The sequence below is a fragment of the Mesonia oceanica genome (assembly GCF_902499555.1).
Lineage (GTDB): Bacteria > Bacteroidota > Bacteroidia > Flavobacteriales > Flavobacteriaceae > Mesonia > Mesonia oceanica.
Genome location: NZ_CABVMM010000012.1, coordinates 115,344 through 171,112, shown reverse-complemented (window position 1 = coordinate 171,112; position 55,769 = coordinate 115,344). Strand labels below are relative to the sequence as shown.

58 protein-coding genes (1 of these 58 only partly in view) are annotated in these 55,769 nt (G+C 34.1%); 20 read left to right on the top strand and 38 right to left on the bottom strand.

Annotated elements, in window-relative coordinates; translation table 11 throughout:
• The 6 genes from FVB9532_RS15195 to FVB9532_RS15170 all read left to right on the top strand — a co-directional run.
• Positions 1–1,621 (top strand): fibronectin type III domain-containing protein (locus FVB9532_RS15195; RefSeq protein ID WP_150546032.1); only part of this gene is annotated, 1,621 nt, incomplete at its 5' end.
• 74 nt (positions 1,622–1,695) lie between these two features.
• On the top strand, positions 1,696–2,694 hold the full coding sequence (locus FVB9532_RS15190; protein WP_150546031.1) for a glycosyltransferase family 2 protein: 999 nt from the start codon (positions 1,696–1,698) through the stop codon (positions 2,692–2,694).
• Positions 2,695–2,697: 3 nt separating this feature from the next.
• Positions 2,698–3,654, top strand: a complete 957-nt coding sequence (locus tag FVB9532_RS15185) for a CdaR family protein (RefSeq protein ID WP_150546030.1) — start codon at positions 2,698–2,700, stop codon at positions 3,652–3,654.
• Complete coding sequence (gene coaE, locus FVB9532_RS15180) at positions 3,654–4,244, top strand: dephospho-CoA kinase (RefSeq protein WP_317132297.1); 591 nt, start codon at positions 3,654–3,656, stop codon at positions 4,242–4,244. Before FVB9532_RS15185 ends, coaE begins: the two co-directional genes overlap by 1 nt.
• 68 nt (positions 4,245–4,312) lie before the next feature.
• The gene (locus FVB9532_RS15175) at positions 4,313–5,875 is read left to right on the top strand and encodes a sensor histidine kinase (protein ID WP_150546028.1); all 1,563 of its coding nucleotides are present in this window, start codon (positions 4,313–4,315) and stop codon (positions 5,873–5,875) included.
• A 3-nt stretch (positions 5,876–5,878) separates the two neighbouring features.
• The gene (locus tag FVB9532_RS15170; protein WP_150546027.1) at positions 5,879–6,601 is read left to right on the top strand and encodes a response regulator transcription factor; all 723 of its coding nucleotides are present in this window, start codon (positions 5,879–5,881) and stop codon (positions 6,599–6,601) included.
• Between the two features lie 50 nt (positions 6,602–6,651).
• On the opposite strand, the gene miaA is transcribed toward FVB9532_RS15170, so the two are convergent.
• The 7 genes from miaA to FVB9532_RS15135 form a co-directional block, all read right to left on the bottom strand.
• Positions 6,652–7,566, bottom strand: a complete 915-nt coding sequence (miaA, locus tag FVB9532_RS15165; protein ID WP_150546026.1) for a tRNA (adenosine(37)-N6)-dimethylallyltransferase MiaA — start codon at positions 7,564–7,566, stop codon at positions 6,652–6,654.
• A complete protein-coding gene (locus tag FVB9532_RS15160; RefSeq protein WP_150546025.1) occupies positions 7,556–8,404 on the bottom strand; it encodes an ion transporter in 849 nt (282 codons plus the stop codon). The genes miaA and FVB9532_RS15160 overlap by 11 nt, the downstream gene beginning before the upstream one ends.
• A 183-nt stretch (positions 8,405–8,587) precedes the next feature.
• Entirely contained in the window at positions 8,588–9,949 is a 1,362-nt protein-coding gene (locus tag FVB9532_RS15155; RefSeq protein ID WP_150546024.1) for an exonuclease domain-containing protein, read from the bottom strand.
• Between the two features lie 12 nt (positions 9,950–9,961).
• Positions 9,962–10,624 (bottom strand): YggS family pyridoxal phosphate-dependent enzyme, encoded by a 663-nt coding sequence (locus FVB9532_RS15150; RefSeq protein ID WP_150546023.1) that lies wholly within the window; start codon positions 10,622–10,624, stop codon positions 9,962–9,964.
• A 23-nt stretch (positions 10,625–10,647) separates the two neighbouring features.
• Positions 10,648–11,889, bottom strand: a complete 1,242-nt coding sequence (locus FVB9532_RS15145; protein WP_150546022.1) for a DUF1015 domain-containing protein — start codon at positions 11,887–11,889, stop codon at positions 10,648–10,650.
• An 8-nt stretch (positions 11,890–11,897) separates the two neighbouring features.
• Positions 11,898–12,788 (bottom strand): 3-hydroxyacyl-CoA dehydrogenase family protein, encoded by an 891-nt coding sequence (locus FVB9532_RS15140; protein WP_150546021.1) that lies wholly within the window; start codon positions 12,786–12,788, stop codon positions 11,898–11,900.
• Positions 12,789–12,812: 24 nt separating this feature from the next.
• Positions 12,813–13,778: a Gfo/Idh/MocA family protein gene (locus FVB9532_RS15135; RefSeq protein WP_150546020.1), complete on the bottom strand. Its 966-nt coding sequence runs from the start codon at positions 13,776–13,778 to the stop codon at positions 12,813–12,815.
• 130 nt (positions 13,779–13,908) lie between these two features.
• On the opposite strand from FVB9532_RS15135, the gene FVB9532_RS15130 reads away from it, so the two are divergent.
• The 3 genes from FVB9532_RS15130 (at position 13,909) to FVB9532_RS15120 (ending at position 16,053) form a co-directional block, all read left to right on the top strand.
• The gene (locus tag FVB9532_RS15130; protein ID WP_150546019.1) at positions 13,909–14,655 is read left to right on the top strand and encodes an MORN repeat-containing protein; all 747 of its coding nucleotides are present in this window, start codon (positions 13,909–13,911) and stop codon (positions 14,653–14,655) included.
• 127 nt (positions 14,656–14,782) lie between these two features.
• Complete coding sequence (locus tag FVB9532_RS15125; RefSeq protein ID WP_150546018.1) at positions 14,783–15,424, top strand: protein-L-isoaspartate(D-aspartate) O-methyltransferase; 642 nt, start codon at positions 14,783–14,785, stop codon at positions 15,422–15,424.
• A gap of 86 nt (positions 15,425–15,510) precedes the next feature.
• Positions 15,511–16,053 carry a porin family protein gene (locus FVB9532_RS15120; RefSeq protein ID WP_150546017.1) on the top strand — a complete coding sequence of 181 codons (543 nt, stop codon included), beginning with the start codon at positions 15,511–15,513 and terminating at the stop codon, positions 16,051–16,053.
• Between the two features lie 151 nt (positions 16,054–16,204).
• On the opposite strand, the gene FVB9532_RS15115 is transcribed toward FVB9532_RS15120, so the two are convergent.
• The 4 genes from FVB9532_RS15115 to smpB form a co-directional block, all read right to left on the bottom strand.
• Positions 16,205–17,683 carry a TlpA family protein disulfide reductase gene (locus tag FVB9532_RS15115; protein WP_150546016.1) on the bottom strand — a complete coding sequence of 493 codons (1,479 nt, stop codon included), beginning with the start codon at positions 17,681–17,683 and terminating at the stop codon, positions 16,205–16,207.
• Positions 17,684–17,782: 99 nt separating this feature from the next.
• Positions 17,783–18,526 (bottom strand): endonuclease/exonuclease/phosphatase family protein, encoded by a 744-nt coding sequence (locus FVB9532_RS15110; protein WP_228482363.1) that lies wholly within the window; start codon positions 18,524–18,526, stop codon positions 17,783–17,785.
• Positions 18,527–18,726: 200 nt separating this feature from the next.
• Positions 18,727–21,183, bottom strand: coding sequence for a DUF5686 and carboxypeptidase regulatory-like domain-containing protein (locus FVB9532_RS15105; RefSeq protein WP_150546014.1), 2,457 nt, complete (start codon positions 21,181–21,183; stop codon positions 18,727–18,729).
• 177 nt (positions 21,184–21,360) lie between these two features.
• A complete protein-coding gene (smpB, locus tag FVB9532_RS15100; RefSeq protein WP_150546013.1) occupies positions 21,361–21,819 on the bottom strand; it encodes an SsrA-binding protein SmpB in 459 nt (152 codons plus the stop codon).
• A 467-nt stretch (positions 21,820–22,286) separates the two neighbouring features.
• On the opposite strand from smpB, the gene FVB9532_RS15095 reads away from it, so the two are divergent.
• Positions 22,287–23,099 carry a DUF6503 family protein gene (locus FVB9532_RS15095; protein ID WP_150546012.1) on the top strand — a complete coding sequence of 271 codons (813 nt, stop codon included), beginning with the start codon at positions 22,287–22,289 and terminating at the stop codon, positions 23,097–23,099.
• 145 nt (positions 23,100–23,244) lie between these two features.
• On the opposite strand, the gene FVB9532_RS15090 is transcribed toward FVB9532_RS15095, so the two are convergent.
• Entirely contained in the window at positions 23,245–23,811 is a 567-nt protein-coding gene (locus FVB9532_RS15090; RefSeq protein ID WP_150546011.1) for a SixA phosphatase family protein, read from the bottom strand.
• A gap of 65 nt (positions 23,812–23,876) precedes the next feature.
• The gene (locus tag FVB9532_RS15085) at positions 23,877–25,034 is read right to left on the bottom strand and encodes an esterase-like activity of phytase family protein (RefSeq protein WP_150546010.1); all 1,158 of its coding nucleotides are present in this window, start codon (positions 25,032–25,034) and stop codon (positions 23,877–23,879) included.
• Between the two features lie 57 nt (positions 25,035–25,091).
• Between FVB9532_RS15085 and FVB9532_RS15080 the strand changes: the two genes are divergently transcribed.
• Entirely contained in the window at positions 25,092–25,277 is a 186-nt protein-coding gene (locus tag FVB9532_RS15080) for a CsbD family protein (RefSeq protein WP_150546009.1), read from the top strand.
• Between the two features lie 80 nt (positions 25,278–25,357).
• On the opposite strand, the gene FVB9532_RS15075 is transcribed toward FVB9532_RS15080, so the two are convergent.
• The 3 genes from FVB9532_RS15075 to FVB9532_RS15065 are packed head-to-tail and all read right to left on the bottom strand — an operon-like array spanning position 25,358 to position 28,002.
• Positions 25,358–26,413, bottom strand: coding sequence for a peptidylprolyl isomerase (locus FVB9532_RS15075; protein ID WP_150546008.1), 1,056 nt, complete (start codon positions 26,411–26,413; stop codon positions 25,358–25,360).
• 10 nt (positions 26,414–26,423) lie between these two features.
• Positions 26,424–26,990 carry a gliding motility-associated peptidyl-prolyl isomerase GldI gene (gene gldI / locus FVB9532_RS15070; RefSeq protein WP_150546007.1) on the bottom strand — a complete coding sequence of 189 codons (567 nt, stop codon included), beginning with the start codon at positions 26,988–26,990 and terminating at the stop codon, positions 26,424–26,426.
• Positions 26,980–28,002 carry a DHH family phosphoesterase gene (locus FVB9532_RS15065; protein WP_150546006.1) on the bottom strand — a complete coding sequence of 341 codons (1,023 nt, stop codon included), beginning with the start codon at positions 28,000–28,002 and terminating at the stop codon, positions 26,980–26,982. The genes gldI and FVB9532_RS15065 overlap by 11 nt, the downstream gene beginning before the upstream one ends.
• A 115-nt stretch (positions 28,003–28,117) precedes the next feature.
• On the opposite strand from FVB9532_RS15065, the gene FVB9532_RS15060 reads away from it, so the two are divergent.
• Positions 28,118–28,537: a nucleoside-diphosphate kinase gene (locus FVB9532_RS15060; protein ID WP_150546005.1), complete on the top strand. Its 420-nt coding sequence runs from the start codon at positions 28,118–28,120 to the stop codon at positions 28,535–28,537.
• A 68-nt stretch (positions 28,538–28,605) separates the two neighbouring features.
• On the opposite strand, the gene FVB9532_RS15055 is transcribed toward FVB9532_RS15060, so the two are convergent.
• From FVB9532_RS15055 to recF, 4 genes are all read right to left on the bottom strand, one after another.
• Complete coding sequence (locus FVB9532_RS15055; protein ID WP_150546004.1) at positions 28,606–29,178, bottom strand: hypothetical protein; 573 nt, start codon at positions 29,176–29,178, stop codon at positions 28,606–28,608.
• Entirely contained in the window at positions 29,179–29,472 is a 294-nt protein-coding gene (locus FVB9532_RS15050; RefSeq protein WP_150546003.1) for a DciA family protein, read from the bottom strand. It abuts the gene before it with no gap.
• Positions 29,459–29,884, bottom strand: a complete 426-nt coding sequence (locus FVB9532_RS15045; protein ID WP_150546002.1) for a hypothetical protein — start codon at positions 29,882–29,884, stop codon at positions 29,459–29,461. Before FVB9532_RS15045 ends, FVB9532_RS15050 begins: the two co-directional genes overlap by 14 nt.
• A gap of 78 nt (positions 29,885–29,962) precedes the next feature.
• Positions 29,963–31,045 (bottom strand): DNA replication/repair protein RecF, encoded by a 1,083-nt coding sequence (gene recF / locus FVB9532_RS15040; protein WP_150546001.1) that lies wholly within the window; start codon positions 31,043–31,045, stop codon positions 29,963–29,965.
• A 150-nt stretch (positions 31,046–31,195) separates the two neighbouring features.
• Between recF and FVB9532_RS15035 the strand changes: the two genes are divergently transcribed.
• From FVB9532_RS15035 to FVB9532_RS15005, 7 genes are all read left to right on the top strand, one after another.
• Positions 31,196–31,987 carry a tetratricopeptide repeat protein gene (locus FVB9532_RS15035; protein ID WP_150546000.1) on the top strand — a complete coding sequence of 264 codons (792 nt, stop codon included), beginning with the start codon at positions 31,196–31,198 and terminating at the stop codon, positions 31,985–31,987.
• Positions 31,987–32,493 carry a 6,7-dimethyl-8-ribityllumazine synthase gene (gene ribH, locus FVB9532_RS15030; protein WP_150545999.1) on the top strand — a complete coding sequence of 169 codons (507 nt, stop codon included), beginning with the start codon at positions 31,987–31,989 and terminating at the stop codon, positions 32,491–32,493. Before FVB9532_RS15035 ends, ribH begins: the two co-directional genes overlap by 1 nt.
• 78 nt (positions 32,494–32,571) lie before the next feature.
• Entirely contained in the window at positions 32,572–32,862 is a 291-nt protein-coding gene (locus FVB9532_RS15025) for a riboflavin synthase subunit beta (protein WP_150545998.1), read from the top strand.
• Positions 32,862–34,733, top strand: coding sequence for a DNA mismatch repair endonuclease MutL (mutL, locus tag FVB9532_RS15020; protein ID WP_150545997.1), 1,872 nt, complete (start codon positions 32,862–32,864; stop codon positions 34,731–34,733). The genes FVB9532_RS15025 and mutL overlap by 1 nt, the downstream gene beginning before the upstream one ends.
• A complete protein-coding gene (locus tag FVB9532_RS15015) occupies positions 34,734–35,480 on the top strand; it encodes a rhomboid family intramembrane serine protease (RefSeq protein ID WP_150545996.1) in 747 nt (248 codons plus the stop codon).
• A gap of 1 nt (position 35,481) precedes the next feature.
• Positions 35,482–36,396: a rhomboid family intramembrane serine protease gene (locus FVB9532_RS15010; RefSeq protein ID WP_150545995.1), complete on the top strand. Its 915-nt coding sequence runs from the start codon at positions 35,482–35,484 to the stop codon at positions 36,394–36,396.
• A gap of 11 nt (positions 36,397–36,407) precedes the next feature.
• Positions 36,408–37,433, top strand: a complete 1,026-nt coding sequence (locus FVB9532_RS15005; RefSeq protein ID WP_150545994.1) for an endonuclease/exonuclease/phosphatase family protein — start codon at positions 36,408–36,410, stop codon at positions 37,431–37,433.
• On the opposite strand, the gene FVB9532_RS15000 is transcribed toward FVB9532_RS15005, so the two are convergent.
• From FVB9532_RS15000 to FVB9532_RS14970, 7 genes are all read right to left on the bottom strand, one after another.
• Complete coding sequence (locus FVB9532_RS15000; RefSeq protein ID WP_150545993.1) at positions 37,430–38,065, bottom strand: WbqC family protein; 636 nt, start codon at positions 38,063–38,065, stop codon at positions 37,430–37,432. The genes FVB9532_RS15005 and FVB9532_RS15000 overlap by 4 nt on opposite strands.
• Before the next feature lie 6 nt (positions 38,066–38,071).
• Positions 38,072–39,643, bottom strand: coding sequence for a signal peptidase I (gene lepB, locus FVB9532_RS14995; RefSeq protein ID WP_150545992.1), 1,572 nt, complete (start codon positions 39,641–39,643; stop codon positions 38,072–38,074).
• Between the two features lie 49 nt (positions 39,644–39,692).
• Positions 39,693–40,403, bottom strand: coding sequence for a 4-hydroxy-tetrahydrodipicolinate reductase (gene dapB, locus FVB9532_RS14990; RefSeq protein ID WP_150545991.1), 711 nt, complete (start codon positions 40,401–40,403; stop codon positions 39,693–39,695).
• Positions 40,404–40,405: 2 nt separating this feature from the next.
• Positions 40,406–40,987, bottom strand: a complete 582-nt coding sequence (locus FVB9532_RS14985; RefSeq protein WP_150545990.1) for a DUF5683 domain-containing protein — start codon at positions 40,985–40,987, stop codon at positions 40,406–40,408.
• The gene (locus FVB9532_RS14980) at positions 40,977–41,885 is read right to left on the bottom strand and encodes a ParB/RepB/Spo0J family partition protein (RefSeq protein WP_150545989.1); all 909 of its coding nucleotides are present in this window, start codon (positions 41,883–41,885) and stop codon (positions 40,977–40,979) included. The genes FVB9532_RS14985 and FVB9532_RS14980 overlap by 11 nt, the downstream gene beginning before the upstream one ends.
• Positions 41,886–41,890: 5 nt before the next feature.
• Positions 41,891–42,655, bottom strand: a complete 765-nt coding sequence (locus FVB9532_RS14975) for a ParA family protein (protein WP_150545988.1) — start codon at positions 42,653–42,655, stop codon at positions 41,891–41,893.
• Positions 42,656–42,755: 100 nt separating this feature from the next.
• Positions 42,756–43,637 carry an SDR family oxidoreductase gene (locus FVB9532_RS14970; protein WP_150545987.1) on the bottom strand — a complete coding sequence of 294 codons (882 nt, stop codon included), beginning with the start codon at positions 43,635–43,637 and terminating at the stop codon, positions 42,756–42,758.
• 166 nt (positions 43,638–43,803) lie between these two features.
• Here FVB9532_RS14970 and FVB9532_RS14965 point away from each other — a divergent pair, with 166 nt between their 5' ends.
• Positions 43,804–46,542: a fibronectin type III domain-containing protein gene (locus FVB9532_RS14965; protein WP_150545986.1), complete on the top strand. Its 2,739-nt coding sequence runs from the start codon at positions 43,804–43,806 to the stop codon at positions 46,540–46,542.
• Between the two features lie 117 nt (positions 46,543–46,659).
• Here FVB9532_RS14965 and FVB9532_RS14960 read toward each other — a convergent pair whose 3' ends face one another.
• The 11 genes from FVB9532_RS14960 to FVB9532_RS14910 all read right to left on the bottom strand — a co-directional run.
• Complete coding sequence (locus FVB9532_RS14960) at positions 46,660–47,562, bottom strand: hypothetical protein (RefSeq protein WP_150545985.1); 903 nt, start codon at positions 47,560–47,562, stop codon at positions 46,660–46,662.
• A 53-nt stretch (positions 47,563–47,615) separates the two neighbouring features.
• On the bottom strand, positions 47,616–49,748 hold the full coding sequence (scpA, locus tag FVB9532_RS14955) for a methylmalonyl-CoA mutase (RefSeq protein WP_150545984.1): 2,133 nt from the start codon (positions 49,746–49,748) through the stop codon (positions 47,616–47,618).
• 29 nt (positions 49,749–49,777) lie between these two features.
• Positions 49,778–50,014 carry a DUF2442 domain-containing protein gene (locus FVB9532_RS14950; protein WP_150545983.1) on the bottom strand — a complete coding sequence of 79 codons (237 nt, stop codon included), beginning with the start codon at positions 50,012–50,014 and terminating at the stop codon, positions 49,778–49,780.
• Positions 49,995–50,222: a DUF4160 domain-containing protein gene (locus FVB9532_RS14945; RefSeq protein WP_150545982.1), complete on the bottom strand. Its 228-nt coding sequence runs from the start codon at positions 50,220–50,222 to the stop codon at positions 49,995–49,997. Before FVB9532_RS14945 ends, FVB9532_RS14950 begins: the two co-directional genes overlap by 20 nt.
• Positions 50,222–50,617, bottom strand: coding sequence for a GNAT family N-acetyltransferase (locus FVB9532_RS14940; protein WP_262714404.1), 396 nt, complete (start codon positions 50,615–50,617; stop codon positions 50,222–50,224). The genes FVB9532_RS14945 and FVB9532_RS14940 overlap by 1 nt, the downstream gene beginning before the upstream one ends.
• 88 nt (positions 50,618–50,705) lie before the next feature.
• A complete protein-coding gene (locus FVB9532_RS14935; RefSeq protein WP_150545980.1) occupies positions 50,706–52,079 on the bottom strand; it encodes a methylmalonyl-CoA mutase subunit beta in 1,374 nt (457 codons plus the stop codon).
• Positions 52,072–52,407: an FtsB family cell division protein gene (locus FVB9532_RS14930; protein ID WP_150545979.1), complete on the bottom strand. Its 336-nt coding sequence runs from the start codon at positions 52,405–52,407 to the stop codon at positions 52,072–52,074. The genes FVB9532_RS14935 and FVB9532_RS14930 overlap by 8 nt, the downstream gene beginning before the upstream one ends.
• Before the next feature lie 17 nt (positions 52,408–52,424).
• Positions 52,425–53,033 carry a uridine kinase gene (udk, locus tag FVB9532_RS14925; protein ID WP_150545978.1) on the bottom strand — a complete coding sequence of 203 codons (609 nt, stop codon included), beginning with the start codon at positions 53,031–53,033 and terminating at the stop codon, positions 52,425–52,427.
• Positions 53,034–53,421: 388 nt separating this feature from the next.
• A complete protein-coding gene (locus tag FVB9532_RS14920) occupies positions 53,422–54,042 on the bottom strand; it encodes a hypothetical protein (RefSeq protein ID WP_150545977.1) in 621 nt (206 codons plus the stop codon).
• Between the two features lie 260 nt (positions 54,043–54,302).
• Positions 54,303–55,481 carry an efflux RND transporter periplasmic adaptor subunit gene (locus FVB9532_RS14915; protein WP_150545976.1) on the bottom strand — a complete coding sequence of 393 codons (1,179 nt, stop codon included), beginning with the start codon at positions 55,479–55,481 and terminating at the stop codon, positions 54,303–54,305.
• Positions 55,482–55,614: 133 nt separating this feature from the next.
• Positions 55,615–55,769, bottom strand: the final stretch of a protein-coding gene (locus tag FVB9532_RS14910; protein ID WP_150545975.1) for a CusA/CzcA family heavy metal efflux RND transporter. Its footprint extends 4,177 nt past the window's final position; 155 of the gene's 4,332 nt are visible here — the last part of the coding sequence; its start codon lies off the right edge, out of view; it ends in the stop codon at positions 55,615–55,617.

Sequence of the window (55,769 nt, the reverse complement as noted above, 5' to 3'; positions counted from 1 at the left end):
CACCGAAAATTCAGCAAGTGTAAGTTGGACCGAAAACGGAGAAGCCTCTTCTTGGGAAGTTATTTATGGAGAATCAGGTTTTGATCCAGCAACCGAAGGCGAAAGCGTCTTCGTAGCCAATAATCCCGAACTTAATTTAACGAATCTCTCGCCGAATACTGCCTATGATTTTTATGTAGAAGCCTTATGTTCAGAAGGGCAAACAGAGCTTTCAGAATCAGAGAATTTCACAACCTTAGAATTACCCTGTAATCCACCTTCTAATCTAAGTGTAACCAACATCACTGAAAATTCAGCAAGTGTAAGCTGGATGGAGAACGGTAATGCCACTTCTTGGGAAGTTATTTATGGAGAATCAGGTTTTGACCCAGCAACCGAAGGAGAAAGTATCCTTGTGGAAAATGATCCTCAGATCAATTTAACCAACCTTTCACCGAATACTACCTATGAATTTTACATAGAAGCCTTATGTTCAGAAGGGCAAACAGAGCTTTCAGAATCAGAGAATTTCACAACCTTAGAGTTACCTTGTAATCCTCCTTCCAACCTTAATGTGACCAATATCACTGAAAACTCAGCAAGTGTAAGCTGGATGGAGAACGGTAATGCCACTTCTTGGGAAGTTATTTATGGAGAATCAGGTTTTGATCCAGCAATCGAAGGAGAAAGTATTTTAGTAGCCAATAATCCCGAGCTTAATTTAACTGATCTCTCGCCGAATACTACCTATGAATTTTATATAGAAGCCTTGTGTTCAGATAATGAAACAGAACTATCAGAAGCAGTGAGTTTCACAACCTTAGAATTACCCTGTAATCCCCCTTCTAACCTTAATGTGACTAATATCACTGAAAATTCAGCAAATGTAAGCTGGACGGAGAATGGCAATGCCACTTCTTGGGAAGTTACTTATGGAGAATCAGGTTTTGATCCTGCAACCGAAGGAGAAAGTATTTTGGTAGCCGATAATCCCGAACTTAATTTAACTGATCTCTCGCCGAATACTACCTATGAATTTTATATAGAAGCCTTGTGTTCAGATAATGAAACAGAACTATCAGAAGCAGCAAGTTTCACAACCTTAGAATTTTCCTGTAATCCACCTTCCGATCTAAGTGTAACCAGTATCACTGAAAATTCAGCAAGTGTAAGCTGGATGGAGAACGGTAATGCCACTTCTTGGGAAGTTATTTATGGGGAATCAGGTTTTAATCCTTTAACCGAAGGAGAAAGTATTTTAGTAGCCAATAATCCCGAACTTAATTTAACGGATCTTTCACCTGATACCGCTTATGAATTTTATGTAAAAGCCTTGTGTTTAGATAATGAAACAGAGCTCTCTATTTCACAAAATTTTATTACAGAAGGTCTAAGTGTAAATGAATCTAATTTCAGTAGTTTCAATTATTATCCAAATCCAACAAGCTCTGTTATAAATCTGGAAGCAGGTCATAGAATAAGTCAAATTGAAATTTATTCGGTTACAGGAAAAAGGTTGATGTTCTTTCAACCCCATTCTTTAAGCAAAGAAATCAATTTAGAATCAATGGCCGCTGGTATTTATTTAATGAAAATTACGATAGAAAATCAAATCAAAACTTTCAAAATCATAAAAGAATAAATAATCTTTTAATTTAAATTATATAAACCTGAAATTATACATTTCGGGTTTTTTAGTTTATGTATTTTAGCAGAATGAAAGCGAAGTATTCTTTTATCATACCAGTTTATAACCGACCTGAAGAGGTAAGTGAACTGTTGCAGAGTTTTTATGAAATGAAAACTCAAATTTCTTATGAAATTGTAATTGTAGAGGATGGCTCCACCATCTCTTCTGATGAAATTGTGAAAGAATATAGTTCTGTCTTAAACATTCAATACCTAGAAAAAGAAAATACCGGTCCTGGCGATTCCAGAAATTATGGAATGAGGAAAGCCACCGGTGAATACTTTATTATTTTAGATAGTGATGTGGTGATGCCTAATCATTATCTTAATTCAGTAGAAGAGTTTTTAGAAGAAAACCCTGTCGATTGTTTTGGAGGGCCAGATGCCGCCAAAGAAAACTTTTCAGAAATACAGAAAGCCATTAATTTTGTGATGACCTCTTTCTTAACTACCGGCGGAATTAGAGGAAAAGAAAAATCAGTAAAAAATTACGAACCCCGTAGTTTTAATATGGGTATTTCTAGAGAAGCATTTCAAAAAACAGGAGGTTTCGGTACGATACATCCTGGAGAAGATCCCGATTTATCCATTAGAATTATAAAAGCAGGTTTTAAAATAGGATTTATAAAAGAAGCTTACGTTTATCACAAAAGAAGAATTAGCTGGAAAAAATTCTACATACAGGTAAATAAATTTGGAAAAGTAAGACCTATCCTTAATTCTTGGCATCCACAAACCGCTAGTTTGGTTTTTTGGTTTCCTAGTCTATTTTCCTTAGGGTTATTTGCTAGTATTGTTTTAGCGATTTTTCAAGTTATATGGCCCGTTTTAGTTTATAGTATATATTTATTTTTAATTTTCATTTTATCAACCATTGAAAATAAATCTATAAAAATAGGTTTATTCAGTCTAAGGGCAACATTAACACAGTTTTTTGGTTACGGTTTTGGCTTTTTTAAATCTACCTACTATATTAGACTACTAGGTAAAGACCCCAAACAGGTGTTTCCTGAATTATTTTTTTAATCTATGAAGAACTTTTTTAAAAGGCTTAGATCTACCGTATTCAAAAAGACCAATTTCAAGGCTTTTTTCTTCTTTTTGTTTTTTTCAGTTCTTATATGGGTGCTTGTTCAGTTCAGTAAAAACTACCGTCAAGTAATTAGTATAAATGTTGAATATATCGATATCCCTAAAGATAAAATTGTAAAAAAGAAGAATGATGCCTTTGAGGTAAGGATGAACGATAACGGATTTAATATTGCTTGGTTTAGCTTTTTAAAACCTACTGTAAAAGTGGTATTGGACGATTTGCCAATTCAAGGAAATGATTTAATTTATAATATCGAAAAAGATAAACTTGAATTGCAACAGCAATTAGATATAGATATTGATGAGTTAACATTTTTGCAAGACACATTAGCTATTCCTTTTGTGCAAAAAAAAGTAAAAAAAATACCTATAAAATCTAGAATAGAGGTCAATTTCGCTCCAGGTTATTCTTCTAATGAAGAATTGGTAATCAAACCCGATTCCATACAAGTAAGTGGAGCTTCCACAGAAATAGATTCTTTAAAATATATTTACACTGAAAAGTTAAAGCTCACCAATGTTAAAAATGATTTAAATGGAAAGGTTAGTTTAGACACCCTCGATCAGAAAAATATTACTTTCTATAGAAATCAGGTCAGTTACTCTTTAAAAGTCGAAAAATTTACAGAGGGTAGGGCAGAAGTTCCCATTGAAGTTATCAATGCACCTCCCAATATTAATCTAAGTATATTTCCCAGACAAGCAGTGGTTATTTATGTGGTAAGTTTAGAAAACTATAAGCAGCTCAATAAAAATGGTTTTAGGGTAATTTGTGATTATAGTGAAGTGTCAGGAAACCAAACCTTTTTAATTCCTGAACTTGTAGAAAAACCGAAAGAAGTCACTTCTTCCAGATTAAATATTAATAAAGTTCAATTTGTAATTAAAAAGTGATGATTGTTGGCTTAACCGGAGGTATTGGTAGCGGAAAAACAACTGTAGCCAAAATGTTTCAACAATTGGGCATAGCTATTTTTGTAGCCGATACCGAAGCTAAAAAGCTAATGGAAAATTCTGCTGAAATTCATCAAGAGCTCATCGGTCTTTTTGGAAAAGAAGTGATCGATGAAAATGGTTTGCCCAATCGAAAACTAATCGCTGGTAAAGTATTTAAAGACAAACAACTCTTAGAAAAATTAAACCAGATTATCCATCCACGGGTAGCAGACTATTTTCAAAAGTGGAAGAAAAAACAAAACACTCCCTATATTATTTACGAAGCAGCCATCATCTTTGAAAAAAAACTTCAAGATAGATTTGATTATACCATTATCGTCACCGCTCCCAAGGAAGTGAAGATTCAGCGGGTAGTTCAACGTGATCAAATTTCTAAAGAAGAAGTAGCGGATAGGATGAAAAATCAATGGTCTGATAACAAAAAGATTAAGCTTGCCGATTTTCAAATAGAAAATAAAGATTTAGAACTCACAAAAAAGAATGTTCTCCAACTTCATAAACATCTCTTAAGCCTTGTAAACGCTTGATTTGACTGTATGTTAACATTTGGTTAAACCGTTTAATCTGTAAATGTTAAAGCTTTACATTTGGCGGTATGAATAAAAAATTGTTTTTAATCCTCATACTACTGATGAGCCTATCATTAATAGGGATAATCTTTGTTCAAGGTTATTGGATTAAAAACTCCGTTGAAACCAATGAAGAACAGTTTTCTTTCAACGCAAAGCAAGTCCTCATTAATGTTTCAGAACAACTGGAAAGACAGGAGCTAGATAAGTATTACGTACAATATGCTACCTTGGCAGATTCTACTATGCCAACTACAGCAAGGTTAAGTGAGTTGTTTCAAATAAAACAAAGTGAGCTTACCAATGAAACCTTTTATTTTTCAAATAGTCTATTACAAGAGGATTATAAGCTTTCTTCTAATTTTTTAACAGAAGAGAAAGATTCGATAGATTTTAAAAAACTGATCTCTAGTAAGGTAACTCGTATTGTTAGAAACGATCAATTTGATAGTACAAAGAAATTAAGCGCAGAAGAACGTTTTGAGCGTATTTCTAGATTAGAAGAAAATGAAAAGCTTTTGTTGCTAGAGGCCATTAAAGAAAAAGCTGCAGAATTGCCTATCTATAAACGGGTAGATAGTTCAATTATAAAAGATTTAATTGAAGCTCAATTGATGGCACGCGATATCAATTCTGATTATGAATATGCCATTTATAGCGGTGGTTTAGCCACTAAAATAAAAAGTGAAAAATTTAAAAAAGATTCACCGGGGACATACGGAATTCCCATTTTTGAATCTAAAAAAACGAATTATGAGTTATATATTAATTTCATAGATAAGAAAAAAGAAGTACTAAGCTCAATCGCTTTAATGGCATTATTAAGTATAATTTTTACATTAATTATTATTATAGCTTATTCAAGTGCCTTATCACAACTTATAAAACAACGTCAAATATCTCAGATCAAAACAGATTTTATTAATAATATGACGCACGAGTTTAAAACGCCAATTGCCACTATCAATTTAGCTTTAGACTCAGTTAAAAACCCAAAAATTTCTGGAGATCCTGACAAGGTTAAAAGGTATATGGGAATGATCAGAGATGAAAATAGGCGGATGCATGCGCAGGTAGAAAATGTGCTTCGTATGTCTAAACTCGAAAAAAACGAATTAAATATTAAAAAAGAACGCTTAGACCTTCATGAATTAGTAGAAGAAGCGATAAATCATATTGAATTGATTGTAGATGACCGTCATGGTTATGTTCAAACTCATTTTGGAGCTTTACAATCTTCTGTGTTAGCTAGCGAATCGCATTTTACTAGCGTGATTGTAAATATTCTGGATAATGCTGTAAAATATTCTCCGGGAAAACCAAAAATTGATATCTATACCGAAAATGTAAAAAACTACATTATCCTTAAAATTAGAGATCAAGGAAAAGGAATGAGCAAATCAGTTCAGAAAAAAGTATTTGAAAAATTTTATAGAGAACATACCGGAGATATTCACGATGTGAAAGGTCACGGTCTTGGACTCGCTTATGTGAAACAAATTGTTATGGATCATCACGGGCAAGTGATGGTAGAAAGTGACAAAGGAAAAGGAAGTACCTTTATAATTAAATTACCACTAATTTCTTAATATATGGAAACTGAAAACAAGAAAATTTTATTAGTAGAAGACGATCCAAATTTCGGGATTGTATTAAAAGATTATTTAGCGATGAATGACTATGAAGTAACTCATGCTAAAAATGGAATGGAAGGCTTTGAAAAGTTTAAAAAAGATGATTACGATCTTTGTATTTTAGACGTAATGATGCCTTACAAAGATGGCTTTACCCTAGCCAAAGAAATCAGAGAGAAAAATGAAGATGTGCCTATTATTTTCTTAACCGCAAAAGCGATGAAAGAAGATGTATTAAAAGGTTATAAAGTAGGGGCAGATGATTACCTGAACAAACCTTTTGATAGTGAAGTACTTCTTATGAAAATTAAGGCTATTATGCAACGTAAAGCTACCGATAGCATTGCAGATAGCAAACAATTTGAATTCCAAATAGGTGGTTTTCACTTAAACTCTAAATTAAGGTTCTTAACTTTTAGAGAAGAGGAGCCTATCAAGCTTTCTCCAAAAGAGAATGAATTATTACGTTTATTGGCATTACACGAAAATGATTTGATGCCAAGAGAATTAGCATTGACCAAAATTTGGAGGGACGATAACTATTTTACCTCTAGAAGTATGGATGTTTATATTGCTAAACTGCGTAAGTACCTTAAAAAGGATGAAGACGTGGAGATTTTAAATATTCACGGAGAAGGATTTAGACTTGTAATAAGAAATCAAGAAGAAACTAAAGCTTAATTATTGGTAATTATAAGTTTCAGTTTCAATAACTTTCCCGAGGTAAAACTTTATCTCGGGGATGTTTTGAAATCGATGAAATCAATTACCTGCTCGATAGCAGTATTGTAATTAAACCACTCAATTTCTTTATCTTTTCTAAACCAGGTTAATTGTCGTTTGGCAAATCTTCTGGTATTCTTTTTAATTTCAGAGATTGCAAATTCAAGGCTCCAATTTCCATCAAAAAATTGGAATAATTCTTTGTATCCAACTGTGTTTAACGCATTAAATTCACGTTTCTCGTAAACACGTTTAGCCTCTTCCAATAAACCTTGCTCCATCATTACGTCTACTCGTTTTTCAATACGTTCGTAAATTAATTCCCGTGGAGCGGTTAACCCAATTTTAATGGAGTTGAAGTTTCTTTCTGCTGAATTATTATTTAAAAAACCAGAATAAGGCTTTCCGCTACCTATACAGATTTCCAACGCTCGAATAACTCGATGTGGATTTTCCAAGTCTACTTTTTTAGCATAAACTGGATCTAATTCTTTTAATTGCTGCTGAAGTGATTCAATTCCTTTTTCTTCCAATTGAAGATTTAATTGTTGCCGTATGGAGGCATCTATTTTCGGGAAGTAATCTAAACCTTCTAAAACGGCTTTTACATACAAACCACTACCACCAACCATCAGTATTTTATCATGTTGTTGAAATAATGCGTTTAACTTCTCTATCGCTTCCGTTTCAAAATCACCTACCGAATAATTATCTTCTACAGAGATATGCTGAATAAAATGATGCTTGGCAGCCGCCAGTTCTTCTTTAGAAGGAACCGCGGTTCCTATTTCCATTTCTTTGAAAAACTGTCTAGAATCGGCTGAAATTATTTCGGTTTGGTAATGTTGAGCTAAGGCAATACCAATGGAAGTTTTGCCAATAGCTGTTGGGCCAACTACAGAAATAAGGCTTTTATTTTTCACGATTTAAAGAGTATCCGCAATTGTGGCAATAATCGGCGCCATCTACATGCTTTGATTCATGGCAATGATAGCAAGATTGGGTATTGGTAGACAAACTTTTTGAAGTGTTTTTTTCACCTTTAGAATATTCTGCACTTACAATTCCAGTTGGTACAGCAATTACGCCATAACCTAAAATCATAATCACAGAAGCTAAAAATTGTCCTAGTGGAGTAATTGGGTGAATATCACCAAAGCCAACGGTAGTAAGCGTAACAATACACCAGTATAAACTTACAGGAATATTGGTAAAACCACTTTCTGCACCTTCTATCATATACATGGCAGTACCAAAAACAAGGCATAGGATAAGTACAGCAAATAAAAAAACCAATATTTTTGCCCGACTATCTTTTAAGGCCTGTATTAATTTATTGCTTTCTCCAATGTAGCGGCTAACTTTTAAAATCCTAAATACACGCAACAGGCGTAAAGCCCTTACGGTAATAAGCGCGCTGCCACTTCCAGGAAGAAAAAACGAAACATAGAGGGGAATGGTAGAGAAAAAATCAATTAAACCGTAAAAACTAAAAATATATTTCGTGGGTTTTTTTATGGAAATGATCCGTAAAATGTATTCAATAGTGAACAATATGGTGATGACCCATTCTGCAGCATACATATAGTCATAAATCCACGCATCAAGTCCTTTTACACTTTCGAGCATCACAAAAAGGATGCTTAGAAAAATGATCACCAATAAAACTACATCAAAAGCTTTTCCTGCAGGCGTATCGGCCTCGTAAATTACTTCGTGTAATTTTTCACGCCAAGAGTTATTTTTAGAAGTAGTTTTCAATAAAAGTTAGTTTTTCTATTTTCCTAATTGTCAAACTGAGCCCTTCAACTTTACTCAGAATAAACTTCAGTCGAAGTATTTTAATTAATACTAATTTTTTATAAAAATTGAATGAACAGTAGGATTGTTTCCTGCATGACAACTTCGAAAATATTATAAATTACCGATAAATAAAATTTTTAATTAAAACTCAATAATTTTAAAAGGCTTGTTCTTTCGTAAATAGCTCTGAATAATATGCTGGCTATCCCGATTGTTCTTCATGGGAGTGATGATATTTTTTATCATATCAATATTATTCATTTGATAATTTAAATTGAAATATCCCATTCCACAGAATTTTCCATCTTCAATAAGAATAACGCTTTTTTCATCGACATCACGACCGCGGTCTATCACTAACATGTTCTTGTTTTCATAAGAATATTTATCAATGACTTGTCTTGCACGTTGGTTGTAATCTTCTACAGATTCTTCCCCCACACAAGCACCATAGCATTCTTTAATACTGTAATTAAAGCAGCTTCCACTGGTTTTATGCAGTCCGGTATGTTTTTGGCAAAGCTCAAATTCTTCTACAATTCGCTCCATTGTGCTTTTCGCTTGGGCACTATTGGTAAAAGTGGTGATATTTTCTTTATCGGGAGAAGCTTTTCCTATTTTAAATTGAAGGTAACCCTTTTTGTCTTTCGATTGATATAGTGCGTAGCTAAAAATATCTTTTTTTAGCGCACGATTGTATTTAGGTTTATTCTTTTTAATTTCTTCATTTTCTTTCAGCAAAGCCAATAATTCATTTCCGGTATTTTCATAAGTGACGGTATAGACCTCCTTCTGGATTTTTTTAGATTTATGATTATCACTGGTGAAATGCTGATTAATTCGTTTTTTTATGTTTTTACTTTTCCCAATATAAATCACATCGCCTTCTTCGTTATGCATATAGTAAACTCCGGTAGAAGAGGGGAGCTCATCAATAATCCGAATCAGTTTCGTGTCGAGATGAATTTTAGGATTACTACGTACCGAATGGGTAATAATTTCTTTTTGCGAATCTTTTTGAAGCAGTAATTTAAAAAGTTTAACCGTCGCTAATGCATCACCACTTGCTCGGTGACGATCGGTGAGTGGAATCCCTAAATTCTTCACCAACTTGCCTAAACTGTACGAAGGCATATTGGGGATTAGCTTTTTAGAAAGTTCTACCGTGCAAATTGACTGTCGCTGAAATTCGTAACCCAAGCGTCGAAATTCCAAACGCATAATTCGGTAATCAAACTTGGCGTTGTGGGCAACAATGGTACAATCGGTTGTAATTTCTACGATGCGTTTGGCTACTTCATAAAACTTAGGTGCATTACGAAGCATCTCATTATTAATTCCTGTTAAGTTCACCACAAAAGGCTGAATGGGGCGTTCAGGATTTACCAGACTAGTAAATTGGTCGACCACCTTATGCCCATCAAATTTATAGATGGCAATTTCTGTGACTCCTTCTTCATTATACTTTCCGCCGGTGGTTTCTATATCTACAATTGCGTACAAAAAATCTCTCCTCTAATTATAATTTCTAGCTCCAAAAATAGAGCTGCCTATTCTTACCATATTGCTTCCATTTTTAATGGCGATTGGGTAATCGCCACTCATCCCCATTGATAAAATTTTAAAATCGGGATTGTTGGCAGCAACTTCATCGTATTTCTTTTTTAAGAAAGCAAATTCTTGACCAATTTGGCTTTCATCTTCGGTTAAAGTTGCCATTCCCATGAGCCCAACTACCTTTACATTTTCCATTTGTTGGTAGGCTTCAGAAGCTAAAATGTGATCCACTTCTATAGCGTCCATTCCGTATTTTGTGTCTTCTTCAGCAATTTTAACCTGTAATAAACATTCGATCACCCGATCGTGTTCTTTGGCACGTTTATTAATTTCTTTGAGCAATTTTAATTTATGTACGGCGTGAATCAAATGAACGTAAGACGCCATATATTTTACTTTATTGCTTTGTACATGGCCAATCATATGCCATTCAATATCTTTAGGAAGTGCCTCATACTTATCGGTCATTTCCTGAATTTTATTTTCACCAAAAACTCGTTGTCCGGCTTCGTAAGCTTCTAAAAGATCTTCGTTTGGTTTGGTTTTAGAAACTGCTACTAAGCATACTTCTTCAGGAAGTTCTTCTCGGTATTTGTTGATGTTTTCTTTTATGTTAGCCATTTAAATTAAATTCTTTTTCTGAATTATTGAAACTCATAAATCGTGACGCCACTTCGTAATTTAGGCTGAATATAGGTTGATTTCGGAGGCATGGTTAAACCTTCATCTGCAATTAATTTCATCTCTCCTACATTAACCGGCAACATTCCAAAACCAATTTTAAAAACGCCTTCATCTATTTTTCCTTTAACGTACGCCATTCCATTTTTTCCATGGGAATAATCGATGCGTTTGTCGTTGCGTAAATCTTGAATTCCTAAAATAGGATTTAAGATAGTATCATACAAAATTTTAGCATCGAGTTGAGAGGTAGCATCGTCAAAATTATATTCTGATTTTCTAAGTTGAAGCGAATAAAATTCCCCTTCTAAATACATACTGAACTGATGCTTTTTTTTAGGTCTAAAATATTCGAGTCCGCGGTTTTCAATTCTGAATTTAGCATCTAATTGAATGAGAAACTCTTCTTTTGAAAGTCCGTTAAGATCGGTTATCAAACGGTTAAATTCGTGGATACGCAAATCACTTTCCGGAATGATATAAGTCATAAAGAAGTTGTACGCCTCATTGCCCGAATGTTCTGGGTTTTGATTTTTCAATTCTTCCCTTAATAAAAATGAAGAAGCCGAACGATGATGACCATCGGCGATATACAAGCATTCCATCGTCGAAAATTCTTGCTTAATTTTCTCAATCTTTGCTTCATCTTCTAATAACCACAAATAATGGGTGTCACGATAAGTTGTGGTAAACTCAAACTCAGCTCGGGTTTGCGTAATTTCTGATATAATTTCAGCTAAAACCGAATTTTCAGGATGTGTGAGTAAGACTGGTTCTGCATTAAAACCTACTGTTTTTAAATAGTCTTTAAAGGTTTCTTCCCGAAACGAAATCGTGTCTTCGTGCCGTTTAATACAATTACTTTTATAATCTTCAACACTGGCTGCGGCAATGATCCCTGTAAACTGTTCACCTTCACGGTTGATAATTCGGTACACATAATAGTAAGGTTTCGGGTCTTGAATAAAAATATCGTCTTCCTTAAATTCTTGGTAACGGTTTCTTACCAATTGAAAACGTTCTGGTCCCGAAATCTCTTTATGGTATTTATAACCCGGATTGACGATGTGTAAAAACGAAAAAGGATTGTTATCTAAACGAGCTTCCCTTTCGGCCTGCGTATAACTTTGGTAGGAACGCGATGCGATTAAACTTACTTTATCGCGTGTGGGTCGTACAGCTCGAAAGGGAAGTATGTTGGGCATAAATTTAGTTAAGCTTTAAATTGAGCGGAAACATGTTCTGCTTTTCTACTTTCTGAATAGTCGTAAAAACCTTCACCGGATTTCACACCTAATTTTCCGGCTCTTACCATATTCACCAATAATGGACATGGTGCATATTTTGGATTTTTAAAGCCATCGTACATCACTTCTAAAATCGAATGGCAAACGTCCAAACCAATAAAATCTGCTAATTGTAAAGGTCCCATAGGATGTGCCATTCCTAATTTCATCACCGTGTCGATTTCTTGAACACCGGCAACGCCATTGTAAAGTGTTTCAATGGCTTCATTAATCATTGGCATAAGAATACGGTTTGCTACAAACCCAGGGTAATCATTTACTTCGGTAGGAACTTTATTCAGTTTGGTGGAAAGCTCCATAATTGTATTGGTCACTTCGTCGCTAGTGTTATAACCTCTAATAATCTCTACCAATTTCATAATAGGCACCGGATTCATAAAGTGCATCCCGATTACTTGTTTAGGTCGCTTGGTAACGGCGGCAATTTTAGTAATAGAAATAGAACTGGTGTTAGAAGCTAAAATCGCATCCTCTTTACAAGCTGCATCTAGCGTTCTAAAAATATCCAGTTTAATTTTTTCATTTTCCGTAGCAGCTTCTACTACTAAATCTACATTTTTTACACCCTCTTCAATAGAAGTAGAGGTAGTAATATTGGCTAAGGTTTGTTTTTTATCTTCTTCGGTAATTTTTTCTTTGGCAACCATTCTATCTAAATTTTTAGAAATAGTGGCCATTCCTCTTTCAATTCCTTTTTCAGAAATATCAATAAGTTGTACTTCGTAACCAAATTGGGCAAAAGTATGTGCTATACCATTTCCCATAGTTCCGGCTCCGATAACTGCTATATTTTTCATTATAAATTTATTTAAGATTGATTTTTATTTATCAAAACTATCAATAACCATTTTCGCTACCCGAAGTGCTTGCGTACCTTGTTCTAAAGTTACAATGGGCGTAGTATTGTTATTGATAGCGTCGGCAAAAGTTTCCAGTTCGTCTAAAATGGCGTTGTTTTCATCTACTTCAGGATTATCAAAATAGATTTGTTTTTTTACGCCTTCCGCATTTTGAAGAATCATCGCAAATTCATCAGGTTGTTCTGGAGCATCTTTCATTTTTACCACTTCACATTTTTTCTCTAGAAAATCTACTGAAATGTATGCATCCCGCTGAAAAAACCTTGATTTACGCATGTTTTTTAAGGAAATCCTACTTGCCGTAAGATTGGCTACGCAACCATTTTCAAATTCGATACGCGCATTGGCAATATCTGGAGTGTCGCTAATTACAGAAACTCCGCTGGCATTTACTTTTTTCACTTTTGATTTTACCACACTTAAAATCGCATCGATATCGTGAATCATTAAATCGAGTACTACAGGAACATCGGTTCCCCGTGGATTGAATTCTGCCAACCGGTGTGCTTCAATAAACATCGGGTGGTCTATCTTATGGTTGACGGCCTGAAATGCCGGGTTAAAACGCTCTACATGACCTACTTGGCCTTTTACGCCTTTGGCGTGTGCCATTTTGGTAAGTTGCTCGGCTTCTTCTACTGTGTTGGTAATAGGTTTTTCTACAAAGAAATGTTTTCCGGCTTCAATCGCCTTTACCGCCGTATTGTAATGAGAAAAGGTAGGAGTTACAATATCGATTACATCTACTTCTTGAAGTAAATCATCGAGGGAAGTAAAACTTTTATAGTTAAATTCTTTAGCAACTTCTTCAGCGTATTTTTCATTGGCATCATGAAAACCGATGAGTTCATATTTTTCAGATTGATTTAATAGACGAAGGTGAATTTTTCCTAAATGACCGGCGCCTAAAACTCCTACTTTCAGCATATTTATTAAATGTTTTACACAAAAATACTATTTCTTTTAAAGCTGTAGTAGTAATTTTATAGAAATAGGTCAATTGCCGTATTTCTTTACCTATCATTTCTTCAGAATTTTAGCATCTAAATAATTTATGATGAAAAAAATACTTCTGTTACTATTAATTTTTAGTTCTCTTTTTGGAAATGCTCAAATCGATTTTGCCAAGCAAATAAAAAAGAAAGATTTTGATGAAATTACGTTTAAAAGTATAACGAATACCAATGGTGATGTGATTCACGGTTTTTTTATGGATAATTTGGCGGTGGGGCCTTATATGTTGAAAAGAGCCGATGGTACATTAGAATATAAAAACTATAATAGAAAGCATCAAATAGATGGTTCTATGATCACGTTTAACCAATTAGATGCTACGGTAACACTTGAAAATTATAGAAAAGGAGTGCCTGAAGGAGGAGCTTTTCAATTAAAGAATGGCAATATTGTTTGGGCCAAAACTTTTAAAAACGGAACTTCTATTGAAGACAATTTAGGGATGTACCGAGAGAAAAAAGCCAACGCTGCTAATTGTATAGGTGATTGTTTAAATGGCTTCGGTATAAAGAAGAACACGAAAATTAATTCGATTACCATTGGCTTTTTTGCTTTCGAAAGTGTAAAATATCCGGCTTTAGCTACTTATAGCGACAACGGTCAGTATTTTGGGCAATTTATTCTGGGGATCCGAGAGCAGTTTGGTGTTTATGTTTTCCCTAGTGGCAGAAAATATATTGGTTTTTGGAAAAAAGGCGATCAGGAAGGTTATGGTTTTTATTTAGATAAAGAAGGACAGGTAGAAGAGAAAGGCTATTACAAAAATGGAAGTTTAGCGATGAGTATGTAAAACCCTACTTAAAATTAATTCATTCTGAATTGTTTACCGCGACTGTTAAAAACTACTCGTTTTTTTGAAATTGAATAGCCGAAATTCTTTGTTAAAATTAGCTATTTTTGTCTTAAATAATCAGCTTTTGAAAGATACATTTAGACATCAGGGAAAACGTAAACAACTAGTGGAAGTGGTAAAAGAAAAAGGCATTCAAGATGAAAAAGTCTTGGCGGCCATTGCTAAAATACCGCGACATTTGTTTATGGACAGCTCTTTTGAAGATCACGCCTATCAGGATAAAGCTTTTCCTATTGCCGCAGATCAAACCATTTCACAGCCGTTTACGGTGGCTTTTCAGTCTGAATTGCTAGAAGTAAAACCGGGAGAAAAAGTATTGGAAATTGGAACAGGAAGTGGTTACCAAACTGCTGTTTTGTGTGAGTTGGGCGCAAAGGTTTATTCTATTGAACGTCAACAAGAATTGTATCGTAAAACCAAACGTTTTTTGACTCAGATTGGCTACCGACCTAAATATTTAAATTTTGGTGATGGGTATAAAGGCTTACCCGATTATGCACCTTTTCATAAAATAATAGTGACCGCCGGCGCTCCCTTTGTGCCCAATCCTTTATTGGCGCAATTAAAAGTGGGAGGGAAGTTAGTTATTCCCGTTGGTGACGACCCCCAAATTATGACGCTTTTTATACGTAAATCTGCTAAAGAATTTGAGAAAAAGGAATTTGGAGAGTTTCGGTTTGTACCTATGCTAGAAGATAAAAATTAGCATTTACGTCCTGATTATTTAAGAATTTAATAAGAAAGTTAAAGAAGTTGTTCTTTACTTTTATTGAAAACTTAAAACCATTTGGTATGAAAAAATTATTTGCAATTGTAGTTATCTTAGGAAGTATGGGAATTGCTCAAGCCCAAGAATTTGATTTCGGATTAAAAGCCGGTGCCAACTTTTCAAATTTGAGTGATGCCGATAATATAGATAATAGAACAGGAATATTGGCCGGAGCTTTTGTAGCATTAAAATTTAATGATAATTGGGCAATTCAACCAGAATTACTCTATTCACAACAAGGGGGAGATTCAGATTTTGGTGATGTTCATGTAGATTATGTGAATGTACCGGTAATTTTAAAATATTATTTAATTGGCGGACTCAATTTACAAGTAGGACCTCAGTTCGGGTTTGTGGTCAATGATGATTTTCCTGCCGCTGATGATATAGAAAGTCAAATAGAAGCTAATGATTTTGATATGTCGGCAGCCTTAGGAGTTGGCTACGATTTACCTTTTGGCTTACGCGTAGATGCTCGTTATAATTTAGGATTGAATGATACCTTTGATGGTGTAGATGGAAAGAATAAAGTAATTTCATTAGCTTTAGGCTATTCTTTCTTTTAGAAATGAGTTGATTTAAGAAAATATCGGAGGCTGAGTGAAATCTTTATAAAAGATTTTGTACCGAAGCTTTTAATTTGTTAGCATTTTGATATAATAAATGAATTTTAAAACCTTCAGTTAAAAATAGCTGAAGGTTTTTTTGGGCATCTAATTATAATTTTAATTGGCTTTTTAGCTTTGTGGTATTGGAAGCACCATCTACATATTTTTCGATAATATTTCCTTCGCTATCGATTACAAAATGCCAAGGGACTCCAAAATTTTTGGTTCCTTTTAATTCTTTGAGTTCATCCACTAAAGCTTTTTCTGCTCTTAGGTGATATCCTTTTAAATTAAAAAATTTAATGATTTCCTTCCATTGGGTGACTCTATTTTCTTCATCAATAGAAATATAGACTACAGGAATATTATTGGATTGCAATAGGTTGTATAAATCATCACTATGTTTAAACTCTTCTTTGCAGGGAGCACACCAACTGGCCCAGATATCAACATAAATCCGTTCGCTTTGAAGTTCTTGGGCGATGCTGTTTAAAGAAGTAAATTTTTGATGATCTAAGAAAATAGTGTCCTTGTTAAAATCTTCTTTTTGTTTTTCATGATAAGCTATAACTGGAGCTATATAAGTTTTTACATAGTTGGTGTAGGGACTATTAGGAAATTCTTTTTTAAATACTTCAAAGAGATCAATCAATTCTTTTTCAAAGTTATTGTACGTACTCACAAATATTAAATGAGCAGCAAAGAAATATTCATAATTAGATTGAGGTAGATATTTATTAGCTAAATTCATGAAATGTGAATTATATTTTCCTGATGCCATCATTCTACCGATATCTTCCACGCTGTTTTTTTCTTCATAATAATCTTTGTATATTAAAAATAGTTGTGTATAAAAATAAAACCAAGGAGAACTCATTAGATTTTCATTAGTGGCAGGTTTAATTTTATACGCATCTCTCAAAAGTTTTGAATATTCTTTTTCCGTTAGTTTATTTCTACCAAGTTTATCTAGTCTATAATTATTATAACCAATATCTACTAAAGCTCCTGCATAGTAATATTCCCTGTCATTTTTTATAAGTTGATAAAAGTTGTTAGAAATCTTCTTTTGTTTGTAAAGTTGTTGAAATTGAGCTAGCTCTTTATTTTTATTCTTATTTATCTTTTCTTTTATATTTTTTGCAATAGAATCGGTTTTATATTTAGAGGACTCCTCTGAAAAATAACCATCTAATAAAGTTTTGCTAGATAACTTGTTATAAGTTTTCTGCGCTTGACTAGTTTTACCTTGTACATTAAAATCTATTGAATCTCTAATATTGATTTGTATATTATAATTTTTGTGTGGTTCTGTAATTAAAGTGCCATAATATTTCAGGTCATTGAAAAACTCTACAAAACTGGTTTTTTCTAACTGGAGTTTTATTTTGAAATTACCTAATGAATCGGGCTGTACCGAATCTTTAATTCCAAAAAAATCGATACCGTTAATAGGTAAGCTATACTCTATTTGCTGGGGAATGTCGCCACTTATTTTTCCGTTAATGACCACAAAATCCTTTTCTTTCTCGCAGCTAACAAAATTTATGGCTAAAACGATAAAAATTATTTTGAAATAATAGTTCATAGTAAAAAGGAAATTTTCGATGAACTTTAAAGATATTAAATTATAATTTATGTAGTTTACTGAAGAATTTTATTCAGTAAAATTTGAAAGACCTATTTCTCAGAACTCTATTGTTACAGAAATAGGAAGATGGTCTGAACCTACATTTTGCCCAACCGTTCTATCGATCACATTTATATTTTTAGAAACTAAACAATGATCTAACGTAGTTTGAAGTGGAGTGAAATTGGCCGGCCACGTAGGAAGTAACCCAAAACCTAGTCGACTGTCTTTTAAATTCGCTTCTAATAACTTTTGAAAATGATTGGAAAAAGAAGAATTATTGAAATCTCCTATCACTACCAAATAATCTGAAAAATTCAATCGACTTTCCATAAGATTATTCATCTGCAGATTTCTTAGCTCAAAGGCTTTTTCATCTACAGGTGCAGCAGGGTGTGTGGCGACTATCGTGAGCTTTTTAGCATTGAAATTTAATTCACTTACTATGGAAGGTTTTTGATTGATCCCAAAGTAAGCTGTTTTAGCTTTTAGAGGATGTTTGCTTAAAACGGCAATTCCAAAATTATCTTCTCGGGGAACTAAATGATGATAAGGATAATTCTGAATAATATCCTTTAAAAGAATTTCCCACTGTGGAGTAAGTTCCATTAAAATGATTACAGTTGGATTTTCTTGTTGAATGTATTTTTCAACCAAATTTACTTCAGCATTACTGGAAAGTAAATTAATGCTGCTAATTTTTAGTTGATGTTCAGCTTCCTTGTGTTCATTTTTATTACTGAAATAGTAAGGGAGAATATAATAGGAATTCCACCCGATACTTATTAATAAAACTAGCATTGCCGGCCATTTTTTTTGGAATAGAAAAATAACCATCACAAAGCAAAAAATAGAAACCGCTAAATATTGAAGCTTAAAATTTGAAAAAATATCAATCAACCAATATTCAGGAATCAGGTTAGGTAATAGTGATAAAGCCAGCAAAAGAATACTGCATAACCAGACTAATTTCCGTAAACATTTAAACTTCTGCGATTTCATTACAAACCAATGCTTAGGCCAAACATGACGCCACCGTCAAGCCAACCCCCTTGATAAGCTTTTACATAATCTACCCTTAACAAACGGTATTTGCCAAAACCAATATTATCAATTCCTACCGAATATTCAGAATAAGGCTTCAAGCCTGTACTCCAAAGTGCATGCGTACCAATCACCATATTAAAATTAAGTGCATTTAGTCCTGGTATTTTTCCTAAAATATAGCCTTTAAAATTATGTTCGGCGTGAAGTTCTGCATAAGCATCGTTGGCGCTATAACCATAATAGGGAAGTAAGTTAAACTGACTCACCGTCGGGTCTAATTTTATATGTGTTAAATTTCCGTTGAAATGTTTATAATCAATTAAGGAAATATCATCGCCATTTAAGAATTTTCCTGCGTTTAGGGCATATTCCAAATCTCCTTTATTCTGTAAACTTACTTGCTGTCTAGCAGAAATCTTAAACAAATCAAAATTATAATCGTCAATCGTAGAAGCAAAACCCTTTTCGTAACTTAGGTATAAAGTTGGGTAATCACTATTGGTTACATTATATTTTCCGTCCGGATAATTATAATACTTTTGGTCAAAATTAATTCTTCCCGTTACACTAACTTTCGCGATGTTATGATCTTGAAATGGAGCTGAATTAAAATCATTTGGAGCCAATGGATTGTTGGAAGTATATTCTTCTTCATCTTCAATAATTTCAGGATCATCAAATAAGGCTTCCCGTCTTTCAAAAGAAGTGGAAGCATAGAAACGGAATCCATTAAAAAGTTCTTCTGAATAATTAGCTTCTACAAAAGTACGGTCGTAAATTTTTAAATAATTTTTATCAAATAAAAGCGAAGCCGCAGTGCTAACTAAAGAAGAAATAGGTTCGGTGTTGTTGATTTGCTTGGCTTCAATACCTCCACGAACTTGTAAATAAGGTTTTGACTGGTTATTAAATTTTCTGGTAATTCCACCCGCAAGCCTTAATCTTTCATCGGCAAGACCATAATTGGCAGAAGCGTTTACACTCCAATATTTGTTATAATCATCTTTCCATTTGGTGAAATTGGCAGAAAGCGTAGTATTCCAACCTTGTACGGTATTAAAACGGATACCTTCTACGGGACCACTAATATTCCACGAATATTGTTTGAAAGAATTTCTGTAACCGTATCCAAATATCACATCGGTAATCCCAAATTTATTTCGTTCCCGATCTACCGAATCTTTATAGGTTTTAGATTCCCGAATTTCCTGAATGCTATCTTTCTTTACATAATCGTTCATCTCTTCAGTAGTTAAAGGAATGGGACGAATATCTTGCCAGTAGAGGGAATCTTTTTTATTGGCATTTTCAGCAAAACTTAAAATCTCTTGGCTAAAATCGTTTTCTTGAAAATTGGGCTCAAAGTCATAATTGTTATATACAGCAGAAAACCTTCCGTTCCCGCCAATACCAAATATTTTCCAAGTAAAAGTAACGGTTTGGGAAAACTTTACCCAAAAGTCATTTTCTTCAGAATAGGTGAAATTTTGTTTAAATGCAATCTCTTCAATTGGGGCAACTTGGATAGCCTGTCCGGTGGTAGTTAATTCAAGTCCGTAAATTTCCCAAGCTTCTTCTACAATATAAATAGTACCAGAAAAAACACGATCTTTTTTCCGTAGAGGAATCACTTTTATTTTATTGATCAGATTTCCAAAATCATCATAGAAAACTCCTTCTAATTGATAATCATAGTAGTTAAAAGCATATTCGGCAATGGGCGAAACCAATTCAGCATTTAATTCAATAGTATTTTTATAGAAATTGAAATCGGCGTCTTTTGCACTATTCACACTAAAACCATTATCGTTACCACTTACTTTAGAAGCGATGATTTTCTCGTGGAAATCGTTCGGGGAACGATACTTGATTTTCGATTTTGTTTCAGAAAGATAGACAATTCCACTTCGGGTAGAGTCTAATCCACCCCCAAGGTCGCCTACTTCCTGGCCGAGGATTTTTTCCGGTGCATTTTCAATCTTCCAAAGTCCGCGTGAATAGAAATCGGCTTTATAAGATTCAATTTTGTTGAGGTTCTTTTTTCGGTTTTCAATCGCTTTTCTAATCACCCGATAGGCAGGATTTTCATTAGAATTAATCACCACTTCCTCTAAACTGGTCGATTCTTCCTTTAGGCTAACATCAAGTTGATAGGGGAATTTTTCAACAGTAATTTTTTTTCGTTCAGTTTTAAAACTCAAAAATTGAAATACCAGCGTATATTCTCCGGGTTGGTTGAGTTCTAATACATAATTACCATCTTGGTTGGAGGTAGTTCCTGTAAAACTATTTTCTAGGTAAATGTTAACGTAAGGTAGTGGCTCTCCGTTTACATCGGTTACTTTTCCTGAAATTTGGGCAGCAGCAATTCCTGCCCAAAAGAAAAGTAAAAGCAGTAAAAGTTTTTTCAAGTTGAATAGGTTTTTAGACCATTTTAGATTTTATATGTCGTATTGGATTCACTTATTAATTTTTTCATATTCAAGGAAAAAAACGTAGGCATAGCCTTAGCTACGACGAGGATTTTTAACGCAGAAGATGTGAAAATTGATGTGATTATATACGATAATATAATTTTTAAAATGGTTTTAGTTATACTCTTTTTTAATTCGGTCTAAACGACGTTTGTTCTCACGGTCTTTAATGGTTTCCCGTTTGTCGTGTGTTTTTTTACCTTTACAAAGAGCTATCACTAATTTGGCCAATCCACGTTCATTAATAAATAAACGAAGCGGAATAATAGTTAAACCAGATTGGTTAATTTGTTTTTCCAGTTTACGAAGTTCTTGCTTGTTCAATAAAAGTTTGCGTTCAGTTTTAGGATTGTGATTAAAATGCGTGGCATGAGAATATTCTTCCACGTGCATATTAATCACATATAATTCCCCTCGGTGAAATTCGCAAAAGCTTTCGGCAATACCGGCCTTACCTTCTCGTATGGCTTTAATTTCGGTTCCTGCCAGTTTTATACCTGCGGTATATTTATCAAGAATTTCGTATTGAAATTTTGCCTTTCTATTTTTTATGTTAATCTTATTCTGTTGCATAGTGGCTGCTAAAATAGTAAGCTTTTTTCAAATTAGAATAACTCTTCTGTAATATAAGACTTCTTTAAGACTTTGTTGTTACAAGATTTTGAAGATTGATGAAATAATTAAATTGAGCTCAAAATGTTTTCAATACTTCTTTTGGATATTTATATAATTGATATTCAAAGGAGTGTTTGGTTTTTAGTTTGCTTTTTTATGGCCTACCGAAAATTTATCGTAAAACCTGCCAGCCGTCTTACGGGTTTGAAGTGAAGACTCCGTAAAATTTTGAGCTGTTTGATCTCAATGGATATTGGGGGAGTTCCTAAAATTTAGATAAAGATTCGGAAGTCTAGATTTCCTGTCCGTCCGGCAGGCGGGTTTGGTTCGTTTTTTTATCAATGGAAAAAATGAACAGTAATAATATTTAAGACAGTATTGAAAGCGATTATTTAATTACATTTGTGTAAGAAATTAGAATCCCGATGAAAAAAATTACTCTATTGGCCCTTGTCCTTCTTACTATTTGGGCTTGTAAAAATGATCCTAAACAAGAAAATGTTGAAGAAGTTAAAGTAGAAGATACTACTCCAAAAGATGGAGGCAAAGGAGCGGAAATCATTAAACGTGTGATTGATTCTGCCGGTGGTCATCGCTACGAAACGGCAACCATTGAATTTAAATTCAGGGATGCTGCTTATAAAAGTGTACGCAACTGCGGAATGTTTGAACTTTCCAGAAGCAGAACCGATTCTACCGGAACTCCAACCGAAAGCATAATTACCAATATGGGTTTTATTTATAAAGAAAAAGGAGAACAAAAAACACTTCCGGATTCTATGGCGAATAAGTATAAAAATTCAGTTAACTCCGTGCATTATTTTGTGCAACTTCCTTTTGGTTTGGACGATCCGGCGGTACGAAAAGAATTAATTGCTGAAGATAGTATTCAGGGAAAAGCTTATGATGAAATTCAGGTGAATTTTAAAAAACAAGGAGGCGGAGAAGATTATCACGATACCTATATTTATTGGGTAAATAAAAATACCTACAAAGTAGATTATTTAGCTTATTCTTATGAAACAAATGGGGGAGGAATGCGTTTTAGGGAAGCAATAAACCCTAGAGAAGTAGAGGGAATCCGTTTTGTAGATTATAAAAATTATACTCCTAAAAAGGGAAGTTCACCTAAACTAAATGAGTTAGATGAACTATTTGAAAAAGGTGAACTAGAGCTTTATTCCACAATTGAAAATAAAGACATAAAAGTAGAAGTCTTAGACAGGAAGTGTGGATAAATTAGGAAATAGAATAGGTTTTAGGTAATGTTAGTTTTCATTCCACTAAATTCTGTCTGCCTTTGAGGCAGAGAGCCATCTTTTTAAATTGAAACTCAAATCGAAAGATTTGTTATTCCTTTCAAATTATGACGAAAGGAAAAGCCTATTCCGCTAGTGGGTATTTTTTTACCTTACTCGTTTTCTCGCCATTAGGATAAATAGTTACCGTATATAATTCTGAATTTTCATCATCGGCAATTCGTTTATATTTCTTTTTCTTTAAAATTTTATTGATGAATTGAGGTGTGGTATCTTGATGTCCAACAATCAACACATTTTTTCCTGCGGTTTTTTCCTGAAAGTCTTTACTATATAAGTGGTTGGCTTTATAAAGTTCGATTTTCACATTGGCTTGCTCAGCAGTAGGGCGAGCAGTTTCAAGGGTTCGCTGGTAATTGGTGCTGTAAACCATTTCAATATCTTTATCTTTTAGCACTTTTGCCCAATGGTTGGCACGTCGCATTCCAACCGATAATAAATGAGGATCGTTGGTATTGGCTTTTCGGTTTTTTTCAGCGTGTCTTATAAAGTAATAAACCGTCGTATCTGTAGGTTTAAAATCAATATCTGCTTCCATAGTGGCCATTTCTTCTTCTTTCTCTTTTTCCTTTTGTTGCTCCTTACAACTTACTAAGCAGCACAATACGATAATACAGGATAAATATTTCATTTTTTATTTTTAGTTGAACTAAAGTTAACCATTAGTTGGCAACTTCTCATTAAAGGAAACTTAAATTATTTCCAAACCATTTCTAACCAAATTACTTGATTGAGGTGAGGCGCAAAACTATTAAAGTTATTATCAGAGATCACAAAAATAGTAGAATTGCCATTGGGAAGCTTGGGACCAAAACAAATTCCTTCCAAATTATCAATTCTTTTTCCTTGAAGTTTTTTTCTAATTTGTTTAAAGTTGAATACCAATTTTTTTTCTGCCGGTCGAATTTCTTTTTTCATTTTTCCTTTCAAATGTTCCACATCCAAAGTGTTGGTAGCTTTAGACGCATCTGCTAGAAATAATAAACCCGAATAAGTTCTGTTTCCCCTTCCGGCAGAAAAAGCCCGCTCCAGCACTAAAAATTGTTTTGGGGCAATTTCTAAGATATCGGTTACTCCATTAATAGAAAAGGGGAGGTAAGGAATTTTTTGAATAGGAGCTAATAAATAAGAAAACTGAAATTCTGCTTCTTGTTTTTCATTGAAAAAGGTGAACCTTACCGGTGATTTTGTTCGATAGAGTTTAGGTTTAGGGCCGTCTTCGGTTAACGGAAATTCAGTAGCCGTCCATATTCCTTTTTTATGGATTGCGTGGGATAGGCTTTCAAAAACTCGGTTACTCCTTGGTTGCTGCTTTCCTTCAACTTTAAAATAGGAGGGAAGTGGGTAATGAGAAAGATAATTACCTTCAGCATCGACAGTAATTATGGAAGGATTTTTCTTATTTTTTATGGAACCTTCACTACTTAAAACAAATTGATTTTTTTCAGCATTAAACAATATTGATTCTAAGTCGAATTTATTCTTTTTTATAAAATCACTTTTATGTTGAAGTTGAATAAGCTTATCAAAAATTATCGTATCAATTTTTTCCTGATGGGTTTTGATTTGAATTTGATAAAATCTTGGCTTGGAAGAATTATCGCAAACCACATAATAGTTTTCACCATCAAAATCGATTCCGCTAAGTCCGCCTATCTCCGTGTTTTCAAAATATAAATTTTCCGGGATAATATAATCATCTAAGTAATTGAATTGAATAATTGCCGATTTGGACGCTTTTCCTGCCCCACAACTCCATAAAGCACAACATAAAATAATTAAAGAAAGAGGCTTAAATTTTTGAAAACAATAAAATAACAAAGCATTAAGAGAAAAATGGGAATCCTTTAGCATAGCAGGAGGTTATTTAGGCGTAAATTTACTATTGTAAAACCACTAAAACAAAAAACTATGAACAAGATGGAATTAGAAGGAAAATGGAACCAAGTAAAAGGGAAATTTAAGCAAAAGTATGGAGAAGTGTCTGATGATGATGTAACTTTTTCAGAAGGAAAATTCGATGAGATGCTTGGTCGCCTACAAGAGAAAACAGGAAAATCTAAGGAAGAATTGAAAAAGGAAATTGAAAGTTTATAAGAAACCTTCAAGATTGCTATGAAAGAGAGAAAACCCCCATCAAATTGATGAGGGTTTTCTTTTTATTCTATCTTATGTACTTATTTTCCAACACTAACTAATTCAACATCAAAAATTAGAATAGCATTTGAAGGAATAAGTCCGCCACCAGCCCCACGTTCTCCGTAACCTAAATATGGAGGAATGATGAAACGTGCTTTTTCACCTGTTTTTAGCAACATAATCCCTTCGTCCCATCCTGGAATTACACGTCCGGTTCCTACAGGAAATTCAATGGGCTGATCTCTATCATACGAAGAGTCAAATTTAGTACCATCGGTTAAAGTACCGGTGTAATGAACTTTTACATTTTGTCCACGTTTGGGAGATTCACCTTCTTCATTGGTTTCCATTATTTTATAACGTAAACCGCTTTCTGTTTTTTCATAACCTTCGCCTAGATTATTCAATTCATTTTCTAATTCGGCTTTTTTGGCAGCTTTTCTTTCTTCCTCTTTATTGATTTCCTGTTTAAAAACCATAGGGGCATCAAAAGATTTGGCGTCTTTTCCTTTTCTAATAATGTTCACTTCTTCCATCACTACATCTTCTGTAGGTTTACTTCGTTGAGCTACTTCTATATTTCCAATAGAATCTACCACATCTTGACCTTTTACTACTTCACCAAACACAGAATGCTTGTTGTTTAAAAAAGGAGTTGGTTTTAAAGTAATAAAAAACTGACTTCCGTTAGTTCCCGGTCCGGCATTAGCCATAGAAAGTATTCCTTTAGAATCGTGAACAAGCGTATCGTTAAACTCATCTGGGAATTTATATCCCGGTCCACCTTGGCCAGTTCCTTGTGGATCTCCTCCTTGAATCATAAAATCTTTGACAACTCTGTGAAAGGTAAGTCCGTTATAGTATTTTTTACCTTTGTAGGTAGAATCTACATTTTCATTGGTTCCTTCTGCTAATGAAACAAAATTAGCTACTGTTAAGGGAGCGGCTTTGTAAAAGAGTTCAGTAACAAAAGTACCTTTGTTAGTTTTAAATTCGGCATAAAGACCGTCTCCTAAATCTGGATAAGCCTGTTTTTGACAAGCAAAAGCACTTAAAACAACTGCGAAAAGCAGGATTAATGTTTGTTTTTTCATGGTTTTAATTCTAGTTTAAATTATTTTTAGTTAGGGAATCACTTTCCGTGATTTTATTTAAAGTAATGGTAGAACGTATAGGTACATTCCTACCAATTTTTTGAGTATCGCCATAATAACCAAAGGCTTTGTGCGAAGGAAATAAAAAGGTAACTGTTTCTCCTTCTTTCATTAATTTTAAACCTTGGCGTAAACCATTAAATACATTTTCTTGGTCTATTTTATATTCCCTTCCTCCCATTTCTTTCCTGCTGTAAATAGGAGTTCCTTCTAAGGTAGAAATATCATATTCAAAGTTAACTAAATCTCCAAAATCAGGGGTAAGCGTATCTTTTTCAATTTTAGTATTGTAATAATACCAAAAACCATTAGTGGAAGAAATATAATTATGAATGGAATCTTTTTGAATAATTTCTGAAATCCTTTTTTCTTCTTTGGCAACCAATTTCTGGTTTCTTTTTATAGATTCTTTTATAAAAGAGCCGGAAGAGCGTGAAACAGGTTTTCGTGGTTCTGGAGTTTTGCAGCTAAAAAGTGTAGCAGCTATAATAATTAGACTTAAAAATTTAATCTTCATAATTCAGTTCTTTTTCATAATTGGATAGCAGTTCCTCAAAATGTTGTTGGGTTTCTTCCAAACTCATCAAGCTTCTTCCTCCGGCCGCGTTAATATGTCCGCCACCCTCAAAATGCTTTCGGGCAAATTCATTTACATTAAAATCTCCCTTAGAACGTAACGATATTTTAATAATTTTTTCGGCTTCATTTTCTATAAATATTGCGGCAAAAATTATTCCTTTTATCCCAAGGCTATAATTGACGAAACCTTCGGTATCTCCCTTTTTAAAATTGTGATCGTCCAGTTCTTTTTGTGATAAAGTAATGTAGGCGGTATGATAGTGAGGTAAAATTTTCATATTATTTAAAGCCACTCCCAATAATTGCATCCTGTTGTAGGAATTGGTATCAAAAGTTTGCTGATGAATTTCACTGTTCTTTGCCCCTTTATCAATTAAATCTGCAATCACACGATGGGTAGTACTCGTGGTAGAAGGAAATCGGAAAGATCCGGTGTCGGTCATAATTCCCAAATACAAACAACTGGCAATTTCAGGAGTAATCTGCGCTGTAGCTTCTAACATCCCTAAAAAATGATAAACCATTTCGCAGGTAGAAGAACAACTTACATCACTATAGGTAAATTTAGCATAATCATCAGGTTGCTGATGATGGTCTATCATGACATAAGTAGTGTTGGTATTGTTGAGGATTTCTTCAACTTGACCGGTACGCGAAAAGTGATTGAAGTCTAACGTGAAAATAAGCTCAGCTTCGCTAATAAACTTTTTAGCCTGATCGTTTTTTTGCTCAAAATTGACAATTTCCTTTTCGCCGGGAACCCATTTTAAAAAATCGGGATAATCGTTAGGAGTTACCACTACTGCCTCGTGGTTTTGACTTTTTAGATAATGATACAAACCCAAGGTTGAGCCAATAGCATCACCATCTGGATTTTTATGCGGAATAATCACTATTTTTTTGGGTTGTGCCAATAGTGATTTTAGTTCTTTTATTTCGGTTGAATTCATAGCCCACGAAGATACAATTTATATATAAATTTCTTTTTAGTTTTATTAAAGCCCTATAAGTTTAGGTTTTGCAGATGTTTTGCTTATTTTTGCAGCAAAATTTAAAAAGATTACCATGGCAGGAAATAGAACTTTTACAATGATTAAGCCTGATGCGGTTGAGAATGGCCATATTGGAGCAATTTTAGAACAAATTACCGCTTCTGGATTTAGAATCGTTGCAATGAAACTAACCCAAATGACTACTAGAGACGCTGAAGAATTTTACGCTGTACATAAAGAGCGTCCGTTTTTTGGTGAATTAGTAGAATTTATGACCCGCGGACCTATAGTGGCTGCTGTTCTTGAAAAAGAAAATGCAGTGGAAGACTTCAGAACTTTAATTGGAGCTACCAATCCTGAAGATGCGGCTGAAGGAACCATTAGAAAAAAATATGCAACTTCTCTTGGAGAAAATGCGGTTCATGGAAGTGATAGTGATGAAAATGCAGAAATTGAAGCAGCTTTCCACTTTGCAGGAAGAGAGCATTTTTAATTAAATTACCTTATAATTTAAAAAACCCGTTAGAGAAATCTAACGGGTTTTTTGTTTTGGTAAAAGAGTTAAAATTGATAACCTATCCTAAAATCTAATGCTGGGTAAACCCCGGAATCGTCTTTCATATACGGTTTTAAGTCAATTTCTTTATAATAGCCAAGTCCTGCGGCAAATTCTAAATGAAAATGTTTACCATAGCTTCTTCTAAGCCCCCACATTAGAATACTTGATAAACTTGATGATAGATTTCTATCGTTATCATTAAAAACTGAAAACCAATCTGGATTATACCTATTAGATAAGGTTAAAAAATTCGCGCTGTTGTTCGCAATATTTTTTCCTTGTTTTGCTCTTCTTTTTAAATTATAATAATAACGAGGTGAAAAAGCTATTTCTGGTTGAGCATAAAAATCATTATCGCCGTCTACGACAATAGTTAAATTTCCGGATAAACCCAATTCTCCTCTTAATGTCCAATTATTGGCTAGTTTAGCTTCATAGAAACCGGAGACTCCAATTATTCCTAATTGAACTCCAACTATGGATTCTTCAACGCTTGCTGAGTTTTTTTGAGTGTCTTGAGCATTGGAATAGCTAATAGCTAAAATGCTAAGTATAAATAGGAGATGTTTTTTCATTTATCTAAAAACTAATTTCTTTACTAATTCCTTTCCTAATTCCTCATTCATCATCTTAATGATTTTTTCTTTGCCATAACTTAATTCTTCTCGGAGTACGGAAGAACTTAGAGAAACATATAGCGTATCATTATTCAACTGGATTGAAGAGGTGTATTTATTAATAGCCGGCCCCATTTGTTGTTGCCAAATGTCTTTTACATTTACCTTATCTAAACCTTTTTGTAAGCGGTTTTCATTCACAAAGCTTTTTAAAACTTCGCTTAAACTTTGGAGTTCATCATTCCGTGCCATCTAAATATCCTTTAAACCGTTGGTAAGTATAGGTAATATCACGATCGTTTTTTACTTGAAAACTATCTTCGTCAAGTTCTAGCAGTGTTTCTTGCCATTCGTCCATTTCGGTTTTATAATGAAAAACAAATTTTTCTCCTTCTTTAGTAATGGTAAAGGTCTCTATTGTTCCAATCGTAATGTATTTACCCTCTAAAGTTGGTTTTAATTTTTTGCGAATGCCTTTCTTTCCATCGATTTTTAAGAAATCTACGGTTTCATTAAATTTATATTGAAGCTCCTTACCATTAGGTTTTTCTACATTTTTAATTTCCCAATAGCCGTTTAATTGAGAAAGGTCTTCTTCTTGAATTCCTTGACAGCCTAGTAAACTTCCAAAACAAATTAAGAAAAGGAACAGTTTAAGTTTCATAAGTTAGTTTTTCATTTAAATTTTAAAAAAGTTTATTTTAATCATTTTTAAGCAATAGCGAAAAAATTGTATTGAAAATTATTTCAAAGGTATCATTTTGTATTGTTCAGCATTCGCTTTTACTACATTTTCAGTACGTTCTGCATGCGTGTCACTAATAAACAATTGACCTAAATCGTCTTTTGTTACCAAATCTACAATTTGTGCTACACGATTTTCATCTAATTTATCAAAAATATCATCTAGAAGTAAAATGGGGTTCACTTTACTTTGATTTTTCATAAAATCGTATTGAGCCAATTTTAAAGCAATTAAAAAAGATTTTTGTTGCCCTTGTGAACCAAATTTTTTTACCGGATGTCCTTCAATTTTTAAAATTAAATCATCCTTATGCGTTCCGACGCTGGTATATTGTAAAGCCCGATCTTTTTGAAGATTTTGAGCGAGTAAATTTGAAAGTTCATTTTCAAACAACTGACTTTTATACTTTAGGTTTACCGTTTCTTTATCGTTGCTGATGCTTTGGTAGCGTTGCTCAAAAATAGGTTTGAAGATTTCTAAAAATTCTATTCTTTTTTGATGAATTACTTTTCCCATTTCATTCATCTGTTCATTGTAAATACTTAAAGTCGCTTCATCAAACGTATGATTGGCGGCAAAATATTTTAATAATGAATTTCGTTGCGAAAGGGTTTTGTTATATTTTACCAATAAATCAAGGTAGCGTTTATCATTTTGAGAGATAATACTATCCATAAACTTTCTGCGCGTTTCGCTACCTTCAACGATAAGGTCTCGATCTGCAGGAGAAATAATGACTACAGGGATTAACCCTATATGCTCACTAAATTTCTCATAAGCCTTCCCATTTCTCTTTATGATTTTTTTCTGCCCTTTTTTGGCACTGACTACAATTTTTTCCTGACGTTCTAATTTTTCAAACTCACCATCTACTACGAAGAAATCGGCATCGTGATTGATGTTTTGACCTGTAACCGGATTAAAATAACTTTTTCCGTAAGCCAAATGATAAATACTGTCTAAAATGTTTGTTTTTCCAACACCATTAAAACCTACCAAGCAATTTATTTTTGTGTCAAATTCAAAATTAGCTGTTTCAAAATTCTTGTAATTAATTAAAGAAAGGTTTTTTAAATGCATAAAGTATTGGTAAACAGTGTTTTTTAAAAGTTGATGTGATTGTTAAAATTTGTCTATCTTGCGACTGCAAAGTATTGAAAAATAACAAAAAAATTATCTTTTATATATAAATAAAAATTTTATTTTTGCGCATCAATTAAGCGAAATTCTATGGCAACATATAAGAAAAGAGGCTACAAGCCAAAATCTGAAAAAGAACAAGAAGATATTAATGAAGATGAAAAAGCCTATGTAGAAGGTGAATCTACTACACAGGAGGTTTTCGAAAATTTAGATGAAACCGCTAATAAGACAGAAGAGTGGGTAGCATCTAACCAAAAAGGAATCTTCATTTTTATTGGAGTAGTGGTTATAGCTGTTTTTGGATATATTGGTTATCAGAAATTTGTGAACCAACCAAAACAGGATGAAGCAGCTAACGAAATTGCTCAATCTCAAATCTATTTTGAGAATGCTCTAGACGCTTCTGGTAAAGTTCAGGACTCTTTATACAATTTATCACTTACCGGTGGTAATGGTAAATATGGCTTTATTGATATTATCGATAATTACGGAGGAACAAGCGCAGCTAACCAAGCACAATATTATGCAGGGATGGCTTACTTAAACACCGGAAAATACGATAAGGCGATTGAGCATTTAGAGAATTTTTCTAGTGAAGATGAAATTTTAGCCCCATTAGCAAAAGGAGCTATTGGTGATGCTTTTATGCAATTAGAGCAACCTGAAGAAGCTTTAGGCTATTACGAAAGTGCGGCTAATATGAGAAGCAATAGTTTTACTACGCCTAAATTCTTATTAAAAGCAGCTATCACCGCCATAGAATTAAAGAAAGGTGCTAAAGCAGAAGAATACTTAACAAAGATTGAAGATGAATATGCCGATGCTCCCGAGGCTGAAAAAGTTGCTGTTTATATGGGGGAGGCAAAAGCACTTAAATAATGGCTACAGCAGGTAAAAACCTATCACATTACGATAAAAATACAATCCCAAACGCGAAAGATTTTCGGTTTGGGATTGTTGTTTCAGAATGGAATGACGACATCACCGAAAATCTTTTTCAAGGTGCTTTTGATGCTTGGATGGATAACGGAGTTTTAAAAGAAAACATCGTAAGGTGGAATGTGCCCGGAAGTTTCGAATTGATTTACGGCTGTAAAAAAATGCAACAATCTTTTGAAATGCTAGATGCTATTGTGGCAGTAGGCAACGTGATTCAAGGAGAAACTAAACATTTCGATTTTGTTTGTGAAGGCGTTACCCAAGGCATTAAAGACTTAAATGTTCAGTCAGATATTCCAGTAATTTTTTGTGTGTTAACCGATAATACCAAGCAACAATCTATAGAGCGTAGTGGAGGTATTCATGGCAATAAAGGTGCTGAAGCAGCGATTGCGGCAATAAAAATGGCTCAATTACGTAAAGACGCTAATTTTTACAAAGGTTAATCACTTCCTGTTAACAAAATTCGGTTCTTTAGCTCGGCATTGTTTTTGATTTTAGTAACTTTGAAATAATATCGGGTTATGGGAATTTTGAAACAAAAAAAGAACAAGAAATTTAGTTACAGTCCACGCTATTTTGACGATAAAGGCGAGGGCAATCCTTATAAAATAGAATCTAAATTCGACAGGTATCGAAAAACCGTTGGCCAAAGCCCCGGTGGGGTTGTGGCGCGTTTTAAGTCTGCTTGGTCAGAACTTAAAGACGAATCAGATAAAGATACCAATAGAAGAATTCTTTATATCGCATTGATTCTTATTTTAATTTTTCTATTCATCATCGATTTCGATTTATCAATTTTCTTAGGGAATTAATGGCAGACATCATACAATTACTTCCAGATCATGTTGCTAACCAAATCGCTGCAGGAGAAGTAGTTCAGCGGCCGGCTTCGGTGGTGAAAGAATTACTTGAAAATGCAATAGATGCAGAAGCAACCTCTATTAACTTACTTATAAAAGACGCAGGAAAAACACTAATTCAAGTTTCTGATAACGGAAAGGGGATGAGTGAAACCGATGCTCGTTTGAGCTTTGAGCGTCATGCTACTTCTAAAATAAAATTAGCTGAAGATTTATTTCAACTAAAAACAAAAGGTTTCCGTGGAGAAGCTTTAGCATCAATTGCAGCTATTGCTCATGTAGATTTAAAATCAAAACAGCCGGAAGCCGAACTGGGAACCGAGATAAAAATCAATGGTAGTAAAGTAGAATTACAAGAACCTTGTGTTACACCCACCGGAACTGTAGTGAGTGTGAAAAATCTGTTTTTTAATATTCCGGCACGCCGGAATTTTTTAAAGTCGAATAGTGTAGAAACCCGACATATTATTGATGAATTTCAGCGCGTGGCTTTGGCGCATCCGCAGATAGCATTTTCGCTTCACCATAACGGAAGTGAGATTTTTCAGCTTCCCGCTACTAATTTTAGGCAACGCATAGTTAATATTTTTGGAGGAAAAACCAATGAGAAGTTAGTTCCTGTTCAAGAAGAAACAGAAATAGCTAAAGTGGAAGGTTTTGTGGGAAAACCGGAGTTTGCTAAAAAATCGAAAGGAGAACAGTTTTTCTTTGTTAATAACCGCTTTATTAAAAGTCCATATTTAAATCATGCGGTAACTGCTGCTTTTGAAGGACTTTTAAAAGACAAATCCTATCCATCCTACTTTTTGTATTTGGATATCGACCCGAAACGCATTGATATTAACATTCATCCCACTAAAACTGAAATTAAATTTGACGATGAACATTCGTTGTATGCCATTTTAAGAAGTGCAATAAAACATAGTTTAGGTCAGTTTAATGTAGCACCGGTATTGGATTTTGAGCGTGATTCCAATTTAGATACACCTTACGATTATAAAGAAAAGCCCATTTCTAATCCTACGATTGAAGTCGATCGAAATTTCAATCCTTTTGAAAGTGAGCAAAACTTTTCAAAAAGAGAAAAAAATACTTCCGGAGGGAAAAGTTTTAGTAGTTCCTTTCCGAAGAAAAATGAAGGTTCTTGGGAAGCTTTATATACTACAGGTTTTGAAAACGAAAAAGAAACCGATTTTGCTAATATAGAATTCGAAAGTGAAGAAGTTACAGGCAAGTTATTTGAAGATGATAAGAAATCTGAATCGGCTAATACGTTTCAACTTCAGAAAAAATATATTATTAGTTCTTTAAAATCCGGTTTATTGGTGATCGATCAGCATCGAGCCCATACCCGTATTTTGTATGAAGAACTTTTGAAAAGCATTACAGTGACGGCAGCAATTAGTCAGCAATTATTGTTTCCGTTAGTATTGCAATTTTCGAAACAGGAAACCGCAATGCTTAGCGAGTTAAAGGAATCTTTAGAGCAAACAGGTTTTTTGTTTTCAAGAATAGAAGAACATGAAATAGAAATTAAAGGGATACCAAATTTAATTTCAGAGAGTGAAGTTTCTATTTTAATAGAACAGCTATTGGCAGATTTTGAAAATGAAATTCCCGAAAGCGGTTTTAAACAAACTGACTTATTGGCAAAATCTTTGGCAAAAAGTATGGCTATAAAAACAGGCGCGGTTTTAGATACGGTAGAACAGATTGCGATTGTAAATGGTCTTTTTGCTTGTAAAGAGCCTAATGTAACACCGAGTAACCGAAAGATATTTACTACGCTATCGGTAGGCGATTTAGAAAAAAAATTGATGTAAATGGGGAGAATAACAGAAACGGTAAAAGTACTTTTAATAGCAAATATTATATTTTTTGTAGGAAGTCAGTTTTTGGGTGATTATGCCATTAAAATGTTAGCGCTTTGGTTTCCTGAAAATCCAAATTTTGGTATTTGGCAGGTGGTGACCCATATGTTTATGCACGCAAGTGTTTCGCATATTTTCTTTAATATGTTTGCTTTATATATGTTTGGAAGTGTTCTGGAACAGTCTATAGGTCAAAATAGGTTTCTGTTTTTATATTTTTCATCGGGTTTAGCAGCTGCAGGACTTCAGATTTTGTTTACTTATTTACAATTTAATTCGGCTTATCAAGCTTGTATAGATGCAGGTGTAGATTCAAATACTATTTTTGAAAGTCTTGATCGAGCCGTAAGGACTAATCAGTATCAGTTTATTCCTGGCGTTTCTCAAGAAACAGTAAAGCAACTTACCGATGTCTATATTACACCAATGGTCGGTGCTTCGGGAGCTATTTTTGGAGTATTGGCCGCTTTTGCAGTGATTTATCCTAATTTGCCTTTATATATAATATTTATTCCTATTCCTATTAAGGCCAAATATTTAATTGGAGGATATTTTTTAATCAATGTATATTCAGCGGTAACAGGAACAAGTTTATTTGGTCCATCTAATACGGCTTATTGGGCGCATATTGGAGGAGCGGTGATCGGTTTTATTACGATGTATTATTGGAAAAAGAATCAATTTAATCGCTGGAATTAAGATGAACTGGAGAGATCAATTGCAATATAGATACAATATGGCCGGTGTGGTTGAAAAACTTATCGCGGTAAATGTACTTGTTTTTGTATTGGTGTTTTTGGTGAATACAATCGCATTTTTATTTCAGTTACCTTCTAATTTTTTAAATGAGTGGTTGGTTTTTCCTGAACAAATAGGGGAATATATTTACAAACCGTGGACTATTATTACCTATGCGTTTATGCATGCAGGGATATTTCATATTTTCTTTAATATGTTACTTCTTTATTATGCCGGGCAATTGTTCCTTACCTTCTATACGCCTAAGCGCTTATTGAATTATTACTTTTTGGGGGCTATTGCAGGGGCCTTGGTATTTATGCTGAGTTATAATATTTTTCCTGCTTTTGCCGGAATTGGACGCTCTTATTTGCTAGGCGCTTCAGCAGCAGTTATGGCTGTTTTGGTAGGGGTAGCCACACAAGCTCCTCATATGAAAGTAAGGTTGTTCATCTTAGGAAATATCAAACTTTGGTGGATTGCTGCATTCTTTGTGATTTCAGATATCGTACAAATGCCTTTTAATAATCCAGGTGGTCATTTGGCCCATCTTGGTGGAGCGTTGTTGGGATATGTGTATACGACTCAATTACAGAAAGGAAATGATATTGGAGCTTGGTTTGAAAAATTAGTAGATGGACTGGTGGGGCTGTTTTCAAAAAAAGAGAAAGCCACCCCATTTAAAAAAGTATATAAAAACAAAGATTTTAAGCGAAATAAAACTACTTCTTCCAGAAGAAGCTCTACCAAAAATGGGATGTCTAAAACTGAGCAACAACAAAAAGTAGATGCTATTTTAGATAAAATTAGTAAGAGTGGTTACGAGAGTTTGAGTAAGTCTGAAAAAGATTTTTTATTTAATGCCGGCAAAGATTAACTTTGAAGTCTATGAAGCGGCTGAGCATTTTCAATAAGATAGTTTTCTTTTTTAATTCGTTGTTTGCTACAGCGCTTTTATTTGCTTATTTACTGCCTTATATTCCGCCAAGTGTTTTTCCTTTTCTTTCTGTACTGGCGTTGGGAATGCCTGTTTTGTTATTGGTGAATTTTATCTTTTTGGTCTACTGGCTTATTAAATTTAAGCGCCAGTTTTTACTTTCCACCTTTGTGCTGTTATTAGGACTTAATCATATTTTTTCTCTTTATAAATTTTCTGAAGCACAAGAGGTTACTGATAAAGCTGAAATTAAATTGATGAGCTATAATGTGCGTCAGTTTAATAAGTATAAATGGTTGGAAGGTGATATTGCCGGGGAGATTATTGATTTTGTTAAAAAAGAAAAAGTAGATATTTTCTGCTCTCAAGAGTACAATATGCATGATTTAGTGGTTTTTGATGAATTTAAAAATCATTATATAAAAGAAAGCGTCCAGAGTAAAAGTATAGGACAAGCCATTTATACTAATTACCCTATTATTAATAAAGGCTCTTTAGATTTCCAATCTGGGAATAATTGTATTTATGCAGATATAAAGGTGAAGGAAGATACCTTACGCATTTTTAATGTTCATTTTGAAAGTTTGAAGATTATTCCGGAAGTAAAAAGCCTTCAAAAAGAAAACAAGAAAAAACTCATTAATAGAGTAGGGGCTTCTTTTAGAAAACAAGAAGAACAAGTTAGCCTTCTGAAAGAAAAACTAGCGCAAACGCCTTATAAAAGTATAATTTGTGGTGATTTTAATAACAGCGCATTCTCTTATATTTATAATGAATTAGTAGATTTTGGCTATAAAGATGCCTTTAAAATTGCCGGGAACGGAACGGGAAAAACCTTTGATTTTGATTTTATCCCATTGCGCATTGATTTCTTTTTGGTAGATAAAACTATTCAGGTAAATGAGTTTAATAACTACGATGTGCAGCTTTCAGATCATTATCCAATCTCCACTACCATTCATTTACCTGAGGATTAATCTACGAGTTGTTGCTGAAGGTAATTTAAAGAATTAGGACCTTCGTTGAATAACAAATCTAAAATGGAAAGGTTAGGAATAAAACCAAATTTATCTTCAAAAACTTGGGTGTAAGTTTCTAAAGTAGGTAGCTGTTTGCGTTTTGCATCTATTAAATACCGTTTATCTTGAATTTTTTCCTCTAGGATTTCCAATTGATACTCTTCTGTTTTTCGGTATTCTTTTTCTAATTGAAGACATTCGGAAACAGCCTCGAAGCAATCATAATTAAAATCGAGGAGGTATTTGTATTCCTTTTCATAGAGATGAATTAATTCATCTTCGTAGAATTCAAAGAAAGGAGAGGTGCGGTAAGCCGTTTCTAACGATCGCCAATGAATGATTTGCCATTTAAAATCGTTCTCAATTTTCACCTCTTTGTATTTTTGCCGAATATTTTTTTTGCCGGTATGCTTAATAGGAATATTTAATAGCAATTTAGCATTGGCACCGTAAATGTACTGTCGGTTACGATAGGTTTGCTTTTGGTAGTTATCTTCATTTTCAAAAACTAATTCTTCAGCTTGTGAAATATGACAAAACTGAAGAATTGATCCAAAATAAGCCGGATGTATAAGAATAGAATTCATCAAAAAAACTTAAGCCTTTTTCTTACGTTTTCTAAAGAAATTGAAACCAATTACAATCACTAATCCTATAAGGAAATAGTAAAGGTAAGAAACTGGTTTACCCTCACCACCAACGGTAGTAAATACGCGGTCCCAACGAATTTTATTAAAGAAACCATCGGCATTACTATCCCAACTCATCCAAATAAAAATAGGTTTTCCTACGATATGAGTTTCGGGAACATAACCCCAAAAACGGCTATCTTCACTATTATGACGGTTATCTCCCATCATAAAATAATAATTTTGTTTGAAAGTATATTCAGAAAGAGGTTCACCATTTAAGAAAATCTGATTCCCTTTAGTAGTGACTTTATTTTCAATGCCCATTTCTTCACCTTCGTAAACCTCGATAATACGTTTGTAAAAAGGAAGGCTTTCGGTAGTAATCGCAACGGTTTTTCCTTCTTCAGGAATATAAATAGGACCAAATTGATCGGCATTCCAATTGGTTTTAGCTGAAGGGAAAATTTTTGGATCTGCATCTCCCACAGGATCTATAATTCGAGTAATCGACGCTACATTTGGGTGATTTCTAAATTTCTCTACCGCTTCATCAGAAATAGCGACAAAATCATATTCCCTCGTTTCTTTATTATAGCCTTTCACACCATCGGTGATGCTGTAACGGTTAATTAAATTACGTAAATCAAAACCTCTTCCTTTTCCTTTTACACGATACGAGTATTGAGGTTTGGCGCGATCAGGTAATTGTAAAGGCTGATTATTAATATAAACTTTTCCATCTACAATTTTTAAAGAATCGCCAGGGATACCAACTGTTCTTTTAACGTAATTGGATTTTTTATCGACAGGTTTTTTATAAGAAATAGGTCCATGGTAGCCAAAATAAGGAACCGTATCTACCGGCCAGTTAAATACCACAATATCGGTACGTTCAATATCTTCAAAGCCCGGGAACCTAAAATAGGGGAGTTGAGGCCAATTGGTGTACGATTTTATGCCAAGTCCCGGAATAGTATCGTGAACCATTGGAAAAGAAACTGTAGTTTGTGGTGTTCTTGCTCCGTAGTTAAATTTACTCACAAACAAAAAGTCACCTACCAATAAAGTTTTCTCTAACGATGAAGTAGGAATGGTAAATGGTTGAATAAAATAGGTGTGAACAATGGTAGCTGCTACTACCGCAAAAAGAATAGAACTTACCCACTCGCCAACTTCTGTTCTTGGTTTTAAGCTTCTGTCGTAGATATGTGTAACATCAGCGGTATAATTAATGTAATACAAATAAAAACCAAGAGTAAGTACACTAAGCCAAGTATCTGCTTTTGTATGTTTGCCAAAACTTCGGGCGGTTTCAACCCAAATCACAGGAAACATAATTAAATTTACAATAGGTATGAAAAGCAGAATGGTCCACCACCAAGGCCTATTAATAATTTTCATTAATATTACTGCGTTGTAAACGGGTACAAATGCTTCCCAAGCTTGTCTGCCTGCAATTTTATATAGTCTCCAAGTTCCTGCACCGTGAATGGCCTGAACCAATAAAAAAAATATAAACCACTGAATTATTGTCATCTTTTAAAGTTTTTATATGAGTAGGTCTGTTGCGCTAAATGTTACACGATTATAAACCTAATACATCTTTCATTGTAAATACTCCTGTTTTATCGCTTAGCCATTCTGCCGCAATCACAGCTCCTAAGGCAAAACCTTCGCGGGAATGAGCGGTATGTTTAATTTCGATATCGTCGATAGCCGATGAATATTTAATACTATGTGTTCCTTTTACATCTTCTTCTCTTTTGGCAACCACAGGAATTTGATTAGCTGAAGCTTTTTCGTCTTCCTCTACCAATTTCCAATCTTCTTTTTGGGTATATGGAAGAATACTTTCTGTTAAGGTGATAGCAGTTCCACTGGGTTTGTCCAGTTTTTTGGTATGATGAATTTCTTCAATAGCAACCGTGTATTCTTTAAACTTACTCATTAGTTTAGCCAGGTTTTCATTTAATTGAAAAAATAAATTGACCCCTAAACTAAAATTAGAAGCATAAATAAAAGCACCCTTGTTTTCATTGCAAATTTTAACAGCTTCTTCATAGCGGTCTAACCAACCGGTTGTACCGGAAACCACTGGGATGTTATTCTTGAAACAGGTAGTTATATTTTCAAAAGCAGCATCAGGAATACTAAAATCTATGGCTACTTCTGCTTTTTGAAGTTCTTCAGTATTAATTTTTTCTGAAGTCTTATAAACTATTTCGTGATTTCTATCAAGCGCAATTTGTTCGATGGTTTTACCCATTCTCCCATAACCTAAAATTGCAATTTTCATCATTAAAAATTTAAATTGAATGATAATCCATAATTAGTTCTTCCCGTAAACTGATCGTATTTAAAATTGGGTTTCATGGAAAGGTCGTTGCTTACATTAAATTGCTGTAAATGCGCATCTACGTTGGCATCTACAATATTTAAAATATAAAAAGCGGCGGTGACTAAAATGGATATTTCTTTATTTCTTCTAAAGTGTTTTTGAGCATTGATTAAAGCATCATTGTCCAGTCTATCTTGAAATTCGTCATCATTATAACCGGCCAGTCTTCTTTTGTAGGCATCGCGGTAACGGTTATACTGCTTGTCGTTTTCAATATAGAAATAAACACTAGTACCTAAAGCTCCATAAACTATAGGTAACTTCCAATAACTACCATTGTAAATCTGACCCAATCCCGGAAAAATAGCAGAGAAAAAAGCGGCTTTTGCTGGAGCTAATGGATTGTATTCTTTAAAATTACCTTGAATACTATCCACTTTAGCAATGCTTTGTGTTCTTAATGCTAACGAATCTTGTTGTGCAAAAACTTTACTAAATGTGAATAGGCTAATGCAAAGGAAAAATAACAGTTTAAGCTTCACCCTGAATTAATTTTTTAAGGCGTTTAAAATCTTCTTCTGAAGAGAACGGAATGATTAGTTTTCCATTGCCTTTTTTGTTCACTTTTACATCAACTTTTGCACCAAAGTATTCAGAAAAATCTTTTACGGTGGTTTTTATTTCTTTAGGAACGCTCGGGGTAGAAGCTTTTTCTTTTCCTAAGTTCTTTCCATGTTTTTGGTACGATCTTACTAATTGTTCTGTCGCTCTTACCGAAAGAGATTCTTCAATTATTTGTTCGTAAATTTTAAGTTGAATTTCATCATCTTCTACATTAATTAAAGTACGCCCGTGTCCCATAGAAAGGAAACCATCTCGCATTCCGGTTTGAATAATCGGGTCTAACTTTAATAAACGAAGGTAATTGGCTATGGTCGATCTATTTTTTCCAATACGATCACTCAGTTGTTCTTGGGTAAGATCTATTTCATCGATTAAACGTTGGTAAGAAAGTGCAATTTCAATTGGATCTAAATCTTGTCGCTGAATATTCTCTACCAACGCCATTTCTAAAGATTCCTGATCATTGGCAATCCTGATGTAAGAAGGAATGGTCTTTAAACCTACCAATTTAGAGGCGCGGTAACGACGCTCCCCGGAAACAAGTTGGTATTTATTAAAATCTATTTTTCTTACGGTAATGGGTTGAATAACTCCCAACTCTCGAATAGAGGTGGCCAATTCTTGCAGCGCATCTTCGTTAAAGCTAGTTCTGGGCTGAAAAGGATTTACTTCTATAGATTCGATATCCAGTTCAACAATATTTCCTACAACTTTATCTGCGTTTTTATCTTTAGCCGACTTAATATCGTTATCGGGATCTTTCAATAAAGCTGAAAGTCCACGTCCTAACGCTTGTTTCTTCGTTGCCTTCGCCATAAACCTTACTTGTTTTTCTTTATAATTTCTTCAGCTAAACTTAAATAATTATTGGCTCCACGGCTTCCTGCATCATAGTTAATAATGCTTTCACCATAACTAGGAGCTTCGCTTAAGCGTACGTTACGCTGAATAATAGTTTCAAAAACCATCGCTTCAAAATGCTTCTTCACTTCATCTACCACTTGATTGGAAAGACGTAAGCGGGAATCGTACATCGTGAGTAAAAGCCCTTCTATATCTAATTTGTTGTTATGTATTTTTTGTACGCTTTTTATGGTATTCAATAACTTTCCTAAACCTTCAAGAGCAAAATACTCACATTGAATCGGGATAATTACAGAATCTGAAGCGGTTAAAGCATTTAATGTTAATAAGCCAAGTGAGGGTGCACAATCAATTAAAATGAAATCGTATTTTTCCTTTAATTGAATGATTGCTTTTTTAAGCATTGATTCCCGTTGATCTTGATCGACTAATTCTATTTCAATAGCCACTAAATCTATATGTGCCGGGATAATATCTACGTTAGGAGAATTGGTTGCGGTAATCGCCTCTTCAGCTTTTAAGGTATGTTCCAAGAGCTGATAAGTCCCGACTTCCACATTTTCTACATCAATTCCTAAACTGGAACTAGCATTGGCCTGTGGATCGGCATCAATTAACAAAACTTTTTTTTCCAGTACCCCTAAAGCGGCAGCTAAATTAACCGAAGTAGTGGTTTTACCTACTCCGCCTTTCTGGTTAGCAATTGCAATGATTTTGCCCATTAATTATTTAAGATTTAGACGGTAAAAATACGATTTATTATTCCAATTGAAAACGCTTGAATGAATAACTTAAAGATGTTTTTTTAACAATTGGGGTTAATTATTTGTTTTTCTTTTTTCTAATCATTTCTTCGAGCATATCCCACATCTCTTCAGGTACTTCTTCCAGTAGGTTAAATTGTCCGGCTCCTTTTAACCATTCACCACCATCAATGGTAATTACTTCTCCATTTACATAGGCTGAAAAGTCTGAAACCAAATAAGCGGCAAGATTGGCAAGTTCTTGATGTTCACCTACACGTTTGAGCGGAACTTTTTTAGCCAAGTCAAATTTTTCTTTTAAATCTCCGGGTAAAAGTCGATCCCAAGCACCTTTTGTAGGGAAAGGACCTGGAGCAATGGCATTAAATCTTATTCCGTATTTTGCCCATTCAACAGCAAGCGAACGCGTCATCGCCAAAACCCCAGCCTTTGCTGTTGCCGAAGGAACTACATAAGCAGAACCTGTCCAAGCATAAGTGGTGACAATATTTAAAACGGTTTTATCTTTTTCTTTTTTATCAATCCAATGTTTACCAAAAGCTAACGTGCAGTTTTTACTTCCTTTTAAAACAATGTCAATAATGGTGTCGAAAGCATTGGTTGAAAGTCGCTCGGTGGGAGAGATAAAGTTTCCTGCAGCATTGTTTAGTAAAACATCTACACTTCCCATTTGGGAAATGGCCTCATCCTTCATTTTTTCAACTTCATCGTAATTTCTTACATCACACTGAATTGCATAACATTTGCTTCCGGTTTCTCCTTCTAATTCTTTAGCAGTATTTTGAAGTTTTTCTAAGTTTCGGGAAGTAATAGCTACTTGTGCTCCTAATTCTAAAAAGTATTTGGTCATGGCTTTTCCTAAACCACTTCCGCCACCGGTAACCACAATATTTTTATTTTTTAGGGCGTCATCACGCAACATTTTTTGTTGAAAGTTCATAAGAATTGTTTTTAGTAAAGCTAATCAATTAATTTGAAATTTTAATTGATAATTAGATAACAAAGGTAACATTGAGATAAGTAATAGTTATGGTTTATTTGATAATAAGCTAAAATAGATCATTTAGAGGAAGGGTAAATTGGCTGCAAAATAAAACCCTTTTTTTATGAAAAAAAATTATCTTTTTTTACTACTTATCATCGGTGTTGGTAAGCTAATGGCACAAGAGTTACACCCTTATCTACAAGCGGTAACCCCAAACTCTATTTATGTAAACTGGAAAACTTCTTCAGACTCAGAATCGGTAGTCGAGTATGGTTTGTCTGAAAGTGATTTGAACGTAACTGTAACTGGTAATACCAATATTTTTACAGATGCCGGCTACCCGGGTAATTACTATTACCATTCCGTTAAATTAGTGAACCTATCACCTAATACACGTTATTTTTATAGAACTAAGACCGGAAGTAATTATTCTGAAATAGCATCGTTTAAAACACTTCCCAATCCTGGGGAAGCAGCCACAGAAGACGGTCACATTCGTTTCTTAATTATGGGGGATAACCAATTAAAAAATGAGCCTCGTTATGATTCTTTAGTTTCTGCAGCGAAGCGTAAGATAATTCAGAAATACGGTGGTTCGCCAGAAGAGAATATTGCTCTTACTTTTATGGTAGGAGATCAAGTAGATGTAGGTACTTTAGATCATTATGATAATGTTCATTTTAAAAAGAATAGGAAACTTTCTAAGTTTTTATCTATTCAAACTACAGTTGGTAATCACGAAACCTACGGTACTTTAGGGATGCAAGCTTATTACGATCATTTTTATTTGGATGATTTTGAATATCAAGGAATTTCTTCTGGAACAGAAAATTATTATGTCTACCAAGCTGGAAATGTATTGTTTATAAGTTTAAGTTCAGAGCATACCGGGACTTCACAAACAGCTTGGCTACAGTCTGTAATTAACGCAGCAGAAGATGACAGTTCTGTAGATTGGATTTTCTCGCTAAGTCATAGACCTTATCAAGCAGAACAATATGTAGGTGATATTTCTCAATGGATAAGAAATACGGCGGTACCCATGCTTACACAAACCGATAAATTTGTATTGCATATTGGCGCCCATCATCACTTATACCATCGTGGACAGTTAAAAGATGATAAAGTTTATAATATTATTTCAGGGGGAACCGCGTGGGATCAATATTGGGGAATGTCTACTGAAGAAGATTTTGAAGACGTACAAAAAACAATTTCTAATTGGATGTATCAAATAGTAGATATAGATGTGGTTAATGGTAAAATGGATGTAGAAAGTTATTCTATAGGAAGTATTTTTCAGTGGAAAAATAATCAATTAATGGATGAGTTCCATTTTTATAAAAATCAAGCTGCACCAGAGCAGCCAACTATAGAAACCCAGTTAGGTTCAGAGGTAAGCTTACCTTTAGAGATTCAAGGCTCTGATTTTTCAACTTCAACAGGAGAATTATTAAATACTACCGAATTTTTAATTGCTAAAGATCAAGAGTTTAATATCATCGAGAAAGATATTTATAGAGATTACGAAAATTTATACGGAATGTATGAACAGCAAAGTGATTCTACTGTAGATATTAATCAAGGAGTAGATATAACCAAAATAGAATTTGCAGAGAATGAAATTCCAAATGGTCAGTATTTCGTAAAACTTCGGTATAGAGATAGAAACTTAGCATGGTCTCCTTGGAGTGAAACAGAAACCTTTACTGTAACAGGAAGTAATTACGTAGAAACAGCAATTACTCTAGATTCCGAAAATTTAGAATATGCACTTGATGCTCCTATAGGGGTGAATTATTTAGATGCTCCAGCAGCTAATACTACTTGGATAGGTATTTATAAAGATGAAAATGAACCAGGGAGTAATTCTCCTTCAGAACTATGGAGTTATACAGATGGAAATTCAAGCGGTACCATTACATTTTCTCAAGGTCTAAGTGAGGCAGGAATGTATTATGCCGTTATTTTCGAAAATGATAGTTATTCAGAAATTGCTCCAAGACAGTATTTTTATGTAGGGCAAACTCCAGAGTTGACAGTAAGTGAAGAAGAATATGCTGAAGGAGATCCTGTGGAGATTTCTTTTAGTAATGGTCCACAATTAAGTAATGATTGGATAGGGATTTATAAAATGGGGCATACACCGGGTAATATTGCTTCAACAGCTTGGAGTTATGTTAACGGGAGTTCACAAACACTTACATTTAATAATTTAGAAAAAGGATATTACTATGCTGAATATTTTATTGAGGATGGCTATAATTCAATAGGTAATAAAGTATTTTTTAAAGTAGGAGAATTAGTGACAGATTTATGGATAAACGAATCTGTATATGATTTAGGAGAAGAGATTGTAACCTCTTGGACAGATGCCCCGGGAATAATTAAAGATTGGTTAGGTATATATCACGAAGGTGATGATCCTAACATCGATCCATTAATTAGCTATACTTATTTTGACGGTCAAGCTGAAGGTACTGCTACCTTAGAAGGTGAAGCTTTACCTACCGAAGAAGGGAACTATTTTGTAGTAATGTTTACAAACGATTCTTATAATGAAGTTTCTAACCGTGTGAATTTTGAAGTTGTGGGAGATTTATCCAATTCAGAATATAAGATAGATCACGGAATAAAAGTATATCCAAATCCGGCTAATGGTAAAAGTCAAACAATGATTCAATCCCAGTATCCTATAGAAAAAATTGAATTGTTCGATACTACCGGTAAGCTTTTATATGCTACAGAAAATGTAAATAATGCAAAATATTCTATGATGACACAAGAATTGTCAAGTGGATTGTATATTATTAAAATTCATTCAAGAAAACTATATACTGTAAAATTAGTAGTAGAGTAGGTAGTTGTAAGTTAAAATTATTTCTAAAAATAAAATCCCCTGTACAGGGGATTTTTTATGTGTTCATTTTCAGCTTCTATAGTGATATAAATATATATAATAACACCAGTATCAGAATTATTGAGTTATAAACTCTATGGTTTCTGTAGATTGATTTTCGTTATCGGTTTCTATAGTCCTTTTTGTGTAAAAATTATTTTCCGAAGTATCTAACTCTAGTGAAGCATCTACTTCATAAGTAGATAAATGGGTAGAGAATTCTAATTTTTTGATCTCTTCAATAGTGGCAGATGGACTTCCTAATATTTCACTACACTTTAATCTTCTTATTCTTTTACCATAAGAATTATCTAAAATATGAGCCTTAGTATTTTTAATTTCAGAATAAGTAATGTTAGTGGACTCACCATTGCTCATTTCGATTGAAATTAAATTATCGTTTTCATCGTAACTAAATTTGTTTTCAAAATCCATCACCTCATCCAAATCAATATCAAGCCCAGCTTTGATTACGTTATTGTGATCATCAAATTTTAAAATATATCTTTGGTGAATAGAAGAATTTTCATCATCAAAATTTCCGGTCAAAATTTGAAAATAATCTATATTATTTTCTTTGTGAACAATTTGATAATATCGATTAACTTTTTCCCAGTAAAAACCAGTAAAGTTATTATTTTCATCATAGAATAAGTCCTGCTTAGTAGCCTCATCTGATTCTCTCATTGGATAGATGCTGATTAGCTTATTGTTAGAATAAACATACTGTTGGAATTCATCTTCAGATTTTAATTCATTATCAAAGTATGTTTTTAATTGATAATCATGAAATTTGCCATCGATAATTTCACCAGTTTTTATTTTCTTAAAACTTTCAATACCATCAATTTCAGGTCTGTCGTAAGTTTCTATATAAGATGTGAAAATGGAAGAAGAGTGATCTACAATAGTAGGATCATTATCATCAGAAGAACAAGAAATAAAAAGAACAATAGAGAATGTGAACAAAAGGCTTTTCATAATAGGTTAATTTTGTTTTATAGTTATAACCTATAACGTTAAATGTTTTTAGTTTATTCTACCGAATCAATTAAAATCTCTAAAATTTTAATTGCGGTTTCGCTAATTTTAGTTCCGGGACCAAACACCGCAACAGCACCGGCATCAAATAAATATTGATAATCTGCAGAAGGAATCACCCCTCCCACAATCACCATGATATCTTCGCGGCCGTGTTTTTTCAATTCTTCAATTACCTGGGGAACTAAGGTTTTATGTCCGGCAGCTAAAGATGAAACCCCTAACGTGTGAACATCGTTTTCTACTGCTTGTTTGGCGGCTTCTTGTGGGGTTTGAAATAATGGCCCAATATCTACATCAAATCCTACATCGGCATAACCAGTGGCAACTACTTTGGCTCCACGATCATGACCATCTTGTCCCATTTTTGCAATCATAATTCGAGGTCGGCGACCTTCTAATTCTGCAAATTGATTCGCTAGTTCTTTTGCTTTTTTAAACGATTTATCGTCTTTAATTTCTTTACTGTACACGCCACTAAAAGATTTGGTTTGTGCTTTATGCCTTCCGTAAATTTTTTCTAAAGCCATACTAATTTCTCCAATACTGGCACGTTCACGAGCAGCATCTATCGCTAATGCTAAGAGATTTCCTTCTTCTTTTTTAGCAGCTTCGGTTAATTTAGTTAAAGCTTGTTGTACCTTTTCTTCATTACGACTAGCCTTCATTTCTACCAATCGAGCAATTTGTTGTTTACGAACGGTTTGATTATCGACTTCTAAGGTTACGATGGGGTCTTCTTTTTCACGTCGGTATTTATTTACCCCTACAATAATATCTTGACCGCTATCAATTCGCGCTTGTTTTCTTGCCGCAGCTTCTTCAATACGAAGTTTCGGGATTCCTTTTTCAATCGCTTTGGTCATTCCGCCTAATTCTTCCACTTCTTCAATCAATTTCCATGCTTTCTGAGAGATTTCATCAGTAAGTTTTTCTACGTAGTAACTACCCGCCCAAGGATCTACTGTTTTTGTAATTTCAGTTTCGTCTTGTAAATACAATTGAGTGTTTCTCGCGATTCTTGCTGAAAAATCGGTAGGTAAAGCAATCGCTTCATCTAAAGCATTGGTATGTAAACTTTGCGTTCCACCAAAAGCTGCTGCGGAAGCCTCAATACAAGTTCGAGCTACATTATTAAACGGATCTTGTTCGGTTAAACTCCATCCACTGGTTTGACAATGTGTTCTTAGAGAAAGTGATTTTTGATTTTTTGGGTTGAATTGCTTTACCAATTTAGCCCATAACATTCTTCCGGCTCGCATTTTGGCAATTTCCATAAAATGATTCATGCCAATAGCCCAGAAAAAGGAAAGACGTGGAGCAAAACTATCGATGTCCATTCCCGCTTCAAGTCCTTTTCTAATGTATTCCAATCCGTCGGCCAAGGTGTATGCCAATTCAATATCACAAGTGGCTCCGGCCTCTTGCATATGATATCCGGAAATACTAATGCTGTTGAATCTTGGCATATTCTTCGAGCTATACTCAAAAATATCAGAGATGATTTTCATCGATGGAGTAGGTGGATAAATGTAGGTGTTTCGCACCATAAACTCCTTGAGAATATCATTTTGAATGGTTCCTGAAAGCTGTTCAGGTTGAACACCTTGCTCTTCGGCAGCAACAATATAAAACGCCATGATAGGTAGTACCGCTCCATTCATCGTCATAGAAACCGACATTTTATCAAGCGGAATCTGATCGAAAAGAATTTTCATATCTTCTACCGAATCAATTGCCACTCCTGCTTTACCAACATCACCTATTACACGTTCATGATCACTATCGTAACCGCGATGCGTTGCTAAATCGAAAGCTACCGAAAGGCCTTTTTGTCCGGCTGCCAGGTTTCTTCTATAGAACGCATTACTTTCTTCGGCCGTAGAAAACCCTGCATATTGTCTAATTGTCCACGGTCTTCTTACGTACATCGTAGAGTAAGGTCCACGTAAGAACGGAGAGATTCCGGCAACAAAGTTAAGGTGCTCTAAATTTTCTACGTCTTCTTTCGTATAGACTTTTTTAATCTTGATTTTCTCTGGTGTAGTAAATACTTCTTCCTCAAAATTTTGAATTTTTAATTCTGAATTTTGAAGCTTTATATGTTGAAGGTCTTTTCGAGCCATTTTTTATATTGATTTTCCGTCGTTCTGATTTAATCCAGTAATTTTTCTACTGAAATATCTTCGTCTAGTTCTTGCCAATGAATTCCTTCTCCTTTACCAATAAAACGCCAATTATTCAGTTGTTCTGGAGTTGCGTTCCGTAATCGGGGAAACCATTCTAACGGAACGGAAAGCTCTCTTCCATCTTCTAAAAAGACAGTCATTTTATCTTTTGAAAAGGAAACCTCTACAGCAAATTTTGATTTGTTAATTGTTAAAATACTCATTCCATTGTTGAATTAAAAATTCTGAATTTTCTACTACTAATTTACGGATTTCTGAAATTTCTGAAGCTTTAAATCTTCTCGTATATATTATTTCGATAGGTTGAAGGTTAAATTTTGCTGTTTTCTCATCTTTTTCAATATGAATGGGCAAATGTTCATTTGAATAAAAGAAAAAACGATATCCATTAATTCTTAATACTGTTGGCATTACTTTTTATTTTCCATTTTCATTTGATAGAGATCAAAACCTTTAGCCCAGAAATCCTTTTCAATTTTTTCAAGTTCGAATCCCATTTTCTCATAAAACTTATAAACTATCTGTGTTGTTCGTACAATGATTAGTTCAATATTCGGATTTTTACTTAAAAGATTAATTCGGTGTTGTATTAATTTTTTTCCTATCCTTTTTCTTTGACTTTTAGAGGAAATCATATCCCAAGAAATACGAGCCATTTTTTGGTCTATAAAATAATTGATGCCACCAGCCCCAATAATTTCAGAATTTTCTTCATAAACAAAGTAATCCTCGATTTCATTTTCAAGGTATTTCTCAAAATCAACTTCCTCAGATGGAGCAAAATATTCTGGAGTATTTTGTTTCAACAAATGAATTGTTTTTGACTTGTCATTATTTGAATACTTTCTTATCACTCTGTTGATAGCAGTATTTTTAATTAATATATTGAAGAAATTATTCCTTTTTCAAGCGTTCTTGTTCACTTTTTTCTGCGAGTCTTTTCTGAATAATCGGCTTTAAAAGCGTTTTTCTTTCATTTTTTTGTAAAAAAGGAGACTTTTCTAAATCTGCCTTCATTTTATCTTCCGGGTTTTGGTATTTGTTGGTACCTACCAAGGTTTTTTCAGCTTTATTAAATTGCGCCAATTCCTTATCGGCACTTTCTTTAATTTTTCGCTGAATCGTTCCTTCTTTTAGAGAGGTAATCCAACCACCGGATTTTTCAATCGATTTGAAGACCACTAAAGCTTTTTCAGCTAATTGGGAGGTGATCTCTTCTACATAATAACTACCATCACTAGCATTGGCTACTTTATCAAAATAACTTTCTTCTTTTAAAATTAAGAGTTGATTGCGGGCTATTCTTCTTCCAAAATCATTATCGTCGTGATAGATATCATCGTAAGGCAGATTACAAACCCAATCGGCACCTCCTAAAATAGCACTCATACTCTCCGTAGTGGTACGCAACATATTTACGTTGTAATCGTAAATGGTTTTGTTCCGCTTTGTTGGGAAAGCTAAAATTTGAATGCTTAAAGGAGCTTCATAAGCTTCAGTTATACTTGCGTATAACTTACGTAAAGCTTTCAGCTTGGCTATCTCAAAGAAATAATTGGAACCTACGGAAACTTTAAAAATAGGTTGAAAGTCTTTTAATTGCTGCGGAAAATGTTCATTTAAGTGATTTAAATATTCATTCACGTGTGCCATCGAATAGGCCAATTGCTGAACGATATTGGCACCTGCATTTTGATAAATGGAAGTATCGACACTTATACTGACTGGTATTTCTTTATTCAACTGAATAAATTCCGCTAATAGTTGATGATCTTCTTGTTGATTGCTGAACCAGTTTCCGGTAGCTGAAAGGTTTCCGATAATATCGACACCAACTGAAATTTGATGTTTTTTACCCTGAACAAATTCTTTGAGTTGTTGAGGCGTTTCTTTCGACAAAAATTGAAAATCGAGAAATACCGGAGTCTTTTCGATATCGATTTCGGTTAATAACTTTGAAAAATCGATTTCAGCCGTAGGAATTACTATCCATAAGGCTTCCGCTCCTTTTTCTAAGCTTTCTAAAAGTGAAGCGGCTTCAGTATTTTCAGAAACTACAAAGCGTTCGATAATATTCCAGTTTTGAGGTGGAGTAGGAGCTTGGCTGGCTTGAAAATTGTCTTGATGATAAAATGGTTTTACATCGATGCCTTCATTGCTATGAAAAATAAGACTTTCATAAGCGGCCCCTTTTAAATCTACCTGAATTTTTTGTTTCCACTCTTTGGCAGAAACCTCTTTAAAATCTTCAAATAATTTTTTACTCATTTTCCTCGTTCTTTTTCAAGCTATCTTCATATTCAATTATAAAAATTTCTTCTCCTTCACGCTTCATAAAATATTCTTCCCGTGCAAATTTTTCCAGTTCGTCAGAATCATTCAATCCTTCAATGATAGCTTTGTCTTTATTTATTTCTTTTTGGTAATAGGCTTTGTTATTGTTGAGTGCATCTAATTCTTCATCGAGTTCACGATGTACTAACCAACTATTGCTATCGAGAAAAAACATCCAGACACCAAACACCAAAATTATAAGCACATATTTATTGCTTATAATTTTAAACCAACGTTTCTCGCGAAGCTCTTTAAAACCCATAAAACGAATATACGAAATTAGTCTAAGCGTTCCCTGATAATGGTCTGAACAATATCAACAGCTACGGTATTATAACGATTGTTGGGAATAATAATATCGGCAAATTCTTTTGTAGGTTCGATAAATTGTTGGTGCATAGGTTTTAAGGTAGTTTGGTAGCGGTTTAAAACCTCGTCTAAATCACGTCCGCGTTCTTTCATATCCCGTTTTAGGCGTCTAATTAAGCGCTCATCACTATCGGCGTGTACGTAAATCATAATATCAAAAAGTTCCCGAAGCTCAGGATGGGTAAGAATTAAAATTCCTTCGACCAACATTACTTTTTTAGGTGGCGTTTCAATGGTTTCACCAGTACGGTTATGTTCTTTAAATGAATAAACCGGCTGTGGAATAGATTCTCCCGCTCTTAATTGTTTTAAATGTTTGGTGAGTAAATCAAAATCGATGGATTTTGGATGGTCAAAATTAATTTTGGTCCGCTCATCGTAGCTAAGATTACTCGTGTCCCGATAGTAAGAGTCTTGTGAGATTACTTCTACTTCTTCGTGTTGTAGTTCATCGACAATAGTGTTTACTACGGTTGTTTTTCCGCTTCCGGTTCCTCCGGCAATCCCGATAATGAGCATAATTTCAAATTTTTCAGCAAAATTAACGAATTATTAAAATTATGAAATAACAATATGGTATTCTTATTAACGAATTTTGATAGGTTTGTTTTTGTCAGGTCGAGCGGAGTCGAGACTTAGGGCTTACAATTGAGTAATTAGAATTTATTTATTTAAAAGGTTAACTAAAATGATGTGATTTTATAAAAAAGGAATTTAATTTTAATCTAGAATCGGAGGCGTAAAAATGATTTACCTTAATGTGATGAGGCTGTCTAAAAAGATGATTTTCGTCAACCTAAACGTGTTTAGGTTCTCCTACTAAATTGATCATTAGCAGGATGAGATTCTGAATTAAATTCAGAATGACGATTTTTGACCCTTTTTATACAGCCTCATGAAGTTTTTATCAACCCAACAACCTTCTTTTCTGTCGAAGTAAAAACAATTTTAAATGATAAAGAACATACGATTTTTCATGTTCTTTGGCGGTATTGTGACGTTGGTTGAAGCTAGTTAACGCAGCTTCTAAATCGCCTTTCGCATCAATGATTTGCCAGAATTTTTTGAAATCTTCCTGAATGCTTTCAAGATGAATAGTTAGGTGTTGCGGTTGATGTTTTAAAAAGGATTGGATATTTGCGGTTACCGTATCTACATAATCATAGCAAAGCTGAAGTTGTTCTTCTTTAGAAAGTGTTTCCGGTGGATTCATTTTTATTCCTCCTGCATAAGCATCAACTATACTTTTCTTTTTGAGAAAACGCTTGCTGAAGCTTTTTGCGGTTTTATCGCGGTCTCGTTTTAAATGTACATAAAAAACTTGATCGGGAAATTTCTGTTCTAATTCTCCTAAATGCCAGCTTAAATGGTTGTCGGCTTCAATATGATTTTCGGGATATTCAAAGCGTGCCGAACCTAATTTTTGCGATCGGGTTTCGTGACCGCATGTAAAATTGGTCATGTACATACAAGCTTCTACAAAACTGAAAGAGCCACAACGTCCCGTACCTAAAACAAAAATGTGCATTGAAAACTGAATTTGGTTTCAAAAATAAGTAAAGAAATCATAACCATTCTCTCTTTTTTAACTTAGGTTAAAAAAGCTACTTCCTCTTTTCTCGGCAAGTGGCTTTTTTGTGCGTTATTCTGAATTTATTTAACTACGTTGAATCTTCGATTTCAGAATCTTATCTCTTACTATTCAAAAAAACATAATGAGACCCTGAATTAAGTTCAGTGTGACGAAACTAAACTAAACTTCTCAACTTAAAAACTAATAGCTAAGCATTAATGATGATGCCCGCCGCCTTCACCTTTTTCTCCTTCGGCTTGTAAATAATAAGCATTATTGAGAGCAAATAGGGTTGCTTGAGGTTGTTTTTCAAGTAACTGAATGGCTGTCCAGCTTCCATCGGTTTTTCCGGTTTTTACTTCAAGTGGAGAAAAATTCCATTCGTTCTCATTTTTTTCAGCTTTATAAATATAGAAACGATCTCCGTTTTTTACAATGGCACTCTCAGGAATGGCAGTGGTGGTTGATTTTTCCGTTAAAATTTTTCCTTGAATGTACATTCCCGGAATAAGATTTCCCTTTTTGTTTTCAATTTCCGCATGAACGTGAACAGCTTTCGGACTTTCTTCAAAGGTTTTACTAATCGAATAAATACTTGCGGTTAGTTCTGTCTCTGGAAGGGATTGAACGGTGAATTTTATTTTTTGTCCTTTTGCAATTTTATGTACGTCTTTTTCATAAACCATTAAATCGGCGTGAACGTGATGTGTATTGATAATTTCAAACAAATCGGTTTGGGGTTGTACATATTGCCCGGTTTTTACTTCTACTTTTTGTACTGCACCTTCAATGGGACTTCTTAAAGCCACACTTTCTTGAATGTTTCCTTTTTCTAGATTATTTAGGTTAATATTTAAAAGTTTTAGTTTCGATTTGAGTCCGCTCACTAATCCTTTTTTAGCTTGATAGTCGGCTTCTGCTTTTTGAAAATTCATCCCGGAACCTACGCCGCCTTCGTATAATTTTTTCTGACGTTGGTATTCTTTTTCTAAATACTTTTGGTTGTGAAAAGCTTCTAAATAATCGGTTTGTAGCTGAATGATATTAGGATGAGATAAATATGCCACTATTTGTCCTTGCTGCACTTCATCACCTTCAATCACTTCAATCTTGACCACATTCGCACCAACAATTGTCGTTACGGTTGCTTCGTTTTGTGGTGGAACTTCTAATGTTCCATTGGCTTCTACAAAACCGCTCATATTTCTATGGCTGAGTGTATCTACTTTTAAACCTAAAGCTTTAGCTTGCTCAAAGGAAAAGTGAATTCCTTCTTCTTCTTCTTCGTGATGTTCTTCTTTTTTTGGAGTAGTTGAATTTTCTTTTTCTTCTGCTGAATTATTTCCGCAGGAAATCAAGAATAAACTGAAAAATATATAGAATAAGGTTTTCATGATTGTTGTATTAAAGGTTATTTCCTGCAAGGTTTTGATAACCTTGTAGGTTTTAATATGATTGAAAAATATACCTACAAGGTCAGAAAAGACCTTGCAGGAGGGGTGATGATTGGTGAAGCTTGAATTTATATTATTCATTTTCAAAATAAGTTAGATCGAATTTTGCGTTGAGGTAATTGTTTATCGCTTTAATAGCGGCAAGTTCTGTTTCGATGGAATTTCGAAGCATTTGGGTAAAAGCCGTATAATCGATCGCACCTTCTTGATATGCCAACAGAGCACCGT

What these genes read in the sequence shown, in the direction of transcription:
- FVB9532_RS15190 (WP_150546031.1), top strand. Translation starts at nt 1,696, where the DNA reads ATGAAAGCGAAGTATTCTTTTATCATACCAGTTTATAACCGACCTGAA.
- FVB9532_RS14945 (WP_150545982.1), bottom strand. Translation starts at nt 50,222, where the DNA reads ATGCCAACAGTATTAAGAATTAATGGATATCGTTTTTTCTTTTATTCA.
- FVB9532_RS15015 (WP_150545996.1), top strand. Translation starts at nt 34,734, where the DNA reads ATGGGGAGAATAACAGAAACGGTAAAAGTACTTTTAATAGCAAATATT.
- FVB9532_RS14920 (WP_150545977.1), bottom strand. Translation starts at nt 54,042, where the DNA reads ATGCACATTTTTGTTTTAGGTACGGGACGTTGTGGCTCTTTCAGTTTT.
- FVB9532_RS14965 (WP_150545986.1), top strand. Translation starts at nt 43,804, where the DNA reads ATGAAAAAAAATTATCTTTTTTTACTACTTATCATCGGTGTTGGTAAG.
- FVB9532_RS14980 (WP_150545989.1), bottom strand. Translation starts at nt 41,885, where the DNA reads ATGGCGAAGGCAACGAAGAAACAAGCGTTAGGACGTGGACTTTCAGCT.
- FVB9532_RS15135 (WP_150546020.1), bottom strand. Translation starts at nt 13,778, where the DNA reads ATGCTGAAAGTAGGAGTTTTAGGCGCCGGTCATTTAGGAAAAATTCAC.
- mutL (WP_150545997.1), top strand. Translation starts at nt 32,862, where the DNA reads ATGGCAGACATCATACAATTACTTCCAGATCATGTTGCTAACCAAATC.
- FVB9532_RS15150 (WP_150546023.1), bottom strand. Translation starts at nt 10,624, where the DNA reads ATGGCTAACATAAAAGAAAACATCAACAAATACCGAGAAGAACTTCCT.
- smpB (WP_150546013.1), bottom strand. Translation starts at nt 21,819, where the DNA reads ATGCAACAGAATAAGATTAACATAAAAAATAGAAAGGCAAAATTTCAA.
- FVB9532_RS15050 (WP_150546003.1), bottom strand. Translation starts at nt 29,472, where the DNA reads ATGGCACGGAATGATGAACTCCAAAGTTTAAGCGAAGTTTTAAAAAGC.
- FVB9532_RS14915 (WP_150545976.1), bottom strand. Translation starts at nt 55,481, where the DNA reads ATGAAAACCTTATTCTATATATTTTTCAGTTTATTCTTGATTTCCTGC.
- scpA (WP_150545984.1), bottom strand. Translation starts at nt 49,748, where the DNA reads ATGGCTCGAAAAGACCTTCAACATATAAAGCTTCAAAATTCAGAATTA.
- FVB9532_RS14930 (WP_150545979.1), bottom strand. Translation starts at nt 52,407, where the DNA reads ATGGGTTTTAAAGAGCTTCGCGAGAAACGTTGGTTTAAAATTATAAGC.
- FVB9532_RS15175 (WP_150546028.1), top strand. Translation starts at nt 4,313, where the DNA reads ATGAATAAAAAATTGTTTTTAATCCTCATACTACTGATGAGCCTATCA.
- recF (WP_150546001.1), bottom strand. Translation starts at nt 31,045, where the DNA reads ATGCATTTAAAAAACCTTTCTTTAATTAATTACAAGAATTTTGAAACA.
- FVB9532_RS15045 (WP_150546002.1), bottom strand. Translation starts at nt 29,884, where the DNA reads ATGAAACTTAAACTGTTCCTTTTCTTAATTTGTTTTGGAAGTTTACTA.
- FVB9532_RS15035 (WP_150546000.1), top strand. Translation starts at nt 31,196, where the DNA reads ATGGCAACATATAAGAAAAGAGGCTACAAGCCAAAATCTGAAAAAGAA.
- gldI (WP_150546007.1), bottom strand. Translation starts at nt 26,990, where the DNA reads ATGAAGATTAAATTTTTAAGTCTAATTATTATAGCTGCTACACTTTTT.
- FVB9532_RS14960 (WP_150545985.1), bottom strand. Translation starts at nt 47,562, where the DNA reads ATGAAAAGCCTTTTGTTCACATTCTCTATTGTTCTTTTTATTTCTTGT.
- FVB9532_RS14970 (WP_150545987.1), bottom strand. Translation starts at nt 43,637, where the DNA reads ATGAACTTTCAACAAAAAATGTTGCGTGATGACGCCCTAAAAAATAAA.
- FVB9532_RS15085 (WP_150546010.1), bottom strand. Translation starts at nt 25,034, where the DNA reads ATGCTAAAGGATTCCCATTTTTCTCTTAATGCTTTGTTATTTTATTGT.
- FVB9532_RS15065 (WP_150546006.1), bottom strand. Translation starts at nt 28,002, where the DNA reads ATGAATTCAACCGAAATAAAAGAACTAAAATCACTATTGGCACAACCC.
- FVB9532_RS15090 (WP_150546011.1), bottom strand. Translation starts at nt 23,811, where the DNA reads ATGAAATATTTATCCTGTATTATCGTATTGTGCTGCTTAGTAAGTTGT.
- lepB (WP_150545992.1), bottom strand. Translation starts at nt 39,643, where the DNA reads ATGACAATAATTCAGTGGTTTATATTTTTTTTATTGGTTCAGGCCATT.
- FVB9532_RS15060 (WP_150546005.1), top strand. Translation starts at nt 28,118, where the DNA reads ATGGCAGGAAATAGAACTTTTACAATGATTAAGCCTGATGCGGTTGAG.
- FVB9532_RS14950 (WP_150545983.1), bottom strand. Translation starts at nt 50,014, where the DNA reads ATGAGTATTTTAACAATTAACAAATCAAAATTTGCTGTAGAGGTTTCC.
- FVB9532_RS15170 (WP_150546027.1), top strand. Translation starts at nt 5,879, where the DNA reads ATGGAAACTGAAAACAAGAAAATTTTATTAGTAGAAGACGATCCAAAT.
- FVB9532_RS15095 (WP_150546012.1), top strand. Translation starts at nt 22,287, where the DNA reads ATGAAAAAAATTACTCTATTGGCCCTTGTCCTTCTTACTATTTGGGCT.
- FVB9532_RS15005 (WP_150545994.1), top strand. Translation starts at nt 36,408, where the DNA reads ATGAAGCGGCTGAGCATTTTCAATAAGATAGTTTTCTTTTTTAATTCG.
- FVB9532_RS15130 (WP_150546019.1), top strand. Translation starts at nt 13,909, where the DNA reads ATGAAAAAAATACTTCTGTTACTATTAATTTTTAGTTCTCTTTTTGGA.
- FVB9532_RS15075 (WP_150546008.1), bottom strand. Translation starts at nt 26,413, where the DNA reads ATGAAAAAACAAACATTAATCCTGCTTTTCGCAGTTGTTTTAAGTGCT.
- FVB9532_RS14975 (WP_150545988.1), bottom strand. Translation starts at nt 42,655, where the DNA reads ATGGGCAAAATCATTGCAATTGCTAACCAGAAAGGCGGAGTAGGTAAA.
- FVB9532_RS14935 (WP_150545980.1), bottom strand. Translation starts at nt 52,079, where the DNA reads ATGAGTAAAAAATTATTTGAAGATTTTAAAGAGGTTTCTGCCAAAGAG.
- FVB9532_RS15145 (WP_150546022.1), bottom strand. Translation starts at nt 11,889, where the DNA reads ATGCCCAACATACTTCCCTTTCGAGCTGTACGACCCACACGCGATAAA.
- FVB9532_RS15110 (WP_228482363.1), bottom strand. Translation starts at nt 18,526, where the DNA reads ATGCTAGTTTTATTAATAAGTATCGGGTGGAATTCCTATTATATTCTC.
- FVB9532_RS15185 (WP_150546030.1), top strand. Translation starts at nt 2,698, where the DNA reads ATGAAGAACTTTTTTAAAAGGCTTAGATCTACCGTATTCAAAAAGACC.
- coaE (WP_317132297.1), top strand. Translation starts at nt 3,654, where the DNA reads ATGATTGTTGGCTTAACCGGAGGTATTGGTAGCGGAAAAACAACTGTA.
- FVB9532_RS15010 (WP_150545995.1), top strand. Translation starts at nt 35,482, where the DNA reads ATGAACTGGAGAGATCAATTGCAATATAGATACAATATGGCCGGTGTG.
- udk (WP_150545978.1), bottom strand. Translation starts at nt 53,033, where the DNA reads ATGCTCATTATCGGGATTGCCGGAGGAACCGGAAGCGGAAAAACAACC.
- dapB (WP_150545991.1), bottom strand. Translation starts at nt 40,403, where the DNA reads ATGAAAATTGCAATTTTAGGTTATGGGAGAATGGGTAAAACCATCGAA.
- FVB9532_RS15120 (WP_150546017.1), top strand. Translation starts at nt 15,511, where the DNA reads ATGAAAAAATTATTTGCAATTGTAGTTATCTTAGGAAGTATGGGAATT.
- FVB9532_RS15025 (WP_150545998.1), top strand. Translation starts at nt 32,572, where the DNA reads ATGGGAATTTTGAAACAAAAAAAGAACAAGAAATTTAGTTACAGTCCA.
- FVB9532_RS15140 (WP_150546021.1), bottom strand. Translation starts at nt 12,788, where the DNA reads ATGAAAAATATAGCAGTTATCGGAGCCGGAACTATGGGAAATGGTATA.
- ribH (WP_150545999.1), top strand. Translation starts at nt 31,987, where the DNA reads ATGGCTACAGCAGGTAAAAACCTATCACATTACGATAAAAATACAATC.
- FVB9532_RS15080 (WP_150546009.1), top strand. Translation starts at nt 25,092, where the DNA reads ATGAACAAGATGGAATTAGAAGGAAAATGGAACCAAGTAAAAGGGAAA.
- FVB9532_RS15055 (WP_150546004.1), bottom strand. Translation starts at nt 29,178, where the DNA reads ATGAAAAAACATCTCCTATTTATACTTAGCATTTTAGCTATTAGCTAT.
- FVB9532_RS15115 (WP_150546016.1), bottom strand. Translation starts at nt 17,683, where the DNA reads ATGAACTATTATTTCAAAATAATTTTTATCGTTTTAGCCATAAATTTT.